Origin of the sequence: Micromonospora sp. NBRC 101691 (assembly GCF_030269285.1) — a bacterium.
GTDB classification, from domain to species: Bacteria; Actinomycetota; Actinomycetes; order Mycobacteriales; family Micromonosporaceae; genus Micromonospora; species Micromonospora echinospora.
The window spans coordinates 1-57,671 of record NZ_BSTB01000018.1 but is presented as its reverse complement, the minus strand read 5'-3'; the positions used below and the strand labels follow the sequence as shown (position 1 = coordinate 57,671).

The following is a 57,671-nucleotide window of genomic DNA, read 5'->3' as shown; positions in this document are numbered from 1 at the left end:
ACGCGATCCTCGACGACCTCCAGAAGCACCTGGCTGCCTGACCCCGGCGCCACGCACCGACCCGTGGTGGCCCTCCGGTTCCCGTGCCGGCCGGGCCACCACGGCTGCGTCCCGGCCCTGGTCGTCCGTGGCGCCGCTTCGGCTGACCCACGGCCGTGAACGGCTGGAGCCCCGGTCCGGGGCCGCGCCCCGCTGACCGGCACGGACCACGACCACGCGAACACGGCGGCGCGGCACTGCCGGCCGGCGGGGTCACGCGGTGTCTACCGGTCCATGGGTGAAGCGCGCGACGAAGGCGCGCTGGGTGTCGTTGAAGCCGGGGTCCTGGTAGTCCGCGAAGAGCGCACCGAGCCGGGACGCCTCGGAGGAGGCGAAGCGGCTGTCCTCCAGGTGTCCGAACGTACGCTGGTAGTCCGCGAAGAGCTGGTCGACCTCGGCGTCCGGCGTCTCGGCGTCGAGCGCGCCGAACCGGTTCGCCAGGGCGGTGGCCGCCGGTAGCAGGTCGGGGTGGACGAGCGCCGTGACGAACTCCGTCAGGGCCCGCCTGCCGTCCTCGTCGAGGGTGTGGTGGACGAGGGTCATCAGTTCCCGGTCCTGCTGGGCGGCGGCCGGTGTCACGCCCGGCTGGGCGCTCGTGATCGCGACGAGATCGGCCAGTTCCGGTGGTGTGTCCGGACTCGCTCCCGCCGCGCGGAGCCGGGCGATGGCCTCCCGGCGGGCGGTGAGCCGCTCGATCTGCGCGGCCAGCTCACCGTCCAGTTGGTCCAGGACGGAGCCGGCGCGGTCGGGCGCGGCGAGCAGCGGCGGGATCTCGTCGAGCGACAGGCCGAGATCGGTCAGGCGGCGGACGCGCAGCAGCAGGATCAGGTCGTGCACGGTGTACGCCCGGTAGCCGTTCGCGCGCCTCCTGGGCTCGGGAAGCACCCCGACCCGGTGGTAGTGCCGCAGGGTGCGGACGCTGACTCCGGCCAGTCGCGCGATCTCACTGCTGGTCATGGTGCTGCCGCCTCCGCTTCCAGACTACGCGGTCGTCCACTGCCGGAGTCCGGCCGTTCCAGGTCGCGCAGGGGCCTCGCCCACAACGCGACGACGCCGGTGGCGGTCCACACGGCGGCAAGGGCGATCGCGGCCGTGCCCGCCCCGGCCGTCTCGGTGAGGATCGCGGCGGCACCGATGCCGAGGGCGGGCGCGAGGGTGAGGATCGCGTTCTGGGTGCCCAGGACGCGCCCCTGCGTGCCCTCCGGGATCCGCTCGACCATGAGCACGCCCAGCAGGCTGCCGCAGAGCCCGTTGCCGAGACCGACCACGGCCGCAGCGGCGAGGACGACCCACGGGGTGGCGAGGGACGCCATCGCGGCGGCCCCGGCGATGGTGAGGGTGAGACCCACGAGGAACCAGGTCCTCCGGCGGCCGTGGCTTCCGACCGCGGCGTACAGTCCCCCGCCGGCCAGGAGGCCGAGAGCGAGCGCGCTGAGCACGAGGCCCAGCAGCTCCGGCCGGGCGATCACGGTGAAGTGGACCGGCAGCACCAGTGCCTGGAAGCCGCTCAGTACCAGCACCAGCACCGTGCTGACGGCGGTGGTCGCCAGCAGGAAGGGTGACCGGAGCAGCATGTGCCATCCGTCCCGCAGGCGCACGCGTCCGGTCCCCGGAGTGGACGCGGCGGTCGCGCCGACCCCGTGCGGGATGGTCATCGTGACGAGGGCGGCCGCCGCGGACGTCGCCGCGGTGACCCAGAGGATCGCCGGCCCGTCGATGATCGCGATCATCGCGCCGGCCACTGCGGGGCCGACCAGCAGGACCACCGCGCCGAGGGCCTCCCGCAGGCCCAGCAGCCGTTCCACGCTCATCCCGCCGGCCCGGGTGATCGCCGGGAGCATCGCCTCCCGCGCGGTCAGGCCGGGCACGTCGCCGAACGACCCGACGACGGCGAACAGGACGAACCATCCCAGGGCCAGCCCCACCGTCGCGTCCAGCACCGGCAGCGCGGCGACCGACAGCGCGGAGACCAGATCGGTGAGCACCGACGCGGTCCGCCGGTTGATCCGGTCGATCACCATACCCATGAGCAGGCCGGCAAGCGCCGCCGGCAGCGCCGAGGCCACCGCGACGGTCCCGGCGGCCAGGGCGCTTCCGGTGCTCTGCAGGACGATCAGCGGCAGGGCGACAGCGGCGACGGAGTTGCCGAGCAAGGACAGGACATACGAGGCGAGATACGCCGACGACGTGCGGTTCACCCGGCCATCGGAAACCATGACGTCGCGTCGGGGTCAACCACCGCTCGCGCGCACGCTCCTGCGCCGCAGGTGGTGCGGCCACCGCGCCGGCGGCGCGGGATCCGCCCGTCCTCTTGCCATATCAACAATCACCTCTTTATTCTCGCTGGGAAGGAAAGCGCTTTCCGGTAGCACACGGATCGTCCCATCCGCGTGCCGAGCGCGACATCTGCGACACCTGCGGCACCTACCGCACCGACCACCACGACAAAGGCGAGGCGAGATGAGACGACCAGTCGCACTGCGACTTTCCGCGGCACTGGCCACGACGGCCGTCGGGGCCGCGATCTGTGTGGCCCTGCCGATCCCCCAGGCATCGGCGGCGACCGGCAGCGCCACCGGGTACGCGACCCAGAACGGTGGGACCACCGGCGGCACGGGCGGCCAGACGGTGCGCGCCACCACGGGCACCGCGATCCACACGGCCCTGTGCACCCGGCCCAGCAGCAGCACCCCGATCATCATCCAGGTCGAGGGCACCATCAACCACGGCAACACCAGCAAGGTGTCGGGCGACAGCTGCAACACCGCCGCCGGCGTGATCGAGCTGAAGCAGATCAGCAACGTCACGATCATCGGCGTCGGCAGTGGTGCCGTCTTCGACCAGCTGGGCATCCACATCCGCGACTCCAGCAACATCGTGATCCAGAACGTGACCATCCGGAACGTCAAGAAGTCCGGTTCCCCCACCTCGAACGGCGGCGACGCCATCGGCATGGAGAGCACGGTCCGCAACGTCTGGGTCGACCACGTCACGCTGGAGGCCTCGGGCGGCGAGGACGAGGGCTTCGACGGCCTCTTCGACATGAAGGACAACGTCCAGTACGTGACCCTGTCCTACAGCATCCTGCGCAACTCCGGCCGGGGCGGCCTCGTCGGCTCCAGTGAGAGCGACCGGTCGAACGGCTTCATCACGTACCACCACAACCTGTACGAGAACATCGACTCCCGTACGCCCCTGCTGCGCGGCGGCATCGCCCACATCTACAACAACCACTACGTGAACCTGTACGAGTCCGGCATCAACTCCCGGGCCGGGGCGCGCGCCAAGGTGGACAACAACTACTTCAAGAACTCGAAGGACGTGCTGGGCACCTTCTACACCAGCGAGCGCGGCTACTGGCAGGTCAGCGGCAACACCTTCGACAACGTGACCTGGTCCAGCCCCGGCACCGACAACTACCCGGCCGGCCCCAACCCGCAGTCCAACACCACCGTCAGCATCCCGTACTCCTACCGGCTCGACGGGGCCAGCTGCGTGCCGGACGTCGTGCGGCAGACGGCCGGCGCCAACAAGGGCCTGCGGGTGTCGGACGGCAACTGCACGCCGCAGACCCCGACGCCGGGACCGACCAACCCGACCCCGGGGCCGACCAGCCCGACGCCCGGCCCGACCAGCCCCACCCCGGGCCCGACCAGCCCCACGCCCGGACCGACCAGCGGGACCAACCTCAGCATCGGCGCCGGCTCCGACGGCTCCAGCAAGGCCGACGGGACCAGCTACGGCAACGTGCGGGACGGCAGCCTGAGCACCTACTGGTCGCCGGCCGGCGCGACCGGCTCCATCTCGATCAAGTGGGGTTCCGCCACCCGGGTCGCCCGGGTCGTCGTCCGGGAACCCTCCGGCACCCAGGGCAGCATCGGCTCCTGGCAGCTCCTCAACCACGACACCGGCGCCGTCCTGGCCTCCGGCAGCGGGGCGGGGACCATCACCTTCTCCGCGACCTCGCTGACCAAGATCACCTTCAAGATCAACAGCTCGTCCGGCGCCCCGCGCGTCGCCGAGTTCGAGACCTACGCCGGATAACGGCAGGGTCCGCTGTCCGGTGGGGCCGATAGTCCCTGGCCCCACCGGACAGCGACCGGCCCGGCTACGGCCGCCCGTCGAGGAACATCCGCAGTCGGACCAGGGTCTGCCGGTCGTCGCCGGGGACGTGCCCGTTGACCGCCCGGCAGACCCAACCGAGGCGGAGCGCCACCCGGACCGCAGCCACCAGGTCACCGGCGAAACGCTCAGCGTACGGCCGGAGGTAGGCGTCCCGGAACGGCGCGATGTCGACCGAGTCCTGGACGTCGGCCAGGCCCCACGCCACGCCACCCTCCAGGGTGACGGAGAGGCTGAAGAAGGGGTGCGACACACAGGCGTCGCCCCAGTCCAGCACCAGGTGGCGGCCGTCGCGCACGAACACCTGGGCGTCGTGCAGATCGTCGTGCTGGAGCAGCTCCGGCAGCCCGTACCCGGCGAGTTCGTCACACAGGTCGGTCACCATCGGCACCGCGTCGTGGAAGCGCCGGTCCGCGCCGACCTCGTCGACCAGCCTCGCGTACGCCTTGGGCAGGGTGGCCAGGCGCAGGTCGGGCACCCCGAGCGCGAGCAGGTCGTCGACCTCGTCCGCGAGGTCCAGCTGGACACCGGCGTAGAGCGGCAGGACGGCGTGCCACCGGTCCAGGCTCTGCTCGCGCTGCGTCACCACCCGCAGGGTCTCCCCCGCGTCCGGCATCAGCATCCAGCCGGTCGCGGTGTCGGCCGCCAGCAGCGGCGGCACCACGTCGGGACGGCGGGCGGCGATCCGCTGCACGAGGGCGGCCTCGTGCCGCAGCGCCTCGCTGTTGGCCTTGAACCAGACGTCGCCCCGATCCGTCGGTACGCGCAGCACGGTCGACCACGGGTAGACGTGCGGCTGGGCGGACGGGCCGCTCCGTGTCAGGCCCACCTCCCCGAGTCGCTCGTCGATCCACTCCCCCACGCCGGCCAGCCACTCCGGGTCGCGCCACCGTCTGTCGTCCACGGGCCGATGCTAGTGAGCCTTCCGCGCCGGGCGGCACTCCTTTTCGCCGCCCCGGGCACGCCCGGGTACGACCGTGGAGGGAGCGGGGTCACGGATGCGCCCGCCCGCCGTCCGGGGACCGGGGACCGGGGACCGGGGCGACTCGTACGCTGGACGGCGATGACACGGATCCTGAGCCGGCCGGTGCGCAGCGTCGTCTTCGACGTGGCCGTCGCGGGCGTGGTGGCGCTCCTCGCGGTCGCCGCCGCGCCCACCGTGGGCGGCTGGAAGTCCAGCGTCGTCGGCCTGGCGATGGCGGTGGTCCTGGTGTGGCGTCGGGTCCGGCCGGTGGCGGTCACCGCCGTGGTGGCGGTGCTGGCGTTCAGCCAGGTCGTGTACGGCTGGGGGCCGCTGCCGTACGACCTGGCGGTGCTGGTCGCCCTGTACAGCGTGGTCAAGTACGCCGACCGGCTGCGCGACGGGATCGTCGCCGGGATCGTCGCCGCGGTCGGGGTGGTCCTCGCCGCCGTGCAGACCCAGTCGCCTGCCGCCTGGTACTTCTCGGCCATCTACTACGGGCTGGTCACCGGGGCGGTGTGGCTGGTGGCGCTGAACGTGCGCACCCGGCGGCTGTACGTGCTGAGCCTGGAGGAGCGGGCGGCGACCCTGGAGCGGGAACGGGAGGCCGAGGCGCGGGCGGCGGTGGCCGAGGAGCGCACCCGGATCGCCCGCGAGCTGCACGACGTGGTGGCGCACAGCATGGCCGTCATGATCGTCCAGGCGGACGGGGCCCGGTTCATGATCGACCAGAGTCCGGAGACCGCCCGTAACGCGGTCCGGATCGTGGCGGACACCGGCCGGCAGGCGCTGGAGGACATGCGCCGCCTGGTGGGCGTCCTGCGCGAGCCGGGCCCGGCCGGACCGGGGGCCGGTGCCGAGGGCAGGCCGGGAGCCGGTGCCGAGGCCGGGTCGGGAGCCGCTGTCGGGCCGGGTGCCGGAGCCGCCACCGGGGCCGGCCGCGCGGGCGGCGCCGGACCCGGCGCGCCGGCCGGCGGCAGTGACCGGGCGGACGCGGCCGGCGGTCCGGGTCCCGAGGTGCTGGCCGACGAGCCGGCGCGCCGGCGGCCGTCGGTGGCCGAGCTGCCGGCCCTGCTGGACCGGTTCCGCGCCGCCGGGCTGCGGGTGCGGTTCGTGGCCACCGGCACGTCCGGGGCGCTGCCGCAGGCCCTGGAGCTGACCGTGTACCGGCTGGTGCAGGAGGCGCTGACCAACGCGCTCAAGCACGCCGGGGTCGGCGCCACCGTGGAGGTCACCCTCGCCCACGACGCGGACGCCGTCGTGCTCGACGTGGTCGACGACGGCCGGGGACGTCCGGCGGTCACCCCGGCGCCGTCCGGTGGGCACGGCCTGGTCGGCATGCGCGAACGGGTGTCGGTGTACGACGGCAGCCTCGCCGCCGGGCCCCGGCTGGCCGGGGGGTGGCAGGTGCGGGCGCGGCTGCCGCTACCGTCGAACCCCACGACGGAGGTGACGACGGTTTGACGGTCCGGGTGGTGATCGTGGACGACCAGGCGCTGGTCCGCGCCGGGTTCCGGATGGTGCTGGACTCCCAGCCCGACCTGGAGGTGGTCGGCGAGGCGATCGACGGCGCGGACGCGCTGCGGGTGCTGTCCCGCGTCGAGGCGGACGTGGTGGTGATGGACGTCCGGATGCCGACCATGGACGGGGTGGAGGCCACCCGGCGGCTCTGCGCCGACCGCCCGGCCGGGTCGCCCCGGGTGCTGGTGCTGACGACCTTCGACACCGAGGCCGACGCGTTCGCCGCGCTGCGCGCCGGGGCCAGCGGCTTCCTGCTCAAGAACGTCCCGCCGGAGGAGCTGCTCGCCGCGATCCGGGTGGTGGCCCAGGGCGACTCGGTGGTCGCTCCGTCGATCACGCGGCGGCTGCTCGACCGGTTCGCCGGGCAGCTCGGCGCCGGCCCCACCGAGGATCCCCGGCTGGCCCAGCTCACCGAGCGGGAACGGGAGATCCTGCTGCTGGTGGCGCAGGGCCTGTCCAACGCGGAGATCGCCGCCCGGGTGCACGTGGCCGAGGCGACGGTGAAGACGCACGTCGGCCGGATCCTGGCCAAGCTCCAGCTCCGCGACCGGGTGCAGGCGGTGGTGCTGGCGTACGAGAGCGGCCTGGTCACCCCCGGCGGCTGACCCGACGTACGACCTGGGTCGTACGGCCCCGCCGGGCGGGGGCGACCCGGGGCGTACCGGAGTCGAGCGTGCGGGTTGATCTCGACGGGCGGATGCCGGCCATAGCGTCGGAGACGTCCGAGACCTTCCATCCGTACGGGGAGCACCACGTGTCCGTCGCACCACCCGTCCACGCCGCCGCCGGGGTTGCCGTCACCGCCCGAGGGCTGACCAAGCGCTACGGCACCGGCCAGGCCGCCGTCGTCGCCCTCGACGGCGTCGACGTCGACTTCGCCGCCGGCCGGTTCACCGCGATCATGGGGCCGTCCGGCTCCGGCAAGTCGACGCTGATGCACTGCCTGGCCGGCCTGGACCGGCCCACCGCCGGGTCGGTCCGGATCGGCGACGCCGACCTGGACCGCCTGGACGACCGTCGGCTCACCCTGCTGCGCCGCGACCGGGTCGGCTTCGTGTTCCAGAAGTTCAACCTGCTGCCGGCGCTCACCGCCGAGGAGAACGTCGTGCTGCCGCTGGCCATCGCCGGCCGGCGTCCCGACCCGGCGTGGCTGCGGCAGGTGGTCGCGGCGGTCGGGCTGACCGAACGGCTGCGGCACCGCCCGGCCGAACTCTCCGGCGGACAGCAGCAACGGGTCGCGGTGGCCCGCGCGCTGGTCACCAAGCCGTGGGTGATCTTCGCCGACGAGCCCACCGGCAACCTGGACTCCCGGGCCGGCGCGGAGGTGCTGCGGCTGCTGCGCGAGGCGGTGGACACCCTCGGCCAGACGGTGGTCATGGTGACCCACGACCCGGTCGCCGCCGCCCACGCCGACCGGGTGGTCTTCCTCGCCGACGGCCGGCTGGTACGGGAGCTGACCGCGCCGACCGCCGAGCGGGTCCTCGACGCGCTGGCCCACCTCGACCCGGCCACCGCGCCCGCCGGCGCCGGCGACACCCGGGGGTGGTGAGGTGTTCCGCCTGACCCTGCGCTCACTGCGCGCCGAGGCGCTGCGGATGCTGCTCTCCGCCCTGGCCGTGGTGCTCGGCGTGGCCTTCATCGCCGGCACGTTGATCTTCATCGACGGCATGCGGGCCGGCACGTACGAGCGGGCCGGCGCCTTCGACCGGCACACCGACGTCGGCGTCTACGCCGAACAGGACCCGATCCCGGCCGCCCTGGTGGAGAAGGTGCGCGCCGTCGACGGCGTGCGGGCGGCCGAGGGGGAACTGACCGGCACCGCCGGGGTGGTCGGCGCCGACGGCCGACCGGTGCTCGGCTTCGGTTTCCTCGCCGCCGTCCCCACCGACCCGGCCCTCCAGTCGTACGACGTGGTGGCCGGTCGGCTCCCGGCGCGCTCCGGCGAGGTGGTGCTCGACGAGGAGACCGTCGCCGACGAGGGGTTCCGCCTCGGCGGACCGGTGCGCGTCGGTGGCGCCAGTGGGGCCGCACGCGCGTACACGCTGGTCGGCACGGTCGACGTGGCCGGCACGGCGCGGGACGTCGGCGGGCCGTTCATCGGCCTGGTCGGCGTCGACGCGCTCACCGTCACCGACGTCGGAGGGTACGGCCGGATCATGGTGGCGGCCGGGCCGGGCGTCGCCGACACCGTCCTGGCCGACCGGCTCGCCGAGGTGGTCGGCTCCGGCACCACGGTGCGCACCCGTACCCAGATCCTCGACGCCGCCGTCGCCGACGCCGTCCGCGACCTGCGTCAGTTCAACCTGGTGCTGCTGACCTTCGCCGGGGTGGCGGTGGTGGTGGCCGCGTTCGTCATCGCCAACACCTTCACCATCGTGCTCGCCCAGCGCGCCCGCCGCACCGCGCTGCTGCGTCTGGTCGGCGCCACCCGGGGCCAGGTGTTCCGGGCGACCCTGCTGGAGTCGGCACTGGTCGGACTGGTCGCCTCGGCGCTCGGGGTGCTGGTCGGCGCCGGTCTCGCGGCGGGGATGACCGCGCTGATGGCCGCGCTGGACACGCCGCTCTCCGGCACCCTCACCGTGACCCCGGCGACGGTGCTGGGCTGCCTGCTCGCCGGGACCGTGCTCACCGTCGGCGCGGCCTGCGTACCGGCCTGGCAGGGCACCCGGGTCGCTCCGGTGGCCGCGCTGACCGACGCCGCCGTGCAGGTCACCCGTCCCGCCGGCCGGGTACGCCTGGCGGTCGGCGCGATCGTCCTCGCCGCCGGGGTGGCGTCGCTGGCCGGGGCCGCCTCGGTGGGTCAGGTCCTGCTGGTGGCCGGCGGCGGGGTGCTGAGTTTCCTGGGCATCGTCCTGTTCGGCCCGGTGCTGGTGCCGGCGCTGGTCCGGCTGATCGGCGCGCCCGCCCGCCGGGTCCTCGGCACCACCACCGCGCTGGCGGTGGCCAACGCGGTCCGCAACCCCCGACGGGTCGCCGCCACCGCGACCGCCCTGGTCATCGGCATCGGTCTGGTGTCGTCGTTCGTGGTCGGGGCGCAGAGCACCAAGACGGCCATCGAACGCAGCGTGGACGCCCAGGTCGGGGTGGACTTCCTGGTCACCGGGATCGGTGGGGACCTGCCCGCCGGCCTGGTCGACGAGCTGACCGGTCGCCCCGAGCTGGGAGTGGTGCACGAGCGGCGCAGCGAGGTGGCCGACGAGGTCGAGTTCCGGGCCGCCCACCCGGCGCTGGTCGGCCGGACCCTGACCGGGGTGGACTCCGGGCGGGTCGACCGGCTGGGGCCGGGCCGGGTGCTGGTGCACCGCGAGCTGGCCCGGGACCGGGGCTGGTCGGCCGGTGACCGGGTCACCCTGGGTGGCCGCTCGTTCGAGGTGGCCGCCGTGGTCACCGCCGACGAGTCCGTCGACGGCGACGGTCCGGTGCCGGCCGGGCACGTGGTCGAGGTGACGTCCGCCGATCTCACCCGCCTCTTCCCCACCGTCCGGGGCTACCTGGCCGAGGTCGACCCGGCCGAGGGGGTCGACGCGTCCGCCGCGCGGGCCGCGGTCGAGTCGGTGCTGACCCGCTACCCGACGGTGAACCTGATGGACCAGGCGGCGTACAAGCGGATGCTCACCGGCACGGTGGACATGCTGCTCGCCTTCGTGGTGGCCCTGCTCGGCCTGGCGGTGGTGATCGCCCTGGTCGGGGTGGCCAACACGTTGAGCCTGTCGGTCGTGGAGCGGACCCGGGAGAACGCGGTGCTGCGGGCCGTCGGGCTGACCCGGGGCCGGATGCGCGCCATGCTCGCCGCCGAGGCGGTGCTCACCGCCCTGGTCGGCGCGGTGCTCGGGGTGGCCCTGGGCATCGGGGTGAGCGCGGGGGCGATGGCCTTCCTCGCCGAACTGGCCGGCGACTTCACCCTGGTCGTGCCGTGGGGGCAGCTCGGCGGCATCCTCGCCGTCGCGGCACTGGCCGCGCTGGCCGCGTCGGTGCTGCCGGCCCGGCGGGCGTTGTCCCGGCCGGTGGTGGAGGCGCTGGGCGCGGAGTGAGCGCGCGGGCGGTCGGGGTGTCGGCCCCGACCGCCCGCACCCGTCGGGCCCGGTGCTCGGTGTCCGACAGCTGCGGCCGGGTCGCGTACGGTGAGGGGATGCGGGAGCGGGTGGTCCTCGTCGTCGGGTACGACGGTGCGGAACTCATCGACATCGCCTGCGTCAGTTCCAGTCTGGACCTCGCCAACCGCATCGGCGCGAACCCGCCGTACCGGTCCGTGCTGGTCACGCCCGGCGGGCAGGGCATCACCTGCGACTCCGGACTCCAGCTACAGGGGCAGGACAGCCTGGAGCGGTGGCATGACCCGATCGACACCATCATCGTCTCCGGTGGCCTGGGCCACGAGCGGGCGGCGGCGAGTCAACTCCTGGTCGGGCACGTGCGACGCCTGGCCGCGCTGGCCCGCCGGGTGGCGTCGGTCTGCACCGGGGCGACCGTCCTCGCCGAGGCCGGCCTGCTGGCCAACCGCCGGGCGACCAGCCACTGGATGTACGCCGAGCAACTCGCCCGCAGCTATCCCGACGTCCTCGTCGACCCGGAGCCGATCTACATCCGCGACGGGAAGGTCGCGACCTCGGGCGGCGTCACCAGCGCCCTCGACCTGACGCTCTCCTTCATCGAGGAGGACCACGGCATGGCCCTGGCGCGGGGCGTCGCGCTGGGCGTGGTCACGTACCTGCAACGGCCCGGCACCCAGGCGCAGATGAGCATGTTCCTGACCCGGTGTTCGTCCGACGACCTCGTCGTGCGCCGCGTCAGCAACCACATCGCCGGGCACCTGGCCGACGATCTGGGCGCCGCCGCCCTGGCCCGCCTCTCCGGCGTCAGCGAGCGGCACCTGTCGCGCCTCTTCCTCACCTACCTGGACGCGACGCCCGCGCAGTACGTGCGCCAGGTCCGTACCGAGGCCGCCGCGCACCTGCTGGTCTCGACCACGTTGCCCCTGCTCGCGGTGGCCCGGCGCTGCGGCTTCGGGTCCACCGAGTCGTTGCGGCAGGCGTTCCTCGCCCGCTACGCCATGCCGCCCGCACGCTTCCGGGCCGAGCGGCGCACCACCGCCCCCGCCGCGCGACGCGGCCCGACGCCGACCGGGGAGCCCGGCACGTCGGACGACGACGTGCCGGACCCCCCGATCGCGGGTCCTGCGGCTACCGCGGGGGCTCGTCCCACCGGACGCGGTACCCGGAGTTCTCGGCGTACGTGACGGTCATCAGCGAGCCGACCGAGGCGCCCGCGCCCACCCCGAACTTCATGGCCAGTGAGCCGGCGTTGTCGTTCGGCACCGGGAACTTCTGCTCGTGTTCCAGGCCGCCGTACGGGCCGAGCCCACCTTCGGCGGCGACACTGATCACCTTCCCGCCGCTCGAACCGGCCACGTCCGCGGCGCTGGAGTGGTTCAGCCGGAAGACCGCGGTGGCGTGCACCTCCGCCCCGACAACCCACCCCCACTTCTCCGACTGGCTGAACGTGACACCCACCGAGTCGAAGTTGACGCACCCCTCGGTGACGAAGCCGTAGACGACCGCCCCGCTGAACTCGAGGCAGATGGACGCCGACCATTCGGGGTTCGCGGCGACCTGGTCGGCGGCGGCGCGGATCTGCTCGTCGTCCACGGCGGCGCCGATGCCGGCGTCCTCGAGGTCGTCCAGCAGCTTGTCGACCTCGTCGGTGATCCGGCCCGCCGTCCGGTCCTGCGCCCTGAGTTTGTTGATCCGGTCGCTCTCGGCGAACACGGTCGGCCGGTGCCGGGGGTTGACCCGGGGCCGGTTCCAGGGACTCCGGGTGCCGTCCCGGCGGGAGTGGAACTCGCAGCTGTCGCAGAACGACTTCCGCTTGGGCTCGGGCGACCAGACGCTGTACTCACCCTTGGTGTGTGCGTAGAAGTCGCAACTGTCGCAGTACAGGCCGGTCGGGTCGCTGAACGTGACGGGGTTGTTGTTGCTGTAGCCGTAGCCGTTCATCAACTGCGGCTCGTTGCCGAGGACCGGGTCGACCGAGATGAACCGGCCGTGCCGCGGGTCGTACTCGCGGGCACCGAGATGGGTCAGGTCGGTGCTGTCGTCGACCGTGCCGCCGACGAAGCCCCGCTCGTCCGGCCAGGCCGGTCGGGTGCCGCGCGGGTTGCCGAACGGGTCGAAGCGGCGCTTCGTCACCGTCAGCCGGGACGCGTCGATCGACACCTGGGCGGTGCCCTGCTGGTCACCGGCGAGCCAGTGCAGACCGGTCGTGGAGCGCACCGCGATCCGCGTGCCGCCGTGCCGGTAGTGGCGGGTGCCGGTCAGCGCGCCGGTGGCGTGGTCGAGCCGTACCTCCTGGTCCCCGAGGTAGAGGGTGGTGGCGCCGGGATCACGGCGGATCAGGCGCTGGCCGGTCGCGTCGTAGACGAAGCTGCTGGTCTGCCCGTTCTCGGTGGCCTCGGCCAGCCGGCCGAGCGCGTCCCAGGTGAGCCGCTGGTCGCCCCGCGCGGTGGTGTTGCCGGCGGCGTCGTACGCGTAGCTCTGCGCGCCGGCGCCGGTGACGGCGGTCGGCGCGTGCGGCCGGTCACCGCCCGGGGCCGGGTAGGTGTAGCCGGTGGCGACGTCGCCGGCGGCGGTGTGCTCGACCTTGCCGAGCCGGTTGCCCACCAGGTCGTAGGCGAACGACTGCCAGTACGGCGCCGGCCCGGCCAGTCCGGCCGTCGTCGGGTCGGCGGCGCAGTCCCCGCCCGGCGTCCACGCCTCGGTGAGCCGGCGCAGGTGGTCGTAGCGGTAGCACTGCACGTCGGCCGGCTGCTCCAGCGGGGTGTCCGCGACCGAGGTGACGTTGCCCATGTCGTCGTAGGTGTAGTGGACGTCCGACTGCATCGGTCGGGGCAGCTCGGCGTCCACGATGGTGCGGTCCAGCCGCCGGGTGTGGGCGTCGAAGTAGCGGGACAGCCAGACCCGCTTCGTGCCGGTGCCCAGTTGCAGGCGCTGCATCTCGCCGTAGCGGGTGTACTGGGTGCTGGCCGCGTAGGTGACGGTCTGCCCGTCCGGCCCGCCGTACGTGGTCAGCGGTCGGCCGCTGTCGTCGTAGGTGTGGAGGACCTCCTCGTCGAAGAGGCCGCCGACGCCGGGAAGGCTCACCCCGGCGAGGCTGCCGTCCGGGTGGTACGACGTGTACGAGGTGTACGTGCCGGCGAGGGCCCCCTGCGCCGTCGGGATGGTGATCGCGCTCTTCCGCTGCTGGTACCGCGCGGTGTACGAGAGCACCGCGCTGGTGTAGGCGTTGCCGTCCGCGTCGTAGCTGGTCGTGGTCGCCGGCTGGCCCTTCACCACCCCGCCGAAGCCGTCCGGCACGGTGTCGTAGGTCCAGGTGGCGAGCAGCGGCCCAGCGTCGCCGGAGCGAACGCGCAGCGGTCGACCCCGGTCGTCGTAGGCGTAGCTGACGCTCTGGTCGCGGGCGTCGGTGACGGTGCGGAGCTGCCCGGCCGCGTCGTACGTCATCCGGGTCTCGCCCCGGTCGGGGTGGTCGGTCCGGACCTGCCGGCCCCGCTTGTCGTACTGGTAGCTCCAGCTGTTGCCGGCGGGGTCGGTGATCGTGGTAAGTCGCCCGGCCGGGTCGTACGTGTACCGGGTGACGTCGGACGGTCCGTCGGTGGTGCCGCCCCGGTACTGGTGCAGGGCGACGGTGCGCCCCCGGGCGTCGGTGACGGTGGTGGTGGGCGTGCCTCCGGCGCGCGGCGTGACATGGATCCGGTCGCCGCCGTAGCGGGTGGTGGTGCGCCAGGTCGCCACCGCGCCGCTCTTGTAGATCGCCTCGACCGCCCGGCCGGCCCCGTCGAACCGGGCCTCGGTGATCCCGGGCACCTGGGTGTCCGACGCCCGCCACAGGTTGTCGTCCATGGGCGCGTCGTTGAAGTACGCGGAGGTGGTCTTGTACGCCCGCCCCTGCGAGTCGTACCGGGTGTCGGTCAGCAGCCGACCGCCGCCGACCGCGGGCTCCTGCGACTGCCGGAGCCGCAACTGCCCGTCGTATATCTCCTTGCTACTGACGTAGGTGCCGTTCGGGCCGAGCCGGGTGCTGGTCACCACGGTCGGCGCGTCCCGCCGGACCAGGTAGGAGAACGTGTGGCCGGCCTCGACGCCCGGCCCGCGCGGCCGGTCCGGCGTCCAGACCGCGACGACCCGGCCCAGCGGGTCGTGGGCGGTGTCGGTGCGCCGGCCGTTGACGTCGGTGACGGTGACCGGCTGACCGGCGGCCGGCTCCAGGGCGGTGGTCGTGGTGAACCCCATCGGGTCGGTGACCACCGTCGCGGTGGTCGGCCCGCCGGTCGTCGGCGTGTACGCGGTGCGGGTCCGCCGGTCGAGCGCGTCGCGGGTCTCCGTGGGGCGGCCGTGCGCGTCGTACGTGGCGGTGGACTCGGTCACGTGGACCGGCTGGCCGTCGTCGAACCGGTCGAGCACCTCCAGCCGGGTCGGGTTGCCCGCCGTCGGGGCGGCTCCCCGGGCCTGCCCGTCGTAGGACGTGTACCGGTCGGTGACGGTGTGGGTGGGCGGCGACGGCGTCGCCGCGCAGCGCACCGAGAGCGTCTGCGTCCGCGACGGCAGCGACAGCAGCCAGCGCGTGGTGTTGCGCGCGTAGGTGACCCGGGTGCACAGGTCGTCGGCGGCGGTGCCGACGTCGCCGAGGTCGTCGACCGTGGTGGCCAGGCCCCGGTCGTCGTACCCGGTCACCACCCTGGTCTCCCGCCGGCCGTTCTCCAGGGTGGTGAAGGTGCGTTCGGTGCCGGGCCGGACGACGTACGCGCGGAAGGTGCCCCGGGAGGCGGTCGGGCCCTGCCATACGGGGTCGGTGAGCGTCTTGGCCACCACCGTCGTGCTGTCGCCGAGGTAGGTGATCGTCTCCCGCTCCAGGCCCCGCAACCAGTCGTGGTCGGTGTGCGCGGTGCCCTCCGAGTCTTCGAAGGTCACCGACCGGGTGCCGCCGCCGGGCTGCGGGTCCCCGTGCATACCCCGGTAGAACCGCTGCTCGGAGCGGCTGACCGGGCCGGCCGGGTCGTCGCTCGCGCCGGTACGGACCCGGACCCGGGCGAAGCCCCGGAACTCGTTCCAGGTCCGTTTGTCCGGGGGCGTGAACTCGGAGGTGTCCTGGTGCCAGGCCGCGCCGTCGAGGTACTCGTAGGCGAACACCTGGTCGGTGCTGCTGCTGATCCGGTCGCCGACGGTGACGGTCGCCACCACGTACTTGTGGAACCAGTCGGTCCGTTCGGCGTGGCCGGGCCGGCTCCAGGTCACCGGGAAGCAGCGGTGGGTGTTGCGGTGCGCCTCGGTGGGCATGGACGTGCCCGGCACGCAGTCCGGGTCGGCGTAGTGGACCGAGATGAGCCCGCCGGACTCGGCGACGATCCCGGTGAGCCGGTACCGCAGCAACGGCGACAGGTGGTCGTCCTGGTACACCCGGTTCGGCAACGCGGCGCCCTCGAAGGTCACCGGCGGCAGGGCCGCCGAGCCGCCGACCAGCCCGGTGTGGGTGACGGAGCGCAGCCAGAGGGCCGCCGACGGCTCCCCGTCGCCGGGTTTCGGGTACGCCTGTTCGAGGGTCCACCGGTCGACGTCGGCCAGGACGCCGTCCCGCCGTACCTGGGTGGTGACGCTGGCCAGCCGCTTGGTCGACCAGAACGTCGGGGAGTGCCTGCCCGGGCAGGTGGCGGCGACGCACCGCTGGTTGAGCGGGGTGTCCGGCCAGTTCTCGGGGCGCTCGACGACGCAGGTGCTGCCCGGTACGCACCGGTCCGCCACGGCGAACACCACCTGCGCGGCCGGCGTGCCCGCCGCCGTGCTGTGCAGCCCGTACTCGATGCGCTCCAGCCAGCCGCCGCGCACGTAGGAGACGGCGGTGTCGGTGAGGTTCACGCCGTAGGCGTTGGTCTCGGTCTGGTAGCTGAACAGCATCGTGTTGCCGTTGCGGTCGACCACCTTGTCGAGGTTCCACCGCCACGCCTGCGGGCAGCGGGAGGCGGCGAAGGTGGCACCGTGGCAGGGCTCCCCCACGTCGTCGCCGAACACCGGAACCGTCCAGGTGGACTTCGCCTCGGGACGGGAGCCGAAGAAGTACTGGAGCCCGTCCACGGTGGTGATCTTCCAGTACTCGCCGTCGTCGTCGCCGTTGCCGGCGCCGTCGAGCCGTTCGATGCGGGACCCGTCGTCGCTGGCGGTCCGCCACCGGCTGTCCGCGTCGCAGCAGACGAGCATGCCGCCCCCGCCACCGTACGCGGCGGTGGCGTTGTCGCTGCGCCAGCAGAGGTCGCCGGTGACCGGCGGGGCGGTGCCGCCGGCCTTGTCGTCGGCGCAGGCGCCGTAGGAGCGTTCCACGAAGCCGGGGTTGAGGTGCCAGCCGTCCCCCACCCAGGAGGGCTGGTTGTTGGCGGCGCTGGTCCGCCCGTCCACGGTGGACGACTGGTAGGACAGCGCCAGGTCCGGCGTCAGGCCGCCCGGCACCGGCGGCACCCGCAGCGGGTACGACCACTGGAAGTCACCGGACTGCGCCGAGACGGCCCAGGTCGCCGACGGCGACAGCGGTGTGGCGGTCGGGGTGCCGCCGCCGTCGGGCGCTCCGCTGCCGGCCGGCTGGTTGCCGGTCAGGGCCTGGCTGGTCGCCGGGTCGGTCGGGCGGGCGGCCATCGTCTCCTGGGTCACCGGCACCGACGGGGTGCCCGGCAGGCCCACCGACGGACCGGCGGCGGTGGCCGGCGACGGCTGCACCGCCACCGCCAGCGCAGCACCCGTCAGGACGGTCACGGCCGCCGCCAGCCACCGGCGCGGGGTCGAATACGACATGTTTCCTCCTCCGGTCACGCGCGGATGGCCCGCTGGGCGATCTGGCTGTCCGGCACGATCCCGAGGTCGACGCGCACCTCGTCGATCTCGCCGGTCAGGTGCTGGGCGGGGACGCCGCGCAGGGTGCCGCGGCCGATCGAGAGCCCGCCGGTCGCCGGCCACAGGGTGACGCCGTCCCGGCTGCCGGCCAGTTCCCCGTTCACGTACAGGCGGAGCTGGCCGGCGGCGTGGTCGTACACGCCGGTCAGGTGTGTCCACTCCCCCAGGACGGCCGGCGCGCGGGAGCGGGCGTGGGTGAACTCGGCGGCGTCCGCGTCCTGCGTCCACGCCCCGAACGCCCAGGTGTCCAGCTCCGGGCGGTACTGGAGAGCGAACCCGCTCATCCGGGTGCCGTCCTGGGCCACCACCGTCTGCACCGCCGGCTCGTGGGTCAGCCGGACCCACGCCGACACGGTGAAGCTGGTGGAGAGCGGCACCACCACCGGACGCTCGCTGGTCGCGGCGGCCGTGCCGGCGAGCGCCAGCGCCTTGCCCACCGGCCCGTCCACGTACGACACGGTGCCGGTGGCGGTCGTCGGGTTGGCCCGCCACGACGTGTCGCGCACGGTCTGGTCGTCGAACGTCCAGTTGCCGAGCATGGTCGGCGCGGTGTCGGCGTACACCTGGCTCATCTCGCCGTCGCGCAGCGCCGTGCCGAAGGCGCGCACGTCGTCGACGCCGCCCGGGAAGTGCAGGTCGTCGCTGCCACCCCAGCGGCCCAGCCCGACGGTCAACGGTCCGCCGGCGGCCCAGGCCGTCACACCGGTCTGGGCGGCCGACAGGCGGCCGTTGACGTACAGCCGGAGCTGCCCGACGCCGGCGTCGTGGACCAGCCCGAGGTGGGTCCACTGGCCGGGCCAGACGCGCTCGGTCGACAGCGCGGTGACCAGCGTCGGCGTGGCCGAGTCCCCGCTGCTCGTGGCCGCCGCCCACCGGCCGCCCGCCTCCTGGTAGAGGTAGAACGGGCTGGCCCGGTCGCCGGACTGGGCGAGGATCACCCGGTTGGTGGTCGGGGTGCCGGTGGCCGTGTACACCCAGGCCGAGATCGAGTAGCTGCCGGTGGTGTCCAGCACCGGCCCGGCGGTCCGCGCGTGTCCGGTCGCCCCGTCGAACCGGCCGGCGGCGCCGATCCGGCCGCCGGTCCAGTCCGCCCCGCCGCTCATGGTGGCGGTCAGCCCCCGGCCGGAGGAGTCCGCGACGGTGGTGCCGCTGTTCTCGTCGAAGCGCCACCGGCCCGCCCCGGCGGTGGGCAGCGCGCAGGGCTTCGGGTCCGCGACGGTGCCGCACTGCACCGGATAGGAGTTGTACAGGTTGCCGATCCGTCCGTCGTCCAGCCCGCCGCTGTACAGCCGCACGTCGTCGACCATGCCCGGGAAGTACTGGCCGGCGACGCCGGCAGCGTCCCGGCCCCGGCCGATCTGCACGCCACCCGTGGTGGTCCACGGCTGGCTGAGGGTGCCGTCGCCCTTGCGGGTGCCGTTGACGTAGAGCCACAGCTTCCCGGTGGTCCGCTCGTAGACCCCGGCCAGGTGTACCCAGGTGCCGAAGTCCGACGGCCGGACGGGAACGGCCGCCTTGGTGATCCGGCCGTCGGGTTCCGGCATCTCGAACACCCAGACGCCCTCGACGTGCTGGTCGCGGTCGCGCCAGTGCCCGAGCCGGAACTTGCTGGCCCCGCCGGTGGCGCCGTCCAGGCTCACCGCGACCAGCTTGCACTCGGTCTGGCCGGCGCCGATCGGGCAGGTGCTGTCCAGGTGCACCCAGGCGGCGACGGTGAAGTCGGCGTCGGCACGGACGTCGACGCCGCCGGTGGCGAGCCGGCCGTCCGTGCCGTCGAGTCGGACGGCGTTGCCCAGCCGGCCCGGTACCCGGGTGACCCCGCCGGCCGCGTTGGCGGTGTGTCGGCCCACGGCGTCGGCGGCCTGCGTGCCGCTGCCCTCGTCGAGCCGCCAGTTGTGGGCGAGGGTCAGGTCACGGCCGGCCATCGCCCGGATCTCCTCGGCGAACAGCGTCCGGCCGTAGACGGCGACGTCGTCGACCGCGCCGACGAACCGGTTCAGCCGGGTGCCGTTCCCCAGGCCGGCCCCGATCTGCATTCCACCGGCGGCGTGGTCCCAGGTCTGGTGGTGCGCCTTCGTGCCGGCCCGGACCCCGTTGACGTAGAGGGAGAGCTGTCGGGCCGGGGCGTCGTACACCCCGACCAGGTGGGTCCAGACGCCCGCCTGGACCGCCGTGCCGTCCACCCGGTCCACGACGCCGCTGCCCGCGTCGGCGCTCGGCATCGAGAACGACCAGCGACCCGCCGGGGTCGCCTGGAGTTGGACGGCGCTGACCTGGTTGCCGTCCTGGGACACCACGGTCGCGGTGCCGCCGACCTGGTCCAGTTTCGCCCACGCGGCCACCGAGAAGCTCTGCCGGACGTCGACGGTGTGCGGCAGGCTGACGTGGTCGTCGCCGCTGAGCCGCAGCGCCAGGTCGGTCGGGTCCGGGGTGTCGCTCTGTCCGCCCGTCCAGGCCGGGGTGCCGGTCAGGACACCGGCCGGGCCACCCGTGGCCGGGTCGGCGTTGCCGTCCAGCCGCCACTCGCCGAGCGCCACGTCGTCGCGGCTGACCACCGCCTGGATCTCGGTCGTGCTCAACGCCCGGCTGTAGGCCCGGACCTCGTCCACCCAGCCCGTCCAGTACGCCCCCGGCGTACCGTCGCGGCCCCGTCCGAGCGTCAGCGCGCCGGTGGCGTCGAACCCGCCGGTCCGGTTCGCGGTGCCCACGAGCACGCCGTCGACGTACAGCCGGAGGACCGGCGGATCGGTGGTGACGGCGGGATCGGGGTCCGGGTCGTACACGGCGGCCAGGTGCGTGGGGGTGCCGGTCTGCCCGGCGGACTGCACCAGCGGGTCGGCCGGGCGTTGGCCGTCGGGCGCGTCCGCCGACGGCGTACGGAACTCCCAGACGCCGCCGGAGGCGAGGCTCCGGTAGCCGAGGGAGAAGCCGCTGACCGCCGTGCCGTCCTGGGACACCGCGGTGGCGGCCTGGCCGACCGGTGGGGCCTGCTCCAGCCGGACCCAGGTGGCGACCGTGAAGGCCTGGTCGGTGTGGACGGCGGGTCCGGTGGTGGCGGCGTGGCCGTCGCCGCTCAGGTGCAGCGCGCCACCGACCGCGCCGCCGTCGGGCAGGCCGTCGCCGTCGCCGTCGCCGGTGAACGCGGCGTCGCCGTGCAACGCGACCATCTCGCCGCCGGCCGCCTCGTTCCGGCCGGTCGTGCCGGACATCTCGTCGAGCTTCCAGTGGCCGGCGCGCACGTCGTCGGTGCCGACCGCGGCCCGTACCTCCTCGGCGGTCACCACCCGGTCGTAGACCCGCACCTCGTCGAGCAGGCCCGGCCAGTGGTCCACGCCGGGGCTGCCGTTCCACATCGTGCGGCCGATCTGGACCCGGCCGGCGGCGTGAACGTCGGGCACCGTCCGGGCGGCGGTGCCGGCGAGCACCCCGTCGACGTACAGCCGCAGGACCCGCTGGCCGGCGTCGTAGACACCGGCCAGGTGCGTCCACGCCCCGGTCCGCGCCGGCTGCGCCGAGGTCGCCAGGTCGGTGCCCTGGTAGCTGGCGTCCGATCTCGGCATCCCGAACGCCCAGTGGCCGCCGTTCTCCGGCCGGTACCAGAGCACGAAGCCGGCGAAGTTGGTGCCGCTCTGGCTCACCGCGGCCCGCGCGGCGCCGGCGCTGTCCAGCCTGACCCACGCCGAGACGGAGAAGCTGGCGTCGGTACGGACCGCGTTCTCCGGCGTCACGTACGTGGTCGCACCGTCGAACCGGGCCGCCTGGCCGACCGCGCCGGGCGCGTACGTCACGCCGCCCACCACCACGCCGTCGCGGTCGCCGAGGAACGCGGTGTCCTCGGCGTTGCCGTCCAGGGACCACTGGGCCAGCGGTCCACTGCCGGCCCGGACGTAGAAGTGGTGCTGCCGGGTGGGGCTGGGGTGCCCGGCCCGGTCGACGCTGCGCACGAAGAGGTCCCGGGGGCCGTCCCCGGGCGGGACGAGGTCCAGGGTGGCCGTGCCGCCCAGCGCGTTGGCGGCGACCTTGTTGGTGGGTGGGTCCGTCCACCCCCACAGGTAGTGGTCGACGTCGTTGACGCCGTTGTCGTTGACGCCGCCGGACTCGAGGACGAACCGGCCCGGTACGCCCACCCCGCCGTGCCAGCGATTGTCCGCCGGATACAGCGTGGCCCGCACCACGGGCTTCACCGTCGGCGGGTTCCGGTCGATCACGAACCGGGTGCCGTGCGCCCAGTCGCCGCCGTGCCCGACGGTGTCCTCCGCCTTCACCGCCCACTCGACGGCCTTGCCGTGCCGGCCGTCGGTGCCGACGGTGTACGAGTGCACGTATTCGGAGTTCCGGAAGGCGCTCCGCGACTGGTACACGGTTCCGCCGACGTTCACGTTCCACAGCGACTGCATCTGGTCGCCGTCCGGGTCGACCAGCGTGGCCATCAGCCGCACGTTGTCGTCACCGACGTACCGCACACCGGCGCACCACTGGCAGGGCGCCGCCAGTGGCGGGTCGGTCTGCAGGTCGGTGGGCACGTTCGGTACCCGGTTGAAGTTGACCGTGAGCTTCGCGTTGTTGTCGTACTTGCGCCACGCCAACTGGTCGTTCTCGTCGGCGGCCCGGACCTGGAAGGTGGTGGTGCCGCCCCGGTTGACCAGCCCGGCCACCCCGACGCCGACCTCCTTGTATCCCGTGCAGCCGGTGTACACGGCGGGTGCGGTGAAGTCGACGCCCGTGCCGGTCTGGCCGGGCTGGTTGTTCCAGGTGGTGCCGGAGTTGATCGCGGCAGGGGCCAGGTACACCCGGTGGGTACGGGTGCCGCAGCTCGGGCTGAGCACGGCGGTGAGCCGCAGGTCGGCCGAGACCACCAGCCGACCGGCGAGGAAGCTGGTGTCGAACTGCCAGTAGGTGCGGGCCACGCCGATGCCGTTGCAGGTGCCGTCCTCGTAGCACCGGCCGACCTGCGCCCACGGCGGGCTTCCGCTGCTGTTCCAGTACGCCGTCCCCGGGTTGCCGGAGAGCACCGACGTCCAGGACTGCTTGTCGGCGGTGTGCCAGAGCGGGTCGATGGTGACCGGGTACCGGGTGGCCCGGTCGGCCAGCAACGACCGGTCCGGCCGCAGCACCAGCGCGCCCCGCTCGACCGCGACGCCCACCGTGGCCTCCCGGCGTGGTGCGCCGGCGTCCCACATCCGGGACACCGGGGCGGCGAGGCGCACGGTTCCCCCGCCGTCCCGGGCCTCCAGGCCGCCGGCCCGGGTCGCCCGTACGGTCACCCCCGTGGTCCGCAGACCCAGCCGTACGGTCCGTAGTTTCGGGTTCGCCGCCGCCGTCCGGTCCCGGACCACCAGGTACTGGGCGTACCCGTCGGCCTCGGCGCGCAGTTGCAGGTCGACGCCGGGCAGGACGTCGGGGTACGTCGCGGTGTCCCCGGCCAGGGTCGGTGTCGGCAGCGGTCCGGGCCAGGACAGCTCGATCCGGTGTGCCGGGTCGCCGTACCGGACCAACGGCCCGCCCGTGCCACCACCGGCGAACGACAGCGGCACGGTCGTCGCCCTCGGGCCGACCGTGCCGTCCGGGCGGCGCACCAGCGTCGTGTCGACGGTGGCCCAGCGGCCGTCCGGCAGCTTCGCCCGGACCGGCCGGGCGGTCACCTCGGCGGTCATCGTGCCGTCCGGCTCGGCGTAGACCACCCGGGTCGGGCTGCGTAGCGCCACCGCCTCCACCCGGCTGCCCTGCGCCCGCGCCACCCGCAGTGCCGTGCCCGGGTCCGCAGCTTCCGACATCGGCGCCGCCCGGGCGGCGCCCGCCGACTCCTGCCGCTGCATGCCCGCCGGGCCGGACGACACCGCCACCAGCACCGCCGCCGCCACGGCTGACACCACCCGCCACGCCCGGCCCGACCGGCCCCCCGTGATCCGCCCCATGTCGCGTCCCTCCTGATGCCGAACCGAGAGCCGGGCACACGTCAGCTCGGCTCACCTCTGCCACCCCACGCGGCCGGATCGAACGCCGCCGTCCACGTCGGACCAGCGCCCTCCGGCGGTCCGACGTCCGGGCGTCCCGGCAGCCACCCGGCGGCACGGCCACTGTCGATGCCTCACGGAACCTAGGCCGCCCGCCGACCGCCAGCACCGGCCCGCCCCGATCGTGTCCGGAACCGTGGGGAACGGGTCCGGATTCCTGTCGTCGGAGGTCGCCGAACCGACGGAACGATCGATCTTGCACGATATCGATTCGCATGCATATGATGCCGGCTGCAAGGTCGTCGGCACGGAGCGGAGGTCGGTCGGATGGCAACCGCAGGGGTGCCGGTGACACATCGGGCGGTCGACGGGGTCCGTTTCCTGCTCGACGGCTCCCTCGATCTCAGCGCGCCGTCCACGTCGGTGGCCGACGTGACGATCAACGGTCGACTCCACGAGTTCACGGCCGGCACGGTCGGGCTCGCGGACGACGTCGTCCGGGCGCTCGGCGTCGACCGGTTCGACGAGGAGCTCTCCTACCAGGGCGGCCGGCTGTGGACCGCCCGCACCAAGCCCTACGACCCGCAGATCCGGCTGACCGAGGACCGGCTCGTGGCGGTCTGGCGGGGGCGACGCCACTCCTTCTTCACCGAGATCTACGGCGCGACGACCGCCCACCTCCTCGGGGTGCTGCGGACCCTGCGCATCGAGGAACACGACGACGGCCTGACCCTGCGCCCGGTTCCGAAGGGCGGCGCCGAGTTCGCCGCGCCGGCCACGGTGCTCAAAGAGGTTCCCGGACTCGGCCTGCTGGAGCTGACGACGCTCACCAGGGAACGCGCGGAACGCCTGCCGTCGTGGCAGGGGCTGCGGACCCGGGCGGGCGAGCTCTACCGGGACACCCTCTCCGACGGCAAGCCCTACTTCGTGCTCGCCACGGCGGACACCTGGCTCAGCGTGGTGCCGCTCGGCGACACCGACCTGGAACAGGTGCCCACCCTGGTGGACCGGCTCCACGTCCAGCGGGCCCGGTAGGTCGCCGATGTCCGCACTGCTGGCCAGCGTGGCGACGTACACCGTGGTGTTCACCCTGCTGGCCGCCACCGCCGAGCACCTGTCGCAGCCGGGCGCGCTCGCCCGCGCGCTGGCCGCGCACCGGGTGGTCGCCGCGCCGGGCCCCGTCGCCGTCCTCGTCATCACGGCGGAGGGGGTGCTCGCCGGCACCGGCGTCGTGGCGCTGCGCGCAGAGGGCGACCGGGGCCTGCGCACCGCTGTGCTGCTCGGTAGCGCCGTGCTCCTCGGCCTGTACGCCGCCTACGGCCTCCACCTGCGGTCGACCGGCCGCAGCGGCCCGTGCGGCTGCTCCCGGCTGGAGTTGCCGATGACCGGTTGGGTGGTGGCACGGGCGGCGGTCCTGGCCGGTCTGGCACTGGTCGGCCTGTCGCTGTCCGGCCCGGTCGTCGGGTGGGAGCGGGCCGACGCCTCCCTCGCCGTCGTGCTGCTGGCCTCCGCCACTTTCGCCACGCTGCTGTGGCATGTCCCGTCCGCGATGTACTACCCGGCCGGGGCCGCCGACCAGACGGTCGGACGGCCCGCGCCCGGGGCAGAGGGAGGCCGACCCGGATGAGCTTCCAGACCAGCGCGCTGATCCTGAGCTGGATCGCGATCCTCCTGCTGGCTCTCGTGGTGTCGGGCCTGGTACGCCAGGTGCACGCGCTGTCGAGCGGGATGGTCCAGCGTCGCCCCGAGTCGGTCGGCCTGCCGCCGGGCACCCCGGCCCCCGGCTTCGCCGGGCTGGCCCCGGTGCCCCCGGCGGCGCCCCTGGTACTGCTCTTCCTCGACCCCGACTGCGGGACCTGCGCCCAGGTCCTGGCCGAGGCGGCCGACCGGGTCGGCCGGGGCGGGCTGGAGTTCCGGATCCTCTACCGCGACGACGCCCCGGCGCGGGCCGCCGGACTGCCGGTCACCGTGCTCGCCGGGCAGGCGGAGCTGTTCGACCGGTACGACGCGGTCGCCACCCCGTTCGCCACCGTGGTCGACCGGTCCGGACGGGTGCTCCGCGCCGAGCCGCTCGGGTCCCGGGCGGCGCTGCGGCGCCTGCTCGACGAGTTCGACAGCCCCTCACCCGGCGGCCGGGGACCGGCCGTCGCCACGGACCGCCAGGGAGGCCGGGCATGACCACTCTCGACGCCGTGCCCGCGTTGCGCGGCACCGACCCCGGCACCGGAACCGCCGTCCGACGCCCGGCGGCGCGCACGGGCCGCACCCGCACCGCGTGGACGCTGTCCCGACGTGCCGTGTTCCGGGCGGGCACCGCGGTGGGGATGGCCGCGCTCAGCATCTTCCCGGCCGCCCGCCGGGCGTACGCCGACGGCTACACGATCTACGCCGGGTGCCCCAGCTACGCCAGTGACCACAACTGCTCGCCGGGCTGCGGTCCGAGCGCGATCTTCGCCGACGCCTGCAACACCAGCGGTACCTACACCGGGTTCCACAAGAACGACGGCGTCACCTGGATCCTGCGACCCAACGAGTGCTACGCCGGGACGTACGACGGCTGGCTCTGGCGCTTCCAGGGGGCCTGCGGCGCCTGCGCGTGCTCGGTCGAGCGCCGCTGCCACGACGGCTACCGCAAGACCAGTTCGGGATGGGTCCGGTCGATCTGCCGGTGGAACACCGAGTGCGGCTGCCTCGGCAGGGTCCTCTGGCCCAGCGTCCGACGGGGTGCCACCGGGGTCGACGTCTACAGCGTGCAGCACCTGCTGACCAACCGCGGCCACTCGACGACGGTCGACGGGATCTTCGGCGTCGACACCGAGGCGAAGGTGAAGGCCTTCCAGACGGCGGCCGGCCTCGCGGCCAACGGTGTCGTCGACGCCACCACCTGGCCCGCCCTCGTGGTGGTCGTCCGCTCCGGGGACAGCAGCCACGCCGTCCGGGGCGCGCAGCGCCAACTCAACGCGCACGGCCACGGGCTGTCGGTCGACGGGGCCTTCGGGCCGGCGACCGACGCCGCGGTACGGGACTTCCAGCGGCAGAACGGACTCACCGCCGACGGCATCGTCGGGGAGAACACCTGGCGGACCCTGACCGGCGCCCCGGTATGACCGGCCGGGAACCGACGTCGGCACGGCCCGACCGGGCCGTCCGCCGGTGGGTCACCGCGCCACTCGTGCCCGCCCTGCTGCTCGCCGTCGGCGCGCTCGGCGCGGCCGCGTCCGGACACGTGCTCACCTGGGCGGTGATCGGCGCGCTCACCGGCTACACGCTCTCCGGCTCGGTTTGAACGCACAACAGCGCGTACGCGCTGGCCTCGCCCGGGTGGCGGGATCGAGATCGGCAGGGTGTCCTGCTCGCCCTGTTCAGCACGGGACTGGTCGCCGGTGGCCTGCTCAGCGCGGCAGTGCTGGGGTTGCTCTCCGGGCTGTCCGCTCCCCTGCCCGTGTCGGTGCGGTACGCGGGCGTGGTGGCGGTGGCGGCGCTGGGACTGCTCCGGGAACTCGGCCTGGTGTCGCTCCGGCTGCCGCAGAACGCCCGCCAGGTGCCGCAGGACGTGCTCCAACGGAACCCGCGACGCGGGGCGTTGCAGTTCGGCTTCGAGATGGGCACCGGCGTCCGTACCTACGTCTCGTCGAGTGCCCCGTACGTGCTGGCCGCCGCGCTCCTCCTCGTCGGCCAGCGCCTGGACGTCGTGGTGCTCGCCGGGGTCGGGTTCGGCGTCGGGCGGGCGCTCACCCCGCTGACCCGCCGCGCCGCCGGCAGCGGCGACCGGTGGGACGCGGAACTGCGGGTACGGCTCCGGACGATCACCGTCGGCGGGTGCGCCGTGCTGGTGGTCGCCTTCGGCCTGCTGGCCCTGCGGCACTGGTGACCGGCGTCCCCGAGAGGGACGGGCGGTGCACGGATCAGGGCGTGGCGCTTCGCCTGGCACAATCGCCGCCATGGACGCTCCCGCTCTGGTGCTGGTGCTGCGCTACCGCAAGGCGGTGACGTACGGATTCCACGTCCTGCTCGGCGCGTTGGAGGAGCACCGCACCGACACGCCGTACGAGGTCCGGTTCGGCGAGACCCCGGAGGCGACGGCGACCCACGTCCGGACCGCGCTCGACGGTGGGGCGCACCGGGTCCTGGTGCTCTGGTCGTTCTACTCGCCGGACGCCGAGGCGCTGGCGGGCGAGCTGGCGCTGATCCGTGGGCTGGTCGACGCCCCGAACGTGACGCACGTCGCCGGTGGCGTACACGCCACCGCCGAACCCGTGCAGACCCTGGACGCGGACTGGGACGTCGCCGCCGTCGGGGAGGGCGAGACGACGCTGCTGCGCCTGGTGGACGCGGCCGGTGACCCGACCGGGATTCCGGGGCTCGCGTACCGGGACGCCACCGGCGCGGTCGTCCGGACCCGGCGTCCGGAACGGCGACCGCTCGACGAGTTCCGGGGTTTCTCGCTCCGGTGGCACCGGTTCAACGCGTTGGAGATCACGCGCGGCTGCGTGTTCTCCTGCCGGTTCTGCCAGACCCCGTTCATGTTCTCGGCGAAGTTCCGGCACCGCAGCGTGGCCAACGTCCGCTGGCACGTCGACGCGATGCGCGAGCGCGGGCTGCGGGACGTCCGGTTCATCACCCCGACCGCGCTGTCCTACGGCAGCCAGACGGACGAGGCGAACCTCGACGCGGTCGAGGAACTCCTCGCCTCCTGCCGGGAGGGGATCGGCCCGGACGGTCGGGTCTTCTTCGGCTCCTTCCCCAGCGAGATCCGGCCCGAGCACATCACCCGCGACGCGCTGCGCCTGGTCCGGAAGTACTGCGCCAACACCAACCTCATCGTGGGGGCGCAGTCCGGCTCCGACCGGATCCTGGACGCCGCCAAGCGTGGGCACGGCGTCGAGGAGGTACGCCAGGCGGTCCGCGTCGGTGTCGAGGAGGGCTTCCGGATCAACGTCGACATGATCTTCGGCATGCCCGGCGAGGACCCGGCCGACGTCGAGGCGTCCCTGGGTCTCGCCCGTGAGCTGGCCGACCTCGGCGCCCGGATCCACGCGCACACGTTCATGCCGCTGCCCGGCACCCCGTGGCGGGAGGCGCCGGCCGGGGACGTGGCCCCGGAGACCATCCGGGAGGTGGACCGGCTCTCCCAGCGCGGCGCCCTGTACGGCCACTGGCAGAAGCAGCGCGACCACGCGGTACGGCTGGCCGCCGCCGCCGACGCGCACCCCCGGCCCGGCCGGAGCCGCACCATCCTGCCCGTCGTGGACCGGTGACCTCCGGCGCCGTTTCGTCGGCGCCCCCGGACCCGGCCGGGTCACGGAGAAGCCGGTGCGATCACACCGTCCCGACCGGACGCTGGTGCGCCCCGGTGATGTCGGTGCCCACGAGGTGCGGCGTCGAGCCCGTGACGAACAACCGGTAACCGTCGTGGTAGCCGACGTAGGAGCCACGCTGGTGGTGGGTGACAGTCAGTTTCAGCCGCGTGCCGGCAGCCACCTGGACCTGGATCGTGTCGGCCAGCTCGACGGAGTCCGACCCGGCGAGCACCCGTCCGGTGTCGTCGGTCAGGCGCAGGTCGAAGTCGTCGACGAGCGCCGTTCCGCGGGCCGCGCCGCTCGGATAGTTGAGCCGGTTCCCCGCGGCGCTGGTCACGTACGCGGACACCGTCGCGAGGTCGTAGCGCATCCACATCGGGACGACGTTGACGGTGACCCACTGGGTGTGGCGGGAGGTGAACAGGTACTCGACCGTGCTGCCGGACGCCAGGGAGGCGCGCTCCACCATGAACGAGGTGTCGTTGTCGTATCCGAGGTCGCGGGCGTGCTGGTCGCGGTAGGACTCGTACAGCTCGTACCGGCGGGTGCCGGAGCCGTACGGCACGTCCACGTTCCGCTGCACCGCACCGCCGCTGGTGACGTACGCGCCGGTGGAGTCGCGTCCGAAGCCGTGCGCGCCGACCGGCCCGAGTGGCCCCAGCGGGCCGAGCGCGCCGAGTGGGCCCACCGGCCCCAGCGCGCCCCACACGCCGCCCGCCTGCACCTGCTTGCTGAAGTCACCGAGGCCGGGCAGCGTCTGGTGGTACGCCTGCTCGGAGAGCGGCCCGTCGGGACCGAGCGGCCCCCACTCGCTCATCGGCCCGCCGTACCAGCCGAGCATGCCGGCCCAGTCGTCCCAGACCGTTCCGGTGATCCAGTTGGCGGGGTGCCAGACGGCGTCGCCGATCGGGCCGGCGACCCCGAGCGGCCCCCAGGGACCGATCAGCCCGTAGTGGCCCAACGGGCCCATCGGCTTGAGGTAGTCGGCGGCGCGCAACGGGTCTCCCGGGTAGGTGGTCCGCACCGCCGGGCTGACCGTGGCCAGGTCACCGCCCAACGCCTCCACCGAGGTCGCCGACACGTACCGGGGTGCCGCGGCCTGGGCGGGAGCCGCCATCGTGACCACGGTCGCCGCCGCCACGAGCACCGCGGCGAGGCGACGCCGTCGGGCGGAGGCCGCCGGACGGGATGACACCCTGGTCGTCTGCATGGTCCGCCTCCCCCGTCACCGGCCGTGGATCTGTCCGGCGTCCGCCGCCGGCCCGGCCGCACACCGCACCTGACCCCTCAGCCGGAATGCTAGGTCCGACCGGACACGGGCAACGGTCCGCCGGAGCGCCTGTGCCGGCCGTCACGTCTCCCCTCCGCGCCGGACGGGCGTCACCGGTCGCTGTGGTTGCTCCGCCAGTGGCCGCCGACGGCCGGGGTGTCGGCCTGGACGGGGGTGCGGTTGCCGTCGAGGTCGTTGTCGACGACCCGGCAGTTGAGGCAGCCGCCCCGGTCGGTGATCCAGAGGCCGTGGGTCTGCGTGCCGGGGCCGTTGTCCCGGATCAGGTTGCCGCGGATGGTGATCGAGTCGACGGTGGCGTTGATCGTGATTCCGGCGCGGTTCGCAGGTGCGGCCGGCAGTTCGTACCCGGTGCCGGGCGCTGGCGTGTCGGCCGACCAGGCGCGGGAGGCACCGGGACGGATCGGGGCGAGGGTCAGGGTGTTCTCGTCGTTGGCCGCCACGACGGCGTACCGGTCGCCCACCCGCAGCACCTTGCCCCGGTGTCCGTCCTCCGGCCACGCCGCCCGACGGTCGACCAGGGTGGTGTCGCCGTAGCCGACGGATCCGCCACCGCCGCTCGCGGCGGGGGCGCGCTGCCGGCCGTTGTTGCGGATCCGGTTGTTGATGACGACGGTGTCGCGCAGCGGACGGTCCACCCGGATCCCGTCGAGGCTGTTGCCCCAGATGTCGTTGCTCTCGATGACGATCTCCTCGGCGGCGGTGCCGTCGCTGCCGCCCAGGTCCTGGTGGTGGTAGCCGTAGCGGCCGTTACCGGTGATCCGGTTGCCCCGCACGGTGTAGGGGCCCCGGGTGTTGCCGATACTGACGCCGTCGCGCAGGTTGCCGTCGATGACGCAGTCGGTGAGCAGCCCACCCCGGCCGGGGATGCCACTGGTGCCCTTGGCGGAGACCTGGAAGCCGGCCTCGAGGTTTCCGGTCATCGTGCATCCGGTGACGATGAGCCCGTCGGCGCCCCAGTCGGCGATGCCGAACCGGTTGCCCTGGGCATGGCAGTTGACGACCCGGATCCCCCGTGGCTGGGGCCGGTCCGGGTGCTGCATCTCCAGGAAGATCCCGTTGGTGGCGTTGCCCACCGCGCTGCAGTGGGCGATGGTCAACCGCTCCACCGCGCCCCACGCGCCGATGCCGACGCCGATGCCGGCGCCCCCCATCTCCAGGCCGTTGTCCATCCGGCCGCACCCGACCACCCGTACCGCCTCGACCAGCGTGTCCTGGAGGAAGTCGCACCCGAAACCGGTGGCCGCGGTGTGGTGGATGAACAGGTTCCGGAACAGCCCGCCGATCACGTACTGCAACCCGAGGCCCTTCGCCAGGGGGTTGTACTCGGCCGACGCCACTCCCGACCCGTCGATCTCCAGATCGGCGAAGGTGCAGTACGCGAGGTGCCGGTCGGGGCTCGCGCCGTGCAACTCGGCGGTGTGGAAGGCCAGGGGTACGGGCTCGGCCCGGTTACCCTCGTTGCTCAGCACGAATCGGGTGGCACCCGGTCCCGCTCCCACCAGCGAGACTCCGCTGCGCCAGACGGTGCCGGCGTCGCGGATCGCGTACACGCCGGGCGGGCAGTAGATGATCCGGGCCCGCCCGTCCGCGACGAACCCGTCACCCAGCCGGTCCACGAGGGCGGCGAGGGCGGGTTGGTCGTTCGTCCGCCCGTCCCCGGCCAGCCCGTGGTCGTGGGCGTCGCACAGCAGCGGTGTCCCCGCCGTCGGGTACGAGGAGGTTCCCGCGAGGGTCGACGGCGTCTGGCGCGGCACCCGACTTCCCTCCTGTCTGGCGAGGGCCTGACCTGACGCTACGGCGACTCTGTCGCGCGAGGGAACGGAACGGTGGAATTCGCCGGTTGCCTCGGGGCAGCCTCTCCGGCGCGACGATCGGCCCGGTTCAGATGAGTCCGTGGGCGAGCATCGCCTCGGCGACCCGGCGGAAGCCGTCGATGTTCGCTCCGGCCGCGTAGTTGCCGGGCATGCAGTACTCCTCGGCGGTGGCGTGGCAGCGGGCGTGGATGTCCCGCATGATCTCCCGCAGCCGCTGTTCCGAGTACGCGAACGTCCACGAGTCACGGCTGGCGTTCTGCTGCATCTCCAGCGCGCTGGCGGCCACGCCGCCGGCGTTGGCGGCCTTGCCCGGCGCGAACCGGACACCGGCCTCGGCGAAGGAGCGGATCGCCTGCGGACTGGTCGGCATGTTCGCGCCCTCCGCGACGATCGTGCAGCCGCCCCTGACGAGCGCGGTGGCGTCGTCCCCGCTGATCTCGTTCTGCGTCGCGCACGGCACGGCGACCTGGCACGGCACCTCCCACACGGTGCGCCCCGCGACGAAGGTGGCGTGTGGCCGGTCCACGACGTACGCGTCGATGCGGGCCCGCCGGACCTCCTTCACGTCCTTGAGCAGCTCGACGTCGATGCCCTTGTCGTCACGGACGTAGCCGGAGGAGTCCGAACAGGCGACGACGGTGCCGCCGAGCTGGTGCACCTTCTCGATGGCGTAGATCGCCACGTTGCCCGACCCGGACACCACCACCCGTTTGCCGTCGAGACTGTCACCGGCGGCGCGCAGCATCTCCTCGGCGAAGAACACGGTGCCGTAACCGGTCGCCTCCCGGCGCACCTGGGCGCCCCCGTAGCTGAGGCCCTTCCCGGTCAGGACGCCGGACTCGTAGCGGTTCGTGATGCGCTTGTACTGGCCGAAGAGGTAGCCGATCTCCCGGCCGCCGACCCCGATGTCACCGGCGGGCACGTCGGTGTACTCGCCGAGGTGCCGGTACAGCTCGGTCATGAACGACTGGCAGAACCGCATCACCTCCCGGTCCGAGCGGCCCTTCGGATCGAAGTCCGACCCGCCCTTGCCACCGCCGATCGGCATGCCGGTCAGGGCGTTCTTGAACAACTGCTCGAAACCGAGGAACTTCACGATGCCCAGGTACACCGAGGGGTGGAACCGCAGGCCACCCTTGTAGGGGCCGAGCGCGCTGTTGAACTCCACCCGGAAACCACGGTTGATGTGCACCTCGCCGTGGTCGTCCTCCCACGGCACCCGGAAGATGACCTGCCGCTCCGGCTCGCAGATCCGTTCGATGATCTTCGCGTCGGCGTATTCGGGATGCCGGGTCAGGGCGGGGACGACGCTGTCGAGCACCTCCCGCACCGCCTGGTGGAACTCCGCCTCACCGGGATTGCGCCGCACCACGTCGGCGAAGATCGTCTCGATCCTGTCTGGTGCGGTCACGAGGGTCCTCCCGGGTACGTGGCTGGTTCGTCACCGGCCGACGGCGCTGGCGCCGGTAGCGTCGCCACGCCGCTGTGGACCTGCTCGACGGCCGGCCGGCAGGACAGGCCGGTGACCGACAGTCACGCCTGGACGGGTCACCGCGAGGCGGCGCTCCCGCCGGGGAGCCTACGACACCGACCGGCCGGGAACGGGGGCCTACCAGGGGGTTCACCCAGTGGGATCGCGGCCAGCGACGAGGTCACCCGGGCCGGGCCGCGATCGCCCGCCGACCGGCCCCGCCCGTCGGCGCGGACCGGAAGCGCACAGCCGCAGCCCGGCCGAAGTCGGTGACCGTCCCCTCCTGCCGGGCCCGCCCGGTCAGATGACGACCGAGTCGACGCCGCGCCAGGCGATGTTGTTGTTGTACCGGACGTTGGTCGCGGTGTCCGGCCCCAGCAGCGGCAGCGGGTCGTCCACGGAGTTCCACACGGCGAGCAGCTCGAAGTGGCCGGGACCGGGCACGCCGGTCCACGGGACGAGCACCGTCGTCACGCCGGGCGGGACGACGACGGTCACCGAGGTGACCGACGTCCAGGCCGTCGGCCAGACCAGGCCACCACCCGGGTCGGTGCGGTAGAAGCGCAGGATGCCGCTGTCGGTGCCGGAGCCGTACGGCCCGGGGTTCCGCAACTCGACCTTGATGTAGTTGGTCGCGCCGACGACCACGGTGGTGCTGACGTCGCACGGCACCGGCGTCCGGCAGACCCGCACGTCGGGGCTGGCCCAGATCGCGTTGCCCCAGTGCGGCTGGAGGCCGACGTCGGCGGCGACGTCCCGCATCCAGACGTCCGTGACGGACCGGATCCGCTCCGGTGGGGCGTCCGCCGGGGCGGCGACCGCGGTCCCGCCCAGCAGGGCGGCCAGGGCCGCGCCGGTGAGCAGAGCCAGTGCCGCACGGCGAGCGCGGCGGCCCGAGTTGGCCATGACAGGGTCTCCCATCGACGCCGGGTGCCGACGTGGCTGCCACGTCGACGTTCTCAGGTTGAGGGAGACGGGCGGCGGCGGAAAAATACCCGGGTCCGGCGACGGCGTTTGCCAGATGACGCCAGACCTCGACAAATCGGACGGCGTGGATGCCGTGGCGCCGCCCGACTGATCGGCCGCCTCTCGCGTACGTCAATGCCGCATACGAATCGCCGGTAGCGTTCCACCATCTCGGACCATCGACCAGCGTTTACCCCGTCCGACCTCGGGAAACGGACGGCACGAGGACCCAGGACCCGGAGACGTGAAGGTTGCTGTCAGGTAACGCAGGGGTGTCTGGAGCATTTCTTCAACCTGAACCGTTGGTAGGGTGCGGCGGTGCCTCCCCCCTCGGTTGCCGAAGACGCCGAAGCCACGGCGGCCACGACCAGCGGTCCCCCCGCGTCCGGTCGGCCACGTGGCGAGCGTGGCCTGGCCTGGTTACTGCTCCTGCCATCGGTCGCGGTCTTCGCCCTGTTCATCTTCTGGCCCCTCGGCCGGACCCTCTACCTGTCGACACACGGCAATGACATCTTCGGCGCGCCGAGCGCCTACGTGGGCTTCGCCCACTATGCCGAGATGCTGTCCGGTGAATTCCTCGGAGTGCTCGCCACCACCGCGGCCTTCACCCTGATCAGCGTCCTGCCGGCGGTGTTCGGCGCGCTGCTGGTGGTCCTGCTGCTGGAGTCGCGGATCCGGGGCGTACGCGCGTTGCGCACCGCCTTCGCCCTGCCGTTCGCCTTCTCGGTGGCCACCGCGTCCGTGGTGTTCGCGGTGATCTACAACCCGGCCATCGGCATCGCCAACGGGCTGCTCGGCGCGGTCGGCGTCGACCGGGTCAACTGGCTCACCGACCCGTCCATCGCCCTACCGGCGGTCGGCGTCGCCACCGTCTGGATGAACCTCGGCTACAACGTGCTGGTGCTCTCCGCCGGAGTGGCGGCCATTCCGCAGGAGGTGGTCGAGGCGGCCCGGCTCGACGGCGCGACCGGCTGGCGACTCGCCCGGAACGTCACCGTCCCGCTGCTCTCCCCGCAGCTGTTCTTCCTCGTCGTGGTCTCCACGATCCACGCGCTCCAGAGCTTCGGCCAGATCCACATTCTCACCAAGGGTGGACCGGACGACGCCACCACCACCCTGGTCTACTCCATCTACGAGAAGGCGTTCGCGTTCGGCTCCGCCGACTTCGGCGCCGCGAGCGCCCAGGCGGTCGTCCTGCTGGTGATCATGTTGATCTGCACGGGCATCCAGTTCGGCATTCTGGAACGGCGGGTGCACTACCGTTGACTTTCTCCCCGCGCCTAAAGGCGGGGGATTCCAGCGGTCGCCCGCTGGGTTTCCTGCTTCGTCGACGACCGCCCCGTCCGGACGTCCGTCCGTTGGGGTCTTACACCGCCTCCACAGGCGATCACGGAGAGCCCCTCCGCGAGGATGTTGCGGGCCGCGTTGACGTCACGGTCGTGGGTCTGCCCGCATCGGCAGGTCCACGACCGCAGTTTCAGTGGCATCCGCTCAGCGAGCGCACCACACGCCGAGCACAGCTTGGACGACGGGAACCAGCGGTCCACGACCACCAGGTCGCGGCCGTGCCAGTCGGCCTTGTACTCCAGCAGGGTGCGGAACTGCCGCCAGGCCGCGTCGCTGATGGCACGGGCCAGGCGGTAATTCTTGACCATGTTACGCACGGTCAGATCCTCGATCACGATCGTTTGGTTTTCACGAACGAGCCGAGTGGTCAGCTTGTGCAGGTGGTCCCGCCTGCGGTCGGTGATCCGGGCGTGCACGCGGGCGACCTTGAGCCGGGCCTTGGCCCGGTTGTGGGACCCCTGGGCCTTGCGGGCCAGCTCCCGCTGCGCCCTGGCGAGCGCGACCCGGTCGCGGCGCTCATGCCTCGGGTTGACGATCTTCTCCCCGGTAGAGAGGGTCAGCAGGCTGTCGAGCCCAGCGTCAACGCCCACCATGCCCGACGCCGGAGCCTGCTCGATCACGTCGTCGCAGAGCAGGGACACGAACCAGCGCCCGGCCGCGTCCTGCGACACGGTGACCGTGGACGGCGACGCGCCCTCGGGAAGCGGCCGCGACCACACGATGTCCAGCGGTTCGGCCATCTTCGCCAGGGTGAGCTGACCGTCGCGGTACCGGAACCCGCTGGTGGTGTACTCCGCCGACCGGCGCGACTTCTTCTTGCTCTTGAAGCTGGGGTACCGGGCACGCTTGGCGAAGAAGTTGGTGAACGCGACTTGCAGGTGCCGCAGGGTCTGCTGCAACGGCACCGACGACACCTCGTTGAGGAACGCCAGGTTGTCGGTCTTCTTCCACGTGGTCAGCATCGCCGAGGTGGCGTTGTAGTTGACCCGTTCCTGGCGCAGCGTCCACGCCTCGGTGCGGGCGGCCGACGCCATGTTGTAGACCAGCCGGACACAGCCGAAGGTACGGGCAAGCTCGGCGGCCTGCGCGTCGGTCGGGTAGAAGCGGAATTTGAATGCCCGCTTCACGGCCCTGGTCACGGCTCACAGCCTGACAAGCTAGCTGCTAAGCATTCCGGTGGCATGGGGATGGACACCGACCCGCCTTGGCGACGGGCCGGCTTTCCCCGCCCGGCTCCGCCGGAGTTCCGTTTCCTCCCCACGGCTAAAGCAGGGGGTTTCCACGGAGGTTTGCGATGAGCCGACGTACCACGCCCGGCCGGATCGCCGTCTACGTCGTCCTCGGGCTGGCGCTGATCCCGGTGCTGTTCCCGGTCTACTACGCGTTCGCCGGCGCCGTGATGGGCCCCGGCGACCTGGCCACCTATCCCCCGGCGCTGGTGCCGGGCGACCTGCACTGGCAGAACTTCGGCGACGTGTTCGACGCCGTGCCGCTCGGCCGGTTCTACGTCAACTCCGCCGTGCAGGCCGGTGTGATCACCCTCGCCCAGGTGGTGACCAGCATCCTCGCCGCGTACGCGTTCGCGTTCCTGCGGATGCCGGCGAAGGCGGCGACCTTCGCGCTCTTCCTCGCCACGCTGATGGTGCCGTGGGAGAGCATCATCATCCCCAACTACCTGGCCATCTCGGACTGGGGGCTGACCCGGGGTGGGCTCACCTACCTCGGACTGGTGCTGCCGTTCCTCGCCTCGGCGTTCGGCACGTTCCTGCTGCGCCAGGCGTTCCTCCAGTTCCCGGGCGAGCTGCGCGACGCGGCGGTGATCGACGGCTGCGGGCACTGGCGGCTGCTCTGGCGGGTGGTCGTGCCCCTGTCCAAGCCCTCCATCGCGGCGGTCGGGGTCTACGTCTTCCTCTCCGCGTGGAACCAGTACTTCTGGCCGCTGATCCTCATCCGGGACCCCGATTACCAGACCCTCCAGATCGGGATCTCCCAGCTCAACGACGCCGAGGCGGCCCAGCCGGGGCTGATCCTTGCCGGCGTCGCGCTCTCCCTGCTCCCCACCCTGGCCGTCGTGATCTTCGGCCAGCGGTACATCGTCCGTGGTCTCACCGCGGGCGCACTGCGTTGAACCCTTACCGAGGAGAGGCAATGGCACTTCCCCGACCACGCCGTACCGGCGCAGTCATCCTCGCTCTACTCACCGCCGCCGCGCTGGTCGCCGGTTGCGGCGCCGACTCCGGCGGCGACTCGTCCGACGCCTTGGACGCGCCGGGCGCCGAGGCGCTCGAGAACGCCGACGGGAAGACGACGGTCGAGTTCTGGCACTCGATGAAGGGCGCGAACGCCACCGCCGTCGACAAGCTGGTCGCCGACTTCAACGCCGCCAACGGCGGCAAGGTCGAGGTCAAGCCGGTCTACCAGGGCAGCTACGACGAGACCATCGCGAAGTACAAGGCGTCGGTGCAGCAGAAGAGCACCCCGGCCCTGGTCCAGGTGTACGACATCGGCACCCGCTTCATGGTCGACTCCAAGCAGGTCGTCCCGGTGCACAAGTTCATCGAGAAGGACAAGTTCGACGCCGCCGACATCGAACCGAACATCGCCAGCTACTACTCGGTCGAGGGCAAGCTCTGGTCGATGCCGTTCAACACCTCCACCCCGCTGCTGTACCTGAACAAGGAGGCGTTCGAGTCCGCCAGGCTCGACCCGAACCAGCCGCCGAAGACCCTGGCCGAGCTGGGTGAGCTGGCCAAGAAGCTCACCGTGAAGGACGCCGGCGGCAAGACCACCCGGTACGGCTTCGGCGCGGCCATCTACGGCTGGTTGCTCGAACAGCTCCTCGCCACCGACGGCAAGGAGTACTGCGACAACGGCAACGGCCGCCAGAAGCTCGCCACCCGGGTGCAGTTCGACCAGCCGGCGGCGGTGCAGGTCGCCCAGTGGTGGGCGGACCTGGTCCGCAACGGGTACGCCACGAACACCGGCCGGAAGACCGACGACGCCCAGGCCGCCTTCAAGGCCGGTACGGTCGCCATGCACCTGGAGTCGACGAGCGTGCTGCGCGGCTACGTCGACGCGGCGGCGGGCAAGTTCACCGTCCTCACCGCCCCGTACCCGAAGGTGTCGGACGCCTCCACCGGCGGGCCGATCATCGGCGGCGCGTCGCTCTGGATCAGCGGGGTCGGCCACAGCGCGGCCGAGAAGCGGGCCGCCTGGGAGTTCGCGAAGTTCTCCGCCGGCGCCACCCCGCAGGCCCAGTGGCACACCGGCACCGGCTACGTGCCGATCAACGTGCGGGCCCTGGACCAGGTCGACAAGGCCTGGACGACGAAGTACCCCCAGTTCCGTACCGCCGTGGACCAGTTGCACGCGCTGCCGCCGTCGGTCGCCTCGGCCGGCTGCCTGCTCGGCGTGATGCCGCAGGCCCGTAAGGCCGCCGAGGACGGGCTGGAGGCGGCCATCGTCGGCACCAAGCCCGCCGAACAGGCCATGAAGGACGCCGCCGCGAGCGTCCAGTCGGCGATCGAGAGCTACAACACGTCGGTGAGCTGACCGACGCTCCGCTGGCCCACCGCCACCGACGGTGGGCCAGCGGACCCGGGCGGGCGGCCGTCAGGGCCGCGACCCGGCCGGCGCCGCCGGCGCGGCGTCCGCCGGCCGGCGCGCACCGGTCAGGCCGGCGACGAGCAGCAGGTACGCGGTCAGCTCCACCGCCGCCGTGAGCGCCGGGACGGTTTGCAGCGCCGACAGGCTGGGCCCGTCGGCGGGCCAGGCGAACGCGGCGCCGCGCACCTCCCCCGCGAGCAGGGGCGTCGGCACCGCGCCGATGCTCGCGTCCAGGTGCGGCAGCGCGACCACGGCCAGCAGCACCGCGCCGGCCGAGGCGAGCCACCGGCCGTGTCCGGCCAGCACCGCGGCGAGCGCCAGGGCGGTCAACCCGAGCGCCACCGGTGGCAGCACGGCCAGCCCCACGGCGGTCACCGTGTCGTCGGCCACGTCGGCGCCGCCCGCGTACGGTCGCTGTTCGGCTGCGGTGGCGAGCCAGATGTCGACCACCCGGACGACCGCGTACCCGAGGAGCAGCATGCCCGCCACCGCCGCCACGGCCACCGTCCACCGACGCCACCCGGCGCGGCGCCAGACCGCGAGCAGGACCACCGCCGCGATCGACGACGCCCCGCAGAGCATGAGTCCCGCCTCGAAGCCGGCCCAGGTGTCCACGTCGGCGGGGCCCGGCCGGAGGACCTGCCAGCCGAGGAATCCGGTGCCCGGGTCGGCCGGCATCGTCCGGACCGCGTCGACGAGCAACGCCGTGAGGGCCGCCGGCACCGCCCAGCGGGGCTGCGGCAGCCCGCTGACCACGGCGTAGGCGAGGAGCAGAGCCAGGCTCAGCACCTCGGCGTACCGCCAGACCGGATCGGCCACCAGGATGCCCGTGGCATGTGCCACGGCGCAGACCGCCACCGCGGCCAGAAGAGGGTTTCCCGCACGCACGGTGCGCATCCTGTCACGGCGCTCCCCCGAACTCCGCATCGCGGCGCGCTGCCCGGGGTCGCCCTTTCCGGGCCGGGCACATACATTGAGCGCTATTGATCACCTGGGCGGGTGGTCACCGGGAGGAACGTGATGAGTGGGAATGCCGTGGCGACAAGGGGCGGATTGTCCGGGCTGATGGCGGGGGTCGTGCTCGCGGCCACCGCGTTCGCGCCGCTGCCGGCGTTCGCCGGGGCGAAGGCAACAACGGACGGGGTCCTGGCCGTGGACCGCACCCTGCGGGTCTACAACAACAACATCGAGAACCTCGTGGTGAACAACTCCGACGGCACGTGTACGCGGATCTCCGGACCGGACCACCTGACCTCGATGCTGGTCGACGCCGACGGCCGGACGGGCACGTCCGGGGTGCAGCCGCCCGACCTGTTGATCGTCCAGCAGGTACGCGGCACCGGACAGGCCCAGGCGTACGCCGACCAGCTCTCGGCGAAGTTCGGTTACCCGGCGGGGACGTACCGCGCGATCGTGGCCTGGGAGGACCCCGAGGAGTGGGGCAGCACGCACCGGTGCAGTGACCAGTCGCTGGGCAACCTGAAGAAGAGGCAGACCAACGGCATCCTCTACAACACCCGACGGCTGAGCCTGGCGAGCGGGGACATCTCGAAGTACTGGAGCGCGGGCTGGTTGAAGCCCGGCACGGCGTACGACGGTGGCGCGGGCTGCACGCTCTACAAGCCACCGAACAACGACGACGCGTCGGTGAACGAGTGGAAGTGGAAGCGCACCAGCGCCATCGCGGCGCGGTTCACCGTCAGGGAGACCGGCACCACGGTCTTCGCCGCGACCATGCACCTTCCCCAGGAGAACCGGTCCAACGCCTGCGCGGGTGACGGGTACACCGGGATCGGCGGGACCGGCATCCACCTCGGCGCCGACGCCACCAGCCTGATGAACGCCTCGACGATCCGGGTCGTCGGCATCGACGCCAACCGCACCGGCATCCCGGCGGGCACGCTCAGCGGCCACGGCATGACCGGCTACGGGACGAAGGCCACCCACGGTTCCAGCAAGATCGACTACCTCTTCGTCCGGGGCACCGTGCAGCCGTCACCCGTCGGGCACACGGTGAGCGGCACCAGGTCCAACCACCTGGCGCTGTACGCGTTCGTCAGCTTCTGAGGTCGTCGTCGGCGCGTCACGTGCGGTGGCGCGCCGACGCGTCGACCCCGACGGCCGGCAGGATCGCCTGGTCGACGATGGCGGCCAGCATGTCGTTGTCGGGTAGCCGGCCGGTGTCCGTGCTGTGCTTGAGCACCAGCGCCTCCCCGATGTCCGCCACCACCGGGGTGATCCGCCCCGGGTCGAGGCGCCCCCGTGCCGCGTAGTGCCGCAGCACGGTCTGCGTGAACGTGCCGCCCCGGGGGTCGAAGACCCGGGTGTAGATCGCCTCGACCAGGTCGGGGTGCCGGTGCCGCTCCATCATGATCTCCGCCACGGCGCGGGCCGCCGGCGTGGCCAGCCATTCGGTGAGCTGGCGCAGCGCGCGGATCAGGTCGCCCCGCAGATCGTCCGCGCCCGGCGAGGGCTCCTCCTGGGGATGCGCGTCGTGCAGCGCGTCGAGCAGCAGTTCCCGGGGCGAGGACCAGCGACGGTAGAGCGAGGTCTTGGCGGTCGCCGCCCGGCGGGCGATGCCCTCCATGGTGAGTCCGCCGAGGCCCACCTCGACGACCTCGACGAGGGCCGCCGCGTGGATCGCCCGGATCAGGTCGTCCCCCCGACGCCGGTTACGCGTCCGCGCCGGTGCCGGATCGGGCTGTCGTCCACTCATGCTGACTCCCATACAAGAAACGCTTGCGTATCTTAACTTCGACGGGTTAGATACGCATGCGTAGCTAAATGCTGCTCGCGCAACGTCTCCGGCGATTGTGCCGGCCGTCGGCCGCCGCCGTTCCCTCCCGTCCGCAAGGGGTGCACCATGTCCTCTGTCCCCGCCCACGCCGCGCGGGTCACCGCCGCCGCGGCACCGCCCGCCACCGCCGGCGTCCGGTCACTCGCGCCGGACCTCGCCCGGGGCGCCATGCTGTTGCTGATCGCGCTCGCCCACGCCCACATGTACCTGTACGGACACGAGCGGGGCTTCCGCGGGTACTCCCTCGACGGCGGCCCCGTCGACCGGCTCGTCGCCGGCCTCCAGGTGCTGCTGGTGGACGGCCGGGCGCTGCCGATGTTCGCCGCGCTGTACGGCTACGGACTGGTCCGCCTGGCGGACCGGTGGACGGCGACCGGAGCCGACTGGCCACAGGCACGCCGGATGCTCCGCCGACGCAGCTGGTGGCTGGTCGCGTTCGGCTTCGCGCACGCCCTGCTGCTCTTCTTCGGCGACATCCTCGCCACGTACGGGCTGATGGGGCTGCTGCTGGTCGGCATGGTGCAGGTCAAGGACCGCACCCTGCTCCGGGTCGCCGGGCTCTGGACCGTGGTCTACGTCTCGCTCGCCAGCGTGACCGCCCTGACGATCATCGAGAACGGGTCCACGCCGTACCCCACCGACGCCGAATCGCTGCTGGCGGGGGTCGGTGCCCGCCTGGCGGCCTGGTCGGTGCTGGCACCGATGCTGGCCCTGGACGTGGTCACCCCGTTCCTGCTCGGCATGTGGGCGGCCCGGCGCCGACTGCTCGACGAACCCGGCCGGCACCGCACTCTCCTGACCCGCGTCGCGCTGGTCGGCATCACGGTCACGGTCGTCGGCGGCGCTCCCCTCGCCCTGATCGACGCGCGGCTCTGGACGGACTGGTCCGCCGCCGCTGCCGTGCCCGCGTACGCCCTGCACAGCGTGACGGGGATCGCCGGAGGCCTCGGGTACGCGGCGCTGACCGGGCTGATCGCCCACCGTCGCACCGCCGCGCCTGGACGCGTGGTAACCGCGCTCGCCGCCTGCGGACAACGGTCCCTGACCTGCTACCTGCTCCAGTCGGTGGCCTTCGTGGCGATCTTCGTGCCGTACACGGGCGCCCTCGGTGGCCGGCTCGGTGACGCCGGCGCCTCGGCGGTCGCGGTCGGCGTCTGGCTCGCCACGGTGCTGCTCGCCGACGGCATGCGGCGACGCGGTCGGCGGGGCCCCGCCGAGACGCTGTTGCGCCGGCTCAGCTACCGACCGGTCCGGCCCCGCCCGTAGACCTGAGTCGGGGCAGTCGGGGAGTCGGGCCGTGCCCGTCGGATCGTCGGCCACCGCGCCGGGGCGGGTAACTGGTTTGTCCGCTCCGGTACGGGCCGGCTAGCATTCCGGACATGATCATCGCTTACATGCGCCTTCGCTCCGCCTGAGGCGGTACGGCGCGTCGGTCACCCGTCGACCGACCCCTGGTCGATCTGGTCGAGCCCGCGCGTTGAGCGGGCCCAGGTCGCGTCCGCGTCGTGTCGCCGCCGGATGGCATCTTCCCTCCGACTCGACAGGACCCTTCACATGCGTAAACCAGCTCATATCGCCATGGTCGGCAGCACCGCGCCGAGCCACGTCTACCCGTCCCTGGGCCTGATCCGGGAACTGGTCGACCGGGGCCACCGGGTGACCTACGCGATCGGCGAACCACTCACCGGCCTGGTCACGCCGACCGGGGCGGAACCGGTCACCCACCCGTCGATCCTGCCGCAGGGCGACACCGCCTGGCCGGAGGACCCCGGTGCGGCGATGCGGGTGTTCCTCGACGAGGGCATCGCGGTGCTCCCGCTCCTGACCGCCCGCTACGACACGGATCGGCCGGACCTCGTGCTCTACGACATCGGCGGGCTGGCCGGACCACTGCTGGCCGCCCGGTACGACGTGCCGGCGGTGCAGTTGTCACCAGCGATGGTCGCCTGGAACGGCTACGAGGAGGACATGGCGGAGATCCTCACCGCCCTGTACGAGTCGGAGTCCGGCCGCGACTACTACGCCACGCTCGGCGCGTGGTTGGCCGACCACGGCATCCGGCGGGAACCGCGACACTTCCTGACCCGTCCGGACCGGGTGCTGTCACTGATCCCCCGGGTGATGCAGCCGAACGCCGACCGGGTCCCGGACTCGGTGCGGTTCGTCGGCCCGTGTCTCGACCCGGCCCGGCTCACCGACCCGACCTGGACACCGCCCACCGACGGACGGCGGGTCCTGCTGGTCTCCTTCGGCACGGCCTACAACGACCAGTTGCCGGTGTACCGGGCCTGCCTGCGCGGCTTCGCCGACTCCCCGTGGCACGTCGTGCTGGCCGTCGGACACAAGGTGGACCCGGCCGACCTGGGCCCGCTGCCGGACAACGTTGAGGTGCACCGCAGCGTGCCGCAGCTGGCGGTGCTGGCCCACGCGTCGGCCTTCGTCACCCATGCCGGCATGGGAGGCTGCACCGAGGCGCTCTGGTTCGGCGTGCCCACGGTCGCGATCCCGCAGGCGGTGGACCAGTTCGGCAACGCCGACCGGCTCGTCGACGCCGGTGTCGGCCGGCGGCTGCCGGCCGAGGAGGTCAGCGCGGAGACGCTACGCGCGGCGGTGGACGCGGTCGCCGACGATCCGCATCTGCGGCGCCGGCTGACCGAGGTCCGGTCCGAGGTACGCGCGAACGGCGGGCTGCGGCACGCGGCGGACGCGGTGGAGGCGTTCCTCGCCGGGCACTGACCGGGCACCGGTGGGCCGCCCGATCGGAACGCGGTCGGGCGGCCCATCGCGTGGTTCCGCCGTGGGCGACGGTCGTCGCCTCCCGTACAGGTGAGGAAGGGCCGTCCGCTCATCCGCCCCGCCCGGACGGGTCAACCGAGCGCGGCCAGGGCGGTGAGCAGGCGCTCCACGTGCTCGTCGGTGCTGCCCAGACCGAGGCTGGCCCGCAGGGCGGTGGGCGGCAGGTCGCGGCGGCCACTGCGCGCGGCGGCCTCGGCGAGCAGCCGGCGGGCCAGCGGGTGGGCGCAGAACAGCCCGTCGCGTAGCCCGATCCGGTGCTCGGTGGCGAGGATGGCGGCCACGTCGGCGGAATCCCGGCCGGCGACCACGAAGGACACGATGCCGACGCGGTCGGCCGTGGGGCCGAAGGTCCGCAGCTCCACGAGGTGCGGCAGCGCTTCGATCCCGGTGCGCAACCGGGTCAGCAGCGCCTGCTCCCGGACGTGCAGGGCGGCGCGGTCCGTGGTGGTGAGCGCGGCACAGACCGCCGCCAGGGCCACCGCGCCGAGCAGGTTCGGCGTCCCGGCCTCGTGCCGGCCGGGGCCGGTCGTCCAGCGCACGTCGTGGGTCGCCGTCCCGACGTACCGGGTGGCCCCGCCGCCGGCCAGGTACGGCGGTGCGGCGTCCAGCCAGTCCGCCCGCCCGACGAGCACGCCGGCGCCGAACGGGGCGTACAGCTTGTGTCCGGACGCGGCGAGGTAGTCCACGTCGAGCGCGGCCAGGTCGACGGGGGCGTGCGGGGCCAGTTGGGCGGCGTCCAGCACCACGCGGGCGCCGTGCCGGTGGGCCACCCGGGTGAGCTCCGCGACCGGCCAGCACTCCCCCGTGACATTGCTCGCGCCGGTCACCGCGACCAGGATCGGCGTGCTGCTGTCGGTCCCCCGGCGCAGTTCACGCAGGGCGGCGGCGAGCGCGCGGACCGCCGCGTGCGGCGAGTCGGGTACCGGTAGCCGGAGGGTCCCGGCCGGCCAGGGCAGCAGGTTCGCGTGGTGTTCGCCGGCGAACGTGACGACCTTGGTGTCGGCGGGAAGCGCGTGGGCGAGCAGGTTGAGCGCGTCCGTGGTGTTCCGGGTGAAGATGACGTGATCGTCGGGGCGGACGGCGAAGAAGTCACCCACGGTCTGCCGGGCCTGTTCGTACGCCAGGGTGCAGCGCCGGGAGAGCGCGCCGGCGCCCCGGTGCACGCTGGCGTACCAGGGCAGCAGCTCGGCCACCGCGTCGGCGGCGGCACGGGCGCAGGGCGCGGAGGCGGCGTAGTCGAGGTTGATCTCACCGGGCACCCCGAGCACCTGGAGCGCCTGGTACGGCGGTCGTGGCACCGGACGGGACCCGACACGGACGGGCGAGGGTACGAGGGCAGTGGTCATGCCAGACCTCCGGCATCCAGGGACCCCGGAACGGCAGGGGACGGGGCCCGCGCTTGCCCAGCACCTGGTCGGGCTGGGCCCGGTCATCACCCGGGGCACCCCACCGCGAACCTCGACGAGGGTTGCCGGCCAGCAAGCCGGGGCTTGTCGCTGGCACTCATGACCTGGGCCGGAGCATAGCCGCAGGACGTGGCCCGGCCAACCCGGGGAGGTGAACTTAACCGGCCGGCGGGACGAGCGACCGCCGTCCCGACAACCATTGGCCGGAAAGGCGAGCAGCCCCGCCGTTGCCGGCGGGGCTGCTCGACTTTCTCTCCGTGTCGGTGTCGGGGATCACACGGTCGGGGCGGCGTTCTTCTCGGTCGGCTCGTCGGCTGCCGCAGCGGCCTCGGTTTCGGCGACGATGCGGCGTTCCTCGTCCCGGTTGGCCCGGTACTGGCGGACGGAGTACGCCAGGGCGGCGGCCCAGACGGCGTAGATGACGGCGTAGAAGGCGTAGCGGACCCCGTCGGACGCGTCGATCCAGTCGCTGCGCAGCAGGGTACGGGTGTTGGTCAGGATGATGACCCCGCCGACGGCCGAGCCGAGCACGCGCGGCGGGATGTGCCGGACCAGCCAGGCCGCGATCGGCGCGGCGATGGTGCCGCCGATCAGCAGCACGGCGACCCAGGCGAAGTTCACGCCCTCGGAACCGATACCGACGATGAATCCGACGCTCGCCGCGACGGCGACGAGGAACTCGCTGGTGTCGATCGAGCCGATGGTCTTGCGCGGCTCCAGTCGACCGCTGGCCAGGATCGCCGGGGTGCCGACCGGCCCCCAGCCGCCGCCACCGGTGGCGTCGACGAAGCCGGCCACCGTGCCCAGCGGGGCGAGGAAACGCTTGCGCAGCGGCTTACCGAGGTTGCCCTTGGGCAGGCCCACCGCGGTGAACCGGATCAGGATGTAGAGCCCCAGCGTGAGCAGGATGATCGACATCAACGGCGCGGCGGTCTCGGTCGACAGGTTCGACAGGAAGGTAGCCCCGGCGAACGCACCGACCGCGCCGGGGATACCGATCTTCCAGACGACCTTCCAGTCGACGTTCCCGAACCGCCAGTGGGAGGCGCCGGAGACGAGGGTGGTGCCGATCTCGGCGAGGTGGACGGTCGCCGACGCCGCCGCGGGGTTGGTGCCGATGGCCAGCAGCAGGGTCGTCGACGTGACCCCGTACGCCATGCCGAGACTGCCGTCGACGAGTTGGGCACCCAGGCCAACCAGGGCGAGGAGGATGAGTTTTCGCATGTCTACCGCCAGTCGTGAAGGGGTGGCAGGTCGACCGGACCTTGTTGTCCGCCGAGTCAACCGGTCAGGGGTGGTGTGGTCGGCCGCCCCCGCGACCGCCGTGCCCACGGCCGGTCACGACGTGGGCGGGCAGGTGGCTACGCCTCGGGACGCGAGCTGCGCAGGAAGTGCTCCTCGCACGGTGCTCGGCGCACCGCGCGGCACGCGTCGACGTCCGCATCGCGTAGCTCCTCCGCGTGCCGATCGGGGCCAGAACGAGTGGACGTGGCGACCCACGCGACCCCTTGTTCTCCCACATTCCCCACTAGTTCGATGGAGAATACGATGTTTGCCGGCCCCGCGACAACCCCCGTCCCCTCGGACACTCGACACGTCCGGTCACGCCGCCGGCCGGACCGACGGATGTGGCTGCGGCGGACTCCCCGGCACACCGCTCCGGGACGGTGCGCGAGACTCTCCTGATGCTCGGTGGTTGCCGCCCTACCGCTGGCCGGTGACGAGGAACTGCATCTGGTGCTCGTGGTTCGGGGCGACCCCGAACCGCCGGTCCAGTTCGTAGATCGACGTCAGCGGGGTGACCGTCACCTGGGTCAGTCCGGCCGTTTCGAGGACCGCGACGGTCTGGTCGATGGACTGCGCGGTGGCCAGCGGCAGGACGGCCTGAACCTGCGGGTCGTAGTGGTCGGTGAAGTTCTCCGAGGCATTCTCCAGGCCGTCGGGGAACCAGGTGCTGTCGACCACCGCGATCGTGCCGCCCGGACGCAGCAGACGGACCCAGTTGGCCACGGCGACCTCCGGCTCGCGCAGGGTCCACATCAGGTACCGGCTGGTGACCGCGTCGAAGCTGCCGGGCGGGAAGTCCGGGTGGACGGCGTCACCACGCCGGATCACAGGACCGTTCGGCATGCTGGCGGCGTGCTGGCGGGCCCGGTCCAGCATGCCCTCGGCGAGGTCGATGCCGGTGACACGGTGACCGAGGCCGGCCAGGACCATGGCGACCTGTCCGCTGCCGGTGCCGACGTCGAGGACGTCCGACGGCGCGGGTGGCAGAGCGCCCTTCCAAACCTCCGACCAGGCCTGCTGGTCGACCGCGAGGCGGTCGGAGCGTTGCTGGTACTCGTCGTAGCTCGGCGCGCGGCCGGTCCAGTAGGCGTTGATACGGTCCTGCGCCGTCACGCGGCACTCCCCTCGTCGTCGGTCTCCCCGACCGGTCGGAACAGCAGGTGGATGGCACCGTCGAGTTCCAGGCGCCGGATCCCGATGCCGTAGACGGGCTCGAGGAGCGCCGGATCCAGCACCTCGTCGGCGGTGCCGGCGGCGACGACCCCGCCCCCGCCCAGCAGCACCAGGTCGTCGCAGTAGCGGGCGGCGAGGTTGAGGTCGTGCAGCACGACGATCGAGCAGGTGTCCAGGGTGCGGACCAGGTGGAGGATCTCGTGCTGGTAGCGGATGTCGAGGTGGTTGGTCGGCTCGTCGAGCAGCAGGTGGGTGGCCTGCTGGGCGAGTGCGCGGGCGATCAGCACCCGCTGGCGCTCACCTCCGGAGAGCTGGCCGAACGACCGGGGACCGAGGTGGGCGGCGCCGACCCGGGTCAGGCAGCGGGCGGCGATCTCGTAGTCGGCGCGGCCGGTGCGCTGGAAGGTCGACAGGTGCGGTCCCCGGCCCAGCAGCACCAGCTCGGCCACGGTGAGCGCCGTCTCGCCCCCGGTCTCCTGCACGACCACGGCCAGCCGACGTGCGGCTTCCCGGGGCGCCAGGGCGGCCAGTTCGTCGCCGTCGACCACGACCTGTCCGGTCCTGCTGCGCAGCGCGCCGTAGAGCAGGCGCAGCAGAGTGGTCTTGCCGCTTCCGTTCGGGCCGATCAATCCGAGGACCCGGCCCGGCTGCGCCGTCACGCTGACCCTGTCGATCACGGCGTTCGCCCCGTAGTGCCAGGTGACGTCGGTTGCCTTGATCACGGAGCGCCCTGGAAGCGCTGCACGATCCGCTCCAGGCCGTCGATGGACAGCGGGGTGGGTGGCTCGGTGAAGTTGAACAGTTGGGTCATGACGTTGCCGTTGCGGACGGCGTTGAGGTTCTGCGCGCCGGGCAGGCCGGTCAGTCCGCGCTCGACCGCCGCGGGGTCGCCGTCGCCGTAGAGCAGGATCAGCACGTCCGGGTTGCGGCCGAGCAGTTCCTCGACGGTGACCTCGAAGACCCGTTCCCGGACGTCGCCGAAGACGTTGCGGAAGCCGGCCGCCTCCAGTTGCGGGTGGGCCATGCTGGCCGTTCCGTAGGCGTACGTGGTGCCGCCGCCGACCGTCGGGTAGAGCACGGCGGCGGTACGCCCGGACGACTGGCCCGCCTTCGCCCGGACGCTGGCCATCCGATCCTTCAGGGCGGTGACCGCGGTGGTGGCCTCGGCCTCACGACCGAACACCTTGCCGTAGGTCTGCATCTGGGAGTAGATGTCGTCGAAGGTCGGTACGGCCGTGCTGCCGGGGCACAGGGCGGGTTCCTCCAGCAGGGGGATGTCCACCGCGGAGAGGGTGTCGCGGGACAGGTTGTCCACCTGGCCGAGCACCAGGTCCGGCTGCTGGCTGATCACCACCTCCTTGGAGATCTGCAGGTGGCCGCTGGTGTCGGTCTTGTCCGTCAGGAGCGGAATCCGATCCAGTTCGGCGAGGGTCGCGGCGTCGTAGTACTCCTTCGGGTACTGCCCGGCCCGGGCGGTCACCCGGTCCATCATTCCGAGGGCGTGCAGGTACGGCACGGCCGCGCTCTTGAGCAGCACAACCCGCTGGGGCGCGGCGTCGAAGGTCACGTCCGCGCCGCAGTTGGTGACGGTGACGGGGTAACCGTCGCCCGCCGCCCTCGGATCGTCACCGCCGCCGCACGCGGCGGCGAGCAGCACGGTGACGGACACGGCGGCGGTGACGGCCAGGCGGACGCCCTGCATCGTTCCTCCTCGACGGATCGGGCGCTCACGCGCCGGTGGCGTACAGACGACGGATCAGGATCACCAGGAACGGCGCACCGAGCAGGGAGGTGATGATCCCGATCGGGATCTCCTGCGGGGCCAGCAGGACCCGGGCGATGACGTCGGCCCAGACCAGGAGGATGGCCCCGAGCAACGCGGCCACCGGTACCACCCGCACGTGCTGGCCACCGACGATCCGGCGGGCCAGGTGGGGGACGACGAGCCCGACGAACCCGATGCTGCCGGCGGCGGAGACCAGCACGCCGACACTGAGCGAGACCACCACGAGCAGGCGCATCCGGAAGCGGTCGGGCGACACCCCCAGGGTCTGCGCGGTCTCGTCACCGATGGCCAGCACGTCGAGGCGCCTTCCGGCGACCGTCAGGTAGAGGATCGCGCCGCCCACCACGACCGCGGTCACCAGGAGCAGGGCGTTCCACCGGGCCAGTCCGAGGGACCCGAGGAGCCAGAACATCACCGATCGGGAGCCCTCGGCGGAGCCCGAGGCGAAGATCAGGAAGCTGGTGGTGGCGTAGAGCGTGTACCCGACCGCGACCCCGGCCAGCAGCAACCGGATCGAGGTCACCCGTCCACCGCTGCGCGCGATCAGGAAGACCAGCAGCGACGCCGCGAGCGCACCGAGGAAGGCGCTGGTGGAGAGGGCGTACTCGCCGAAGCCGGCGCCCGCCCCGAAGAGGATGGCCGCGGCGGCACCGCTGGAGGCCCCGGAGTTGATGCCCAGCAGGTACGGGTCGGCAAGGACGTTCCGTACCATCGCCTGCAACGCCACCCCGCACACCGCCAGCCCGGCGCCGACTAGCATGCCGAGCAGTACCCGGGGTAGCCGGACCTGCCAGACGATCGCCTCCTGCGGCATGGTCCAGGTCACCTCGCCGGGCACGCCGACGAGCTGATGGCCGATGATCCGGGCCACGGTCGTCGGGGCGATCCCGATCGCCCCGGAGCCGACCGCGACCACGCCGGTCAGGACCAGCCCGACCGTCAACGCGACCAACCAGAGCCCGGTACGGCGGCGCTGCGCCGCGACGCCGAGCAGGTCCTGCTGGCCGTTCAGCAGGGCCGTCGCCATCACCGTACCCCCAGAGCGCCTTCATGGTTGTTGCAAATCCTTGGCAAGAAGCTAGCAGCAAGATCGAGCGGGACGGAAGACCGGGAGTCACTGCTCACCCTCGTCGCGGTAGGCGGACGGCCCCCGCCGCCTCCCCGTCCGGCGTTTGTCGGACCGGCCGACGGGTACCCGCGCCGGGCAGGGTGCCCGGGAATCTCCGCGCTGCGCTCGTTGGCGTGGCTCGCGGTGGTCTGCCTGTTCACGTCCGTGACGGAGGTCGTCGTCAGCCGGGGACACCGGCGTCGACTGCGCCGGGCGTTGTCCGACGAGGCGGAGGCGACCACGCCGGGCGCGGGCGAACCGGGACCGTCCGGCCTCTCCCCCTTCTGACGGCCTCGTCCCGGGACGGGGTGGTCGGGTGATCGGCTGCTGCGCCTCCGCGACCGCCGGGAGCGTCGACGCGGCGCCCTGGGCGCCCGGTGACACAATCGGCGGGTGTCCTCAAGGGAGGGTGGTCGCGATGACCGGTGTTGAGTTGATCGTTGCGGCACTGGCCGCCGGCGCGGGTGCGGGCACCAGCGCCGCGGCGGTGGACGCCTATGTCGGACTGCGTGACGCGCTACGGCGTCGACTGGCGGGGCGTGGTCAGGCCGAGCAGATCCTGCACGAGGACGCCGGTTCGACGGTGTGGGAGCAGCGCATCGCCATAGAATTGGCCGACTCCGGGGCCGACCGGGACGAGCTGGTCCTCGCCGCCGCCAACCGTCTCCTCGACCTGGTGGACCCGGACCGCTCCCGGACGGGTGGGCACACGGTGAGTCTGCACGGGGCGCGGGGTGTGCAGGTCGGTGACGGCACCCTGCATGTGGAAACCGCCTACGGACCGACTGCGGCGACCATGACCGGCCCGGTCACTGTCAGCTACGGACAACTGCCGGACCCCCCGTCACGGCCGGAGGCGTAGCGGGGTCGTCCGCCTCCGGCAGCGGTCCCCCCGACCCGCCCGCTCCGGTACGTGTCGCCGCCGCCTACGGTCCCGTGGGCCAGTTCTACGCCCCGGTGACGATCAACACGTCCCGGGTGGTGCGGTGGCCGCACCGCGTCGGGGTGGTTCCTGCGGTGGTCGACGGCTTCCAACAGCGGCAGCACACCGTCGACCTGGAGCGGACCGTCACCGACGGTGGGACAGCGGCGCACACGCAGGTGTTGTGCGGATTGGGCGGGGTGGGCAAGACCCAGCTGGCTGCCGCCTACGCCGACCAGGCATTCGCACGGAGGCAGATCGATCTGCTGGTATGGGTCACCGCCGCCACCCGGCACGGCGTCGTCGCCTCCTACGCCCAGGCCGCCTACGCGGTCCTCGACCATGCTGACCCGGAGACGCGGAAGGCTGCGGCGCAGTTCCTGGCGTGGCTGGCGACGAGCGACCGGCGATGGCTGATCGTGCTCGACGATCTCCAGACCCCGGCCGACCTGAACGGTCTCTGGCCACCCACCACGCGGGCGGGCAAGGTGCTGGTGACCACCCGCCGCCGTGATACCGCACTCGCCGACGGCCGACGCCGGGTCCTCGATCTCGGCGTGTTCACCGCCGACGAGGCGGTCGCCTACCTTCGGCACAAGCTGCCCCACGAGCCCGTCGGCCAACTCCACCAGCTCGCCGCCGGTCTCGGCCACCTTCCGCTGGCGCTGGCTCAGGCCACCGCCTACCTCAGCGACCGGGGACTGGACTGCGCCGGGTACCGGGCTCGCCTGACCGATCGCCGACGGGCTCTCGCTCAGCTGCTGCCCGAGCCCGAGGCGCTGCCCGACGAGCACCGGGCGACGGTCGCCGCGACCTGGTGGCTGTCGATCGTCGCCGCCGACCGGCTCCAGCCGCGAGGACTGGCCCGCCCCCTGTTGGACCTGGCCGCGCTTCTGGACCCCAACGGCATCCCCGTCCACCTCTTCACCAACTCCGCGGTCACCGACCACCTCCGCAGTCTCGACCGCGGCGACGGCGCCGCTCCGGTCGACCGGGACGCCGTCGCCGACGCTCTGCGCAACCTGCACCGCCTCAGTCTCGTCACGCACGGCGGGGACCACATCCGGGTGCACGCCCTCGTCCAGCGGGCCGCCCGCGACCGACTCACCCCGGAACAGCTCGACACCGCCGCCCGCACCGCCGCCGACGCGCTGTTGCAGATCTGGCCGGTCCCGGAACGGGAGTCCTCGACCAGTCACCACATCCTGTACGCGAACACCGCAGCGTTGTACGAGCACCGCCGCCAGGCCTTGCTCGTTCCCCACGGTCACGCGGTGCTGCGTCGCGCGGGCCGCAGTCTCGGCGACACCGGCCATCCCGCCGACGCCATGGGCTTCTTCGTCGATCTGCACACCGACTGCCTGCGGGTGCTCGGTCCGGATCACCCGCACACCCTGGCCACTCTCCACGACGTCGCCCAGTGGCGGGGCGAGGCCGGTGATCCTGCCGGCGCGATGGAGACCTTCCGGCAGGTCCTGGCCGACCGGTCACGAACACTGGGCCCCGACCACCCCGACACCCTGACCACCCGCAACAACCTGGCCTACAGCCAGGGCCGCGCCGGTGACCCCGCCGGCGCGGTCGCGGCCTTCCGGCAGGTCCTGGCCGACCGGTCACGAGTACTGGGCCCCGACCACGCCGACACCCTGATGACCCGCAACAACCTGGCCTACTGGCGGGGGCAGGCCGGCGACCCCGCCGGCGCGGTGGAAGCACTCCAGCAGGTGCTCGCCGACCGGTCACGGGTGCTCGGCCCCGACCATCGCCACACGTTGAGCACCAGCAGCAACCTGGCCTACTGGCGGGGGCGGGCGGGCGACCCCGTCGGCGCGGTGGAAGCGCTTCGCCAGGTCCTGGCGGACTACCTGCGCGTCCTGGGCCCGGACCACCCGCACACCCTGACCACTCGGCGCAACGTGGCCTACTGGCAGGCCGAGTCCGGTGACCGCGCCGGCGCCATCGCGGCGACCGAGCGTGTGCTCGCCGACCAGCTTCGGGTGCTCGGACCCGGCCACCCGGACGCCCTCACCACCCGACGGAACCTCGCCAGGTGGCGGGACGACGGCGCCGGTTGACGACCGGAGCCGGCGGAGGCTCGACGGGCGGCCCGGCAGCCGATGCGGGGCGCCGGCATCCCGGCACCGCCGGACCAGTGGTCCCGGCTCCGGTGCTACGTGGTGAGCATCGAGTGGTTCTGCGCCACGATGGCATCGGTGATCTCGTCGGGCGGCACCGGTCGACCGAAGTACCACCCCTGCCCGTTGTCGCAGCCGGTGGCGGTGAGACGGTGGGCCTGCTCGACGGTCTCGATGCCTTCGGCGGTCACGGTGAGGCCGAGCTTGTGACCCAGCGACACCACGGTGGTGAGGAAGTCGTCGTCGTTGCTGGGGTGGTAGGTCGACGCCTGCCGGAACGCCGGCGCCGACGGGCGGGTCAGGCTGGCGTCGAGCTTGAGACCGTGCAGCGGCAGGGCGCGGAGGTTGGCCAGGTTCGCATAGCCGACACCGAAGTCGTCGATGACGATCCGGACGCCGAGTTTCATCAGCGCGGTCATGGTGTCCATCACGACGCCGCTCAGTTCGATCACGGCCTGCTCGGTGACCTCCAGCTGGAGCAGGCCCGGTGGCAGGCCGGTCCGGTCGAGGACCTGCGCGACCGCGGCGGCCATGCCGTCCTGTTGGAGCTGGCGCACCGACACGTTCACGCTCACATACAGCCCGGGCTGGTTACGCTGCCAACGGCTGGCCTGGCGGCACGCCTGTTCGAGCAGGTGGTTCCCCAGGGGCACGACGAGGCTGGTGCGTTCGGCGAGCTCGATGAACCGCGCGGCGGTCAGGAGACCGAGACGGGGATGGCGCCAGCGGGCAAGTGCCTCCACCCCGGCCAACCGTCCGGACCGGAGATCGGCGATGGGCTGGTAGGCGAGGGTGAACTCGCCCCGCCGTAGGGCCGCCGGCATGGCCGCCGAGAGTCGGTACCGCGCGGCGTCGGAGTTGCTGCGGTCCCGGTCGAACTGCCGCCAGGTCGCCTTCCCGTCGGCCTTGGCCCAGTGCAACGCGATCTCGCTCGCGCGCAGCAGCTTCGCGGCGCTGCCGTCGCGGACCGGTCCCTCGGCGACTCCCACGCTCGCCGTCAGGGGCACCTCGGTGCCGGCGACGTGGAACGGGGCGGCCAGCGCGGCGAGCACCCGGTCAGCGATCTTGGCGGTGTCCTCGGCGCAGGTGGTGCCGACCATCAGGATCGCGAACCGGTCACTGTCCAGGCGGGCCACCAGGTCGATCCGCCGGTCGGTGATCGCGCCGAGCCGGCCGGCGATGTCCCGGAGCAGCAGGTTGCCCACCCGGTGCCCGAGCACGTCGTTGACCGCCGCGAAGTCGTCGATGTCGAGGCAGCAGACGCCGGCCCGGTCGACGGGGTCACCGGCGGCGGAGATCCGCCCCAGGCGTTCGGTGAACAACGTCAGGTTGGGCAGCCCGGTCAACTGGTCGTGGGTGGCGAAGCGGCGGAACCGCGCCTCACTGACCCGCAACGCCTCCTCGGCCCGGGTGTGCGCCGCCAGCGCCGCCAGCCGGACCACGTCCTGGGCCTGCAGGCTGCGGTCGTGCGCGGCCGACGCGAAGCCGATCGCCAGCTCGGCCAGCAGCCCGGTCAGCCGGGCGTCGAGCGCGGGGTCCGGAGGCAGCCGCAGGTCGGCGACCAGCCGCGAGCCGATGATCGCGATCGTCCGACCGAGCGCCTCCGGTGACCCGAAGCCCGCCGCCACGAGGTCGGCGCCGATCCGCTGGCCGGCGCCGGGGTCGACCGGTTCGGTGAGGACACCGGCGACCAGACGGTCCGTCAGTCCGGCGACGATCTCGTGCCGCTCCTCGGCGCTGATCGGCACGTAGTGGGCCCGGTGCAACGCTGCGGCCCACACCCTGGCGAACTCCTCGGCACCCGGACGGTGCCGATCGTCGGCCCCGTGGATGTCGGGCCGATCGTTCACCCGCGGCATCCGACCCCGACGTAGAAACTCATCCGCTCGGGATTCTCCCCGACGTCGCCGGGAGTCTCGGGACGCCACAGCGGTGACCAGACCACACCGGGCTCCACCAGGTCGAGGCCGGAGAAGAAGTCCTCCACCTGGGACCGGGTGCGGGCGGTGACGGGCGTGCTCGTCCGGCCGCTGAGCCGGGTGCCCTCGCCCATCTCGTCCGGACGACTGTCGGTGGTGACATGGCTGATCGCCACGCAACTGCCCGGGGCCAGCGACGTCCACAGTCGCTTGACCAGCCCGTACGGGTCGTCCTCGTCGGGCACGGCGTGCACGACCGACACGAGCAGCAGGCCGACCGGCCGGTCGAGGTCCAACAGCCGGCGCGTCTCCGGGTGGTCGAGGATGGCCTCCGGACGACGCAGGTCCTCGAGCAGCGCGACCGCGTTCGGTTGACCGGCGAGGATCTGGGTGCTGTGCGCCACCGCCACCGGGTCGATGTCCACATAGATCACGCGGGCGTCCGGATCGACCTGCTGGGCGATCTCGTGCACGTTGCCGACCGTCGGGATACCCGATCCGATGTCCAGGAACTGCCGGATCCCCCGGTCGAGCATGAACCGCACCGCCCGGTGCAGGAACTCACGGTTCGCCCGCGCCACCAGGCGGAGGTCCGGCACCGCCGCGAGCGCCTGGCGGGCGAACTCCCGGTCGACCTCGAAGTTGTGCGAACCGCCCAACCAGTAGTCGTAGGCCCGGGCGACGCTCGGCCGACTAAGGTCTACTCCCTCTGGTGCCCACTCCGGCCGTTCCATGGTCGCCCTTCCTCGACGAGACGATGACGTATCCGGTGCCACCGCTACGATGGGAATCTTTCGGTAGATGACCCGCACCGGGATCGCGAACGGTTAATAGTAACGAACCCTTCTCTTCTTCGCGATCACGGCTGCGTCCCGTGCGGGACCGCCGGGCCGGTGGGCGGGGAATGGTGGTGGGGGCGGGGTGGTTGTATCCCCCGTGCGGCTGTGGCCCGCTGCCGGTGAGCGCGGCGGGTGGCCGGGTGGCCCCGGGAATGGGGGCGGCCGGCCGGTCGTTACACCATG

The 57,671-nt window shown here is 72.8% G+C and carries 43 protein-coding genes and 1 riboswitch (1 of these 44 running past the window's edge); of the genes, 23 read left to right on the top strand and 20 right to left on the bottom strand.

What is annotated here, in order from left to right:
* A protein-coding gene (locus QSK20_RS24160) for an ABC transporter substrate-binding protein (protein WP_088983623.1) crosses the window boundary here: on the top strand, nucleotides 1-41 show its end. It extends 904 nt beyond the left edge of the window; only the last 41 of its 945 coding nucleotides appear in the window; the start codon falls outside the window, past its left edge; the stop codon is at nucleotides 39-41.
* Between the two features lie 211 nt (nucleotides 42-252).
* Here the strand turns inward: QSK20_RS24160 and QSK20_RS24155 are convergent, their stop codons facing one another.
* Complete coding sequence (locus tag QSK20_RS24155) at nucleotides 253-996, bottom strand: MerR family transcriptional regulator (protein ID WP_285790897.1); 744 nt, start codon at nucleotides 994-996, stop codon at nucleotides 253-255.
* Nucleotides 993-2,237 (bottom strand): MFS transporter, encoded by a 1,245-nt coding sequence (locus tag QSK20_RS24150; protein ID WP_285790896.1) that lies wholly within the window; start codon nucleotides 2,235-2,237, stop codon nucleotides 993-995. The genes QSK20_RS24155 and QSK20_RS24150 overlap by 4 nt, the downstream gene beginning before the upstream one ends.
* Nucleotides 2,238-2,499: 262 nt before the next feature.
* Here QSK20_RS24150 and QSK20_RS24145 point away from each other — a divergent pair, with 262 nt between their 5' ends.
* Complete coding sequence (locus QSK20_RS24145) at nucleotides 2,500-4,083, top strand: pectate lyase family protein (protein WP_285790895.1); 1,584 nt, start codon at nucleotides 2,500-2,502, stop codon at nucleotides 4,081-4,083.
* A gap of 64 nt (nucleotides 4,084-4,147) precedes the next feature.
* Here the strand turns inward: QSK20_RS24145 and QSK20_RS24140 are convergent, their stop codons facing one another.
* Complete coding sequence (locus QSK20_RS24140) at nucleotides 4,148-5,065, bottom strand: aminoglycoside phosphotransferase family protein (protein ID WP_285790894.1); 918 nt, start codon at nucleotides 5,063-5,065, stop codon at nucleotides 4,148-4,150.
* Nucleotides 5,066-5,224: 159 nt separating this feature from the next.
* Between QSK20_RS24140 and QSK20_RS24135 the strand changes: the two genes are divergently transcribed.
* From QSK20_RS24135 to QSK20_RS24115, 5 genes are all read left to right on the top strand, one after another.
* Nucleotides 5,225-6,586, top strand: coding sequence for a sensor histidine kinase (locus tag QSK20_RS24135; RefSeq protein ID WP_285790893.1), 1,362 nt, complete (start codon nucleotides 5,225-5,227; stop codon nucleotides 6,584-6,586).
* The gene (locus QSK20_RS24130) at nucleotides 6,583-7,248 is read left to right on the top strand and encodes a response regulator (RefSeq protein ID WP_088983613.1); all 666 of its coding nucleotides are present in this window, start codon (nucleotides 6,583-6,585) and stop codon (nucleotides 7,246-7,248) included. Before QSK20_RS24135 ends, QSK20_RS24130 begins: the two co-directional genes overlap by 4 nt.
* Before the next feature lie 149 nt (nucleotides 7,249-7,397).
* Entirely contained in the window at nucleotides 7,398-8,192 is a 795-nt protein-coding gene (locus tag QSK20_RS24125) for an ABC transporter ATP-binding protein (RefSeq protein WP_285790981.1), read from the top strand.
* Nucleotide 8,193: 1 nt separating this feature from the next.
* Nucleotides 8,194-10,674, top strand: coding sequence for an ABC transporter permease (locus tag QSK20_RS24120; protein ID WP_285790892.1), 2,481 nt, complete (start codon nucleotides 8,194-8,196; stop codon nucleotides 10,672-10,674).
* 98 nt (nucleotides 10,675-10,772) lie between these two features.
* Nucleotides 10,773-11,879 carry a GlxA family transcriptional regulator gene (locus QSK20_RS24115; protein WP_285790891.1) on the top strand — a complete coding sequence of 369 codons (1,107 nt, stop codon included), beginning with the start codon at nucleotides 10,773-10,775 and terminating at the stop codon, nucleotides 11,877-11,879.
* Here the strand turns inward: QSK20_RS24115 and QSK20_RS24110 are convergent.
* Nucleotides 11,824-17,472 (bottom strand): RHS repeat domain-containing protein, encoded by a 5,649-nt coding sequence (locus tag QSK20_RS24110; RefSeq protein ID WP_285790890.1) that lies wholly within the window; start codon nucleotides 17,470-17,472, stop codon nucleotides 11,824-11,826. The two genes, QSK20_RS24115 and QSK20_RS24110, sit on opposite strands and share 56 nt — an antisense overlap.
* A 14-nt stretch (nucleotides 17,473-17,486) precedes the next feature.
* Nucleotides 17,487-23,486: a LamG-like jellyroll fold domain-containing protein gene (locus QSK20_RS24105; protein ID WP_285790889.1), complete on the bottom strand. Its 6,000-nt coding sequence runs from the start codon at nucleotides 23,484-23,486 to the stop codon at nucleotides 17,487-17,489.
* 366 nt (nucleotides 23,487-23,852) lie between these two features.
* Here QSK20_RS24105 and QSK20_RS24100 point away from each other — a divergent pair, with 366 nt between their 5' ends.
* The 7 genes from QSK20_RS24100 (at nucleotide 23,853) to QSK20_RS24070 (ending at nucleotide 28,783) form a co-directional block, all read left to right on the top strand.
* Nucleotides 23,853-24,560, top strand: coding sequence for a hypothetical protein (locus QSK20_RS24100; RefSeq protein ID WP_285790888.1), 708 nt, complete (start codon nucleotides 23,853-23,855; stop codon nucleotides 24,558-24,560).
* A gap of 7 nt (nucleotides 24,561-24,567) precedes the next feature.
* The gene (locus tag QSK20_RS24095) at nucleotides 24,568-25,152 is read left to right on the top strand and encodes a MauE/DoxX family redox-associated membrane protein (RefSeq protein ID WP_285790887.1); all 585 of its coding nucleotides are present in this window, start codon (nucleotides 24,568-24,570) and stop codon (nucleotides 25,150-25,152) included.
* Nucleotides 25,149-25,703, top strand: coding sequence for a TlpA family protein disulfide reductase (locus QSK20_RS24090; RefSeq protein WP_285790886.1), 555 nt, complete (start codon nucleotides 25,149-25,151; stop codon nucleotides 25,701-25,703). The genes QSK20_RS24095 and QSK20_RS24090 overlap by 4 nt, the downstream gene beginning before the upstream one ends.
* Nucleotides 25,700-26,632: a peptidoglycan-binding domain-containing protein gene (locus QSK20_RS24085; RefSeq protein ID WP_285790885.1), complete on the top strand. Its 933-nt coding sequence runs from the start codon at nucleotides 25,700-25,702 to the stop codon at nucleotides 26,630-26,632. The genes QSK20_RS24090 and QSK20_RS24085 overlap by 4 nt, the downstream gene beginning before the upstream one ends.
* Nucleotides 26,629-26,811 (top strand): hypothetical protein, encoded by a 183-nt coding sequence (locus QSK20_RS24080; protein WP_285790884.1) that lies wholly within the window; start codon nucleotides 26,629-26,631, stop codon nucleotides 26,809-26,811. The genes QSK20_RS24085 and QSK20_RS24080 overlap by 4 nt, the downstream gene beginning before the upstream one ends.
* A 156-nt stretch (nucleotides 26,812-26,967) precedes the next feature.
* Nucleotides 26,968-27,396 (top strand): hypothetical protein, encoded by a 429-nt coding sequence (locus tag QSK20_RS24075; RefSeq protein ID WP_285790883.1) that lies wholly within the window; start codon nucleotides 26,968-26,970, stop codon nucleotides 27,394-27,396.
* A gap of 70 nt (nucleotides 27,397-27,466) precedes the next feature.
* The gene (locus QSK20_RS24070) at nucleotides 27,467-28,783 is read left to right on the top strand and encodes a TIGR04013 family B12-binding domain/radical SAM domain-containing protein (RefSeq protein ID WP_285790882.1); all 1,317 of its coding nucleotides are present in this window, start codon (nucleotides 27,467-27,469) and stop codon (nucleotides 28,781-28,783) included.
* Nucleotides 28,784-28,844: 61 nt separating this feature from the next.
* Here QSK20_RS24070 and QSK20_RS24065 read toward each other — a convergent pair whose 3' ends face one another.
* From QSK20_RS24065 to QSK20_RS24050, 4 genes are all read right to left on the bottom strand, one after another.
* Nucleotides 28,845-30,035, bottom strand: a complete 1,191-nt coding sequence (locus QSK20_RS24065) for a hypothetical protein (protein ID WP_285790881.1) — start codon at nucleotides 30,033-30,035, stop codon at nucleotides 28,845-28,847.
* Between the two features lie 170 nt (nucleotides 30,036-30,205).
* Nucleotides 30,206-31,870, bottom strand: a complete 1,665-nt coding sequence (locus QSK20_RS24060; protein WP_285790880.1) for a right-handed parallel beta-helix repeat-containing protein — start codon at nucleotides 31,868-31,870, stop codon at nucleotides 30,206-30,208.
* Nucleotides 31,871-31,997: 127 nt separating this feature from the next.
* The gene (gene gdhA / locus QSK20_RS24055; RefSeq protein ID WP_285790879.1) at nucleotides 31,998-33,341 is read right to left on the bottom strand and encodes an NADP-specific glutamate dehydrogenase; all 1,344 of its coding nucleotides are present in this window, start codon (nucleotides 33,339-33,341) and stop codon (nucleotides 31,998-32,000) included.
* A 360-nt stretch (nucleotides 33,342-33,701) separates the two neighbouring features.
* Nucleotides 33,702-34,307, bottom strand: a complete 606-nt coding sequence (locus tag QSK20_RS24050) for a hypothetical protein (RefSeq protein WP_285790878.1) — start codon at nucleotides 34,305-34,307, stop codon at nucleotides 33,702-33,704.
* Between the two features lie 378 nt (nucleotides 34,308-34,685).
* On the opposite strand from QSK20_RS24050, the gene QSK20_RS24045 reads away from it, so the two are divergent.
* Nucleotides 34,686-35,633, top strand: a complete 948-nt coding sequence (locus QSK20_RS24045) for a carbohydrate ABC transporter permease (RefSeq protein WP_285790877.1) — start codon at nucleotides 34,686-34,688, stop codon at nucleotides 35,631-35,633.
* Nucleotides 35,634-35,647: 14 nt separating this feature from the next.
* Here QSK20_RS24045 and QSK20_RS24040 read toward each other — a convergent pair whose 3' ends face one another.
* Nucleotides 35,648-36,853, bottom strand: a complete 1,206-nt coding sequence (locus QSK20_RS24040; protein ID WP_285790876.1) for an RNA-guided endonuclease InsQ/TnpB family protein — start codon at nucleotides 36,851-36,853, stop codon at nucleotides 35,648-35,650.
* 155 nt (nucleotides 36,854-37,008) lie between these two features.
* Between QSK20_RS24040 and QSK20_RS24035 the strand changes: the two genes are divergently transcribed.
* Nucleotides 37,009-37,842 (top strand): carbohydrate ABC transporter permease, encoded by an 834-nt coding sequence (locus tag QSK20_RS24035; protein WP_285790875.1) that lies wholly within the window; start codon nucleotides 37,009-37,011, stop codon nucleotides 37,840-37,842.
* Between the two features lie 20 nt (nucleotides 37,843-37,862).
* Entirely contained in the window at nucleotides 37,863-39,266 is a 1,404-nt protein-coding gene (locus QSK20_RS24030; protein WP_285790874.1) for an ABC transporter substrate-binding protein, read from the top strand.
* 60 nt (nucleotides 39,267-39,326) lie between these two features.
* On the opposite strand, the gene QSK20_RS24025 is transcribed toward QSK20_RS24030, so the two are convergent.
* Complete coding sequence (locus QSK20_RS24025) at nucleotides 39,327-40,163, bottom strand: hypothetical protein (RefSeq protein WP_285790873.1); 837 nt, start codon at nucleotides 40,161-40,163, stop codon at nucleotides 39,327-39,329.
* A 177-nt stretch (nucleotides 40,164-40,340) separates the two neighbouring features.
* Here QSK20_RS24025 and QSK20_RS24020 point away from each other — a divergent pair, with 177 nt between their 5' ends.
* Entirely contained in the window at nucleotides 40,341-41,387 is a 1,047-nt protein-coding gene (locus QSK20_RS24020) for a hypothetical protein (protein ID WP_285790872.1), read from the top strand.
* A 16-nt stretch (nucleotides 41,388-41,403) separates the two neighbouring features.
* Here the strand turns inward: QSK20_RS24020 and QSK20_RS24015 are convergent, their stop codons facing one another.
* Nucleotides 41,404-42,036: a TetR/AcrR family transcriptional regulator gene (locus tag QSK20_RS24015; RefSeq protein WP_285790871.1), complete on the bottom strand. Its 633-nt coding sequence runs from the start codon at nucleotides 42,034-42,036 to the stop codon at nucleotides 41,404-41,406.
* A gap of 147 nt (nucleotides 42,037-42,183) precedes the next feature.
* On the opposite strand from QSK20_RS24015, the gene QSK20_RS24010 reads away from it, so the two are divergent.
* Both QSK20_RS24010 and QSK20_RS24005 read left to right on the top strand, forming a co-directional pair.
* Entirely contained in the window at nucleotides 42,184-43,383 is a 1,200-nt protein-coding gene (locus tag QSK20_RS24010) for a DUF418 domain-containing protein (protein ID WP_285790870.1), read from the top strand.
* 288 nt (nucleotides 43,384-43,671) lie between these two features.
* Nucleotides 43,672-44,853, top strand: coding sequence for a macrolide family glycosyltransferase (locus QSK20_RS24005; protein WP_285790869.1), 1,182 nt, complete (start codon nucleotides 43,672-43,674; stop codon nucleotides 44,851-44,853).
* Nucleotides 44,854-44,984: 131 nt separating this feature from the next.
* Here the strand turns inward: QSK20_RS24005 and QSK20_RS24000 are convergent, their stop codons facing one another.
* The 6 genes from QSK20_RS24000 to QSK20_RS23975 form a co-directional block, all read right to left on the bottom strand.
* Nucleotides 44,985-46,259 (bottom strand): aminotransferase class V-fold PLP-dependent enzyme, encoded by a 1,275-nt coding sequence (locus QSK20_RS24000; RefSeq protein WP_285790868.1) that lies wholly within the window; start codon nucleotides 46,257-46,259, stop codon nucleotides 44,985-44,987.
* Nucleotides 46,260-46,303: 44 nt separating this feature from the next.
* Nucleotides 46,304-46,424, bottom strand: a riboswitch (SAM riboswitch).
* Between the two features lie 168 nt (nucleotides 46,425-46,592).
* Nucleotides 46,593-47,543, bottom strand: coding sequence for a sulfite exporter TauE/SafE family protein (locus tag QSK20_RS23995; RefSeq protein WP_285790867.1), 951 nt, complete (start codon nucleotides 47,541-47,543; stop codon nucleotides 46,593-46,595).
* Between the two features lie 480 nt (nucleotides 47,544-48,023).
* Nucleotides 48,024-48,719: a class I SAM-dependent methyltransferase gene (locus tag QSK20_RS23990; RefSeq protein ID WP_285790866.1), complete on the bottom strand. Its 696-nt coding sequence runs from the start codon at nucleotides 48,717-48,719 to the stop codon at nucleotides 48,024-48,026.
* Nucleotides 48,716-49,501 (bottom strand): ABC transporter ATP-binding protein, encoded by a 786-nt coding sequence (locus QSK20_RS23985; protein WP_285790865.1) that lies wholly within the window; start codon nucleotides 49,499-49,501, stop codon nucleotides 48,716-48,718. The genes QSK20_RS23990 and QSK20_RS23985 overlap by 4 nt, the downstream gene beginning before the upstream one ends.
* Complete coding sequence (locus tag QSK20_RS23980) at nucleotides 49,498-50,481, bottom strand: ABC transporter substrate-binding protein (RefSeq protein ID WP_285790864.1); 984 nt, start codon at nucleotides 50,479-50,481, stop codon at nucleotides 49,498-49,500. The genes QSK20_RS23985 and QSK20_RS23980 overlap by 4 nt, the downstream gene beginning before the upstream one ends.
* A 25-nt stretch (nucleotides 50,482-50,506) precedes the next feature.
* The gene (locus QSK20_RS23975; RefSeq protein WP_285790863.1) at nucleotides 50,507-51,592 is read right to left on the bottom strand and encodes a FecCD family ABC transporter permease; all 1,086 of its coding nucleotides are present in this window, start codon (nucleotides 51,590-51,592) and stop codon (nucleotides 50,507-50,509) included.
* A gap of 246 nt (nucleotides 51,593-51,838) precedes the next feature.
* On the opposite strand from QSK20_RS23975, the gene QSK20_RS23970 reads away from it, so the two are divergent.
* The 3 genes from QSK20_RS23970 to QSK20_RS23960 all read left to right on the top strand — a co-directional run bounded on the left by QSK20_RS23970 (nucleotide 51,839) and on the right by QSK20_RS23960 (nucleotide 54,670).
* A complete protein-coding gene (locus QSK20_RS23970; RefSeq protein WP_285790862.1) occupies nucleotides 51,839-51,961 on the top strand; it encodes a hypothetical protein in 123 nt (40 codons plus the stop codon).
* A 130-nt stretch (nucleotides 51,962-52,091) separates the two neighbouring features.
* Nucleotides 52,092-52,535 carry a hypothetical protein gene (locus tag QSK20_RS23965; protein ID WP_285790861.1) on the top strand — a complete coding sequence of 148 codons (444 nt, stop codon included), beginning with the start codon at nucleotides 52,092-52,094 and terminating at the stop codon, nucleotides 52,533-52,535.
* 74 nt (nucleotides 52,536-52,609) lie between these two features.
* A complete protein-coding gene (locus tag QSK20_RS23960) occupies nucleotides 52,610-54,670 on the top strand; it encodes a tetratricopeptide repeat protein (protein ID WP_285790860.1) in 2,061 nt (686 codons plus the stop codon).
* A gap of 95 nt (nucleotides 54,671-54,765) precedes the next feature.
* On the opposite strand, the gene QSK20_RS23955 is transcribed toward QSK20_RS23960, so the two are convergent.
* Nucleotides 54,766-56,580, bottom strand: coding sequence for a putative bifunctional diguanylate cyclase/phosphodiesterase (locus tag QSK20_RS23955; RefSeq protein ID WP_285790859.1), 1,815 nt, complete (start codon nucleotides 56,578-56,580; stop codon nucleotides 54,766-54,768).
* Nucleotides 56,577-57,383: an SAM-dependent methyltransferase gene (locus QSK20_RS23950; RefSeq protein ID WP_285790858.1), complete on the bottom strand. Its 807-nt coding sequence runs from the start codon at nucleotides 57,381-57,383 to the stop codon at nucleotides 56,577-56,579. The genes QSK20_RS23955 and QSK20_RS23950 overlap by 4 nt, the downstream gene beginning before the upstream one ends.
* Between the last annotated feature and the right edge of the window lie 288 nt (nucleotides 57,384-57,671).

Coding starts and splice junctions, on each gene's coding strand:
- QSK20_RS24155 (WP_285790897.1), bottom strand. CDS start 996: ATGACCAGCAGTGAGATCGCGCGACTGGCCGGAGTCAGCGTCCGCACC.
- QSK20_RS24145 (WP_285790895.1), top strand. CDS start 2,500: ATGAGACGACCAGTCGCACTGCGACTTTCCGCGGCACTGGCCACGACG.
- QSK20_RS24135 (WP_285790893.1), top strand. CDS start 5,225: ATGACACGGATCCTGAGCCGGCCGGTGCGCAGCGTCGTCTTCGACGTG.
- QSK20_RS24115 (WP_285790891.1), top strand. CDS start 10,773: ATGCGGGAGCGGGTGGTCCTCGTCGTCGGGTACGACGGTGCGGAACTC.
- QSK20_RS24110 (WP_285790890.1), bottom strand. CDS start 17,472: ATGTCGTATTCGACCCCGCGCCGGTGGCTGGCGGCGGCCGTGACCGTC.
- QSK20_RS24105 (WP_285790889.1), bottom strand. CDS start 23,486: ATGGGGCGGATCACGGGGGGCCGGTCGGGCCGGGCGTGGCGGGTGGTG.
- QSK20_RS24100 (WP_285790888.1), top strand. CDS start 23,853: ATGGCAACCGCAGGGGTGCCGGTGACACATCGGGCGGTCGACGGGGTC.
- QSK20_RS24095 (WP_285790887.1), top strand. CDS start 24,568: ATGTCCGCACTGCTGGCCAGCGTGGCGACGTACACCGTGGTGTTCACC.
- QSK20_RS24090 (WP_285790886.1), top strand. CDS start 25,149: ATGAGCTTCCAGACCAGCGCGCTGATCCTGAGCTGGATCGCGATCCTC.
- QSK20_RS24085 (WP_285790885.1), top strand. CDS start 25,700: ATGACCACTCTCGACGCCGTGCCCGCGTTGCGCGGCACCGACCCCGGC.
- QSK20_RS24080 (WP_285790884.1), top strand. CDS start 26,629: ATGACCGGCCGGGAACCGACGTCGGCACGGCCCGACCGGGCCGTCCGC.
- QSK20_RS24070 (WP_285790882.1), top strand. CDS start 27,467: ATGGACGCTCCCGCTCTGGTGCTGGTGCTGCGCTACCGCAAGGCGGTG.
- QSK20_RS24065 (WP_285790881.1), bottom strand. CDS start 30,035: ATGCAGACGACCAGGGTGTCATCCCGTCCGGCGGCCTCCGCCCGACGG.
- QSK20_RS24050 (WP_285790878.1), bottom strand. CDS start 34,307: ATGGCCAACTCGGGCCGCCGCGCTCGCCGTGCGGCACTGGCTCTGCTC.
- QSK20_RS24035 (WP_285790875.1), top strand. CDS start 37,009: ATGAGCCGACGTACCACGCCCGGCCGGATCGCCGTCTACGTCGTCCTC.
- QSK20_RS24030 (WP_285790874.1), top strand. CDS start 37,863: ATGGCACTTCCCCGACCACGCCGTACCGGCGCAGTCATCCTCGCTCTA.
- QSK20_RS24020 (WP_285790872.1), top strand. CDS start 40,341: ATGAGTGGGAATGCCGTGGCGACAAGGGGCGGATTGTCCGGGCTGATG.
- QSK20_RS24015 (WP_285790871.1), bottom strand. CDS start 42,036: ATGAGTGGACGACAGCCCGATCCGGCACCGGCGCGGACGCGTAACCGG.
- QSK20_RS24010 (WP_285790870.1), top strand. CDS start 42,184: ATGTCCTCTGTCCCCGCCCACGCCGCGCGGGTCACCGCCGCCGCGGCA.
- QSK20_RS24005 (WP_285790869.1), top strand. CDS start 43,672: ATGCGTAAACCAGCTCATATCGCCATGGTCGGCAGCACCGCGCCGAGC.
- QSK20_RS24000 (WP_285790868.1), bottom strand. CDS start 46,259: ATGACCACTGCCCTCGTACCCTCGCCCGTCCGTGTCGGGTCCCGTCCG.
- QSK20_RS23995 (WP_285790867.1), bottom strand. CDS start 47,543: ATGCGAAAACTCATCCTCCTCGCCCTGGTTGGCCTGGGTGCCCAACTC.
- QSK20_RS23980 (WP_285790864.1), bottom strand. CDS start 50,481: ATGCAGGGCGTCCGCCTGGCCGTCACCGCCGCCGTGTCCGTCACCGTG.
- QSK20_RS23975 (WP_285790863.1), bottom strand. CDS start 51,592: ATGGCGACGGCCCTGCTGAACGGCCAGCAGGACCTGCTCGGCGTCGCG.
- QSK20_RS23965 (WP_285790861.1), top strand. CDS start 52,092: ATGACCGGTGTTGAGTTGATCGTTGCGGCACTGGCCGCCGGCGCGGGT.
- QSK20_RS23950 (WP_285790858.1), bottom strand. CDS start 57,383: ATGGAACGGCCGGAGTGGGCACCAGAGGGAGTAGACCTTAGTCGGCCG.